Annotated in this window: 59 protein-coding genes and 1 pseudogene (2 of these 60 cut by a window edge); 13 read left to right on the plus strand and 47 right to left on the minus strand. The window is 40.6% G+C overall.

Annotated features, from left to right (window positions below):
- The 3 genes in view from ACJ7Z2_RS09960 to hemC are tightly spaced (at most 11 nt apart) and all read right to left on the minus strand, a layout consistent with a single transcriptional unit that may run on beyond the window.
- A protein-coding gene (locus tag ACJ7Z2_RS09960) for a uroporphyrinogen-III C-methyltransferase (protein ID WP_409500182.1) crosses the window boundary here: on the minus strand, positions 1-321 show its start. Its footprint begins 990 nt before the window's first position; the window shows 321 of its 1,311 coding nt (coding positions 1-321); it begins with the start codon at positions 319-321; the stop codon falls past the left edge of the window.
- 11 nt (positions 322-332) lie between these two features.
- Positions 333-1,097, minus strand: a complete 765-nt coding sequence (locus ACJ7Z2_RS09965) for a uroporphyrinogen-III synthase (RefSeq protein WP_409500183.1) — start codon at positions 1,095-1,097, stop codon at positions 333-335.
- 1 nt (position 1,098) lies between these two features.
- Positions 1,099-2,034, minus strand: coding sequence for a hydroxymethylbilane synthase (gene hemC / locus ACJ7Z2_RS09970; protein ID WP_409500184.1), 936 nt, complete (start codon positions 2,032-2,034; stop codon positions 1,099-1,101).
- Between the two features lie 298 nt (positions 2,035-2,332).
- Here hemC and adhE point away from each other — a divergent pair, with 298 nt between their 5' ends.
- A complete protein-coding gene (adhE, locus tag ACJ7Z2_RS09975; protein WP_409500185.1) occupies positions 2,333-4,948 on the plus strand; it encodes a bifunctional acetaldehyde-CoA/alcohol dehydrogenase in 2,616 nt (871 codons plus the stop codon).
- A 477-nt stretch (positions 4,949-5,425) separates the two neighbouring features.
- On the opposite strand, the gene ACJ7Z2_RS09980 is transcribed toward adhE, so the two are convergent.
- The 25 genes from ACJ7Z2_RS09980 to ACJ7Z2_RS10100 form a co-directional block, all read right to left on the minus strand.
- A complete protein-coding gene (locus tag ACJ7Z2_RS09980) occupies positions 5,426-7,027 on the minus strand; it encodes a hypothetical protein (protein WP_409500186.1) in 1,602 nt (533 codons plus the stop codon).
- Positions 7,028-7,036: 9 nt separating this feature from the next.
- Positions 7,037-7,618 (minus strand): hypothetical protein, encoded by a 582-nt coding sequence (locus tag ACJ7Z2_RS09985; RefSeq protein WP_409500187.1) that lies wholly within the window; start codon positions 7,616-7,618, stop codon positions 7,037-7,039.
- Entirely contained in the window at positions 7,608-8,369 is a 762-nt protein-coding gene (locus tag ACJ7Z2_RS09990) for a hypothetical protein (RefSeq protein ID WP_409500188.1), read from the minus strand. Before ACJ7Z2_RS09990 ends, ACJ7Z2_RS09985 begins: the two co-directional genes overlap by 11 nt.
- Before the next feature lie 24 nt (positions 8,370-8,393).
- Positions 8,394-8,654: a hypothetical protein gene (locus ACJ7Z2_RS09995; RefSeq protein WP_409500189.1), complete on the minus strand. Its 261-nt coding sequence runs from the start codon at positions 8,652-8,654 to the stop codon at positions 8,394-8,396.
- Positions 8,647-8,832: a hypothetical protein gene (locus tag ACJ7Z2_RS10000; protein ID WP_409500190.1), complete on the minus strand. Its 186-nt coding sequence runs from the start codon at positions 8,830-8,832 to the stop codon at positions 8,647-8,649. The genes ACJ7Z2_RS09995 and ACJ7Z2_RS10000 overlap by 8 nt, the downstream gene beginning before the upstream one ends.
- A complete protein-coding gene (locus ACJ7Z2_RS10005) occupies positions 8,819-9,400 on the minus strand; it encodes a hypothetical protein (protein WP_409500191.1) in 582 nt (193 codons plus the stop codon). Before ACJ7Z2_RS10005 ends, ACJ7Z2_RS10000 begins: the two co-directional genes overlap by 14 nt.
- Before the next feature lie 34 nt (positions 9,401-9,434).
- On the minus strand, positions 9,435-11,840 hold the full coding sequence (locus tag ACJ7Z2_RS10010; RefSeq protein ID WP_409500192.1) for a phage tail protein: 2,406 nt from the start codon (positions 11,838-11,840) through the stop codon (positions 9,435-9,437).
- A gap of 37 nt (positions 11,841-11,877) precedes the next feature.
- Positions 11,878-12,405, minus strand: a complete 528-nt coding sequence (locus ACJ7Z2_RS10015; RefSeq protein WP_409501139.1) for a phage tail protein — start codon at positions 12,403-12,405, stop codon at positions 11,878-11,880.
- A gap of 3 nt (positions 12,406-12,408) precedes the next feature.
- On the minus strand, positions 12,409-13,575 hold the full coding sequence (locus ACJ7Z2_RS10020) for a baseplate J/gp47 family protein (RefSeq protein WP_409500193.1): 1,167 nt from the start codon (positions 13,573-13,575) through the stop codon (positions 12,409-12,411).
- Entirely contained in the window at positions 13,572-13,904 is a 333-nt protein-coding gene (locus tag ACJ7Z2_RS10025; protein WP_409500194.1) for a DUF2590 family protein, read from the minus strand. Before ACJ7Z2_RS10025 ends, ACJ7Z2_RS10020 begins: the two co-directional genes overlap by 4 nt.
- Positions 13,904-16,144 carry a hypothetical protein gene (locus ACJ7Z2_RS10030; RefSeq protein WP_409500195.1) on the minus strand — a complete coding sequence of 747 codons (2,241 nt, stop codon included), beginning with the start codon at positions 16,142-16,144 and terminating at the stop codon, positions 13,904-13,906. Before ACJ7Z2_RS10030 ends, ACJ7Z2_RS10025 begins: the two co-directional genes overlap by 1 nt.
- Before the next feature lie 34 nt (positions 16,145-16,178).
- Positions 16,179-16,349: a DUF6890 family protein gene (locus tag ACJ7Z2_RS10035; protein ID WP_188157735.1), complete on the minus strand. Its 171-nt coding sequence runs from the start codon at positions 16,347-16,349 to the stop codon at positions 16,179-16,181.
- 8 nt (positions 16,350-16,357) lie between these two features.
- The gene (locus tag ACJ7Z2_RS10040; protein WP_409500196.1) at positions 16,358-16,675 is read right to left on the minus strand and encodes a putative phage tail assembly chaperone; all 318 of its coding nucleotides are present in this window, start codon (positions 16,673-16,675) and stop codon (positions 16,358-16,360) included.
- Between the two features lie 20 nt (positions 16,676-16,695).
- Positions 16,696-16,908: an Rz1-like lysis system protein LysC gene (gene lysC, locus ACJ7Z2_RS10045; RefSeq protein WP_409501140.1), complete on the minus strand. Its 213-nt coding sequence runs from the start codon at positions 16,906-16,908 to the stop codon at positions 16,696-16,698.
- On the minus strand, positions 16,805-17,200 hold the full coding sequence (locus tag ACJ7Z2_RS10050) for a hypothetical protein (RefSeq protein ID WP_409501151.1): 396 nt from the start codon (positions 17,198-17,200) through the stop codon (positions 16,805-16,807). Before ACJ7Z2_RS10050 ends, lysC begins: the two co-directional genes overlap by 104 nt.
- The gene (locus ACJ7Z2_RS10055) at positions 17,190-17,750 is read right to left on the minus strand and encodes a lysozyme (RefSeq protein ID WP_409500197.1); all 561 of its coding nucleotides are present in this window, start codon (positions 17,748-17,750) and stop codon (positions 17,190-17,192) included. Before ACJ7Z2_RS10055 ends, ACJ7Z2_RS10050 begins: the two co-directional genes overlap by 11 nt.
- Positions 17,734-17,976, minus strand: coding sequence for an HP1 family phage holin (locus tag ACJ7Z2_RS10060; RefSeq protein WP_409500198.1), 243 nt, complete (start codon positions 17,974-17,976; stop codon positions 17,734-17,736). Before ACJ7Z2_RS10060 ends, ACJ7Z2_RS10055 begins: the two co-directional genes overlap by 17 nt.
- A gap of 92 nt (positions 17,977-18,068) precedes the next feature.
- Positions 18,069-18,521: a phage protein gene (locus ACJ7Z2_RS10065; protein ID WP_188155943.1), complete on the minus strand. Its 453-nt coding sequence runs from the start codon at positions 18,519-18,521 to the stop codon at positions 18,069-18,071.
- 3 nt (positions 18,522-18,524) lie between these two features.
- Complete coding sequence (locus ACJ7Z2_RS10070; RefSeq protein WP_409500199.1) at positions 18,525-19,655, minus strand: DUF2586 domain-containing protein; 1,131 nt, start codon at positions 19,653-19,655, stop codon at positions 18,525-18,527.
- Positions 19,656-19,682: 27 nt separating this feature from the next.
- Positions 19,683-20,483, minus strand: coding sequence for a phage virion morphogenesis protein (locus ACJ7Z2_RS10075; protein WP_409500200.1), 801 nt, complete (start codon positions 20,481-20,483; stop codon positions 19,683-19,685).
- Positions 20,476-20,958 carry a phage tail protein gene (locus tag ACJ7Z2_RS10080; RefSeq protein ID WP_409500201.1) on the minus strand — a complete coding sequence of 161 codons (483 nt, stop codon included), beginning with the start codon at positions 20,956-20,958 and terminating at the stop codon, positions 20,476-20,478. Before ACJ7Z2_RS10080 ends, ACJ7Z2_RS10075 begins: the two co-directional genes overlap by 8 nt.
- A complete protein-coding gene (locus ACJ7Z2_RS10085) occupies positions 20,946-21,398 on the minus strand; it encodes a head completion/stabilization protein (RefSeq protein ID WP_409500202.1) in 453 nt (150 codons plus the stop codon). The genes ACJ7Z2_RS10080 and ACJ7Z2_RS10085 overlap by 13 nt, the downstream gene beginning before the upstream one ends.
- Positions 21,398-22,228: a phage terminase small subunit gene (gene gpM, locus ACJ7Z2_RS10090; protein WP_409500203.1), complete on the minus strand. Its 831-nt coding sequence runs from the start codon at positions 22,226-22,228 to the stop codon at positions 21,398-21,400. The genes ACJ7Z2_RS10085 and gpM overlap by 1 nt, the downstream gene beginning before the upstream one ends.
- A gap of 8 nt (positions 22,229-22,236) precedes the next feature.
- Positions 22,237-23,265 (minus strand): phage major capsid protein, P2 family, encoded by a 1,029-nt coding sequence (locus ACJ7Z2_RS10095; RefSeq protein ID WP_409500204.1) that lies wholly within the window; start codon positions 23,263-23,265, stop codon positions 22,237-22,239.
- Between the two features lie 2 nt (positions 23,266-23,267).
- Positions 23,268-24,137: a GPO family capsid scaffolding protein gene (locus tag ACJ7Z2_RS10100; RefSeq protein WP_409500205.1), complete on the minus strand. Its 870-nt coding sequence runs from the start codon at positions 24,135-24,137 to the stop codon at positions 23,268-23,270.
- A 204-nt stretch (positions 24,138-24,341) separates the two neighbouring features.
- On the opposite strand from ACJ7Z2_RS10100, the gene ACJ7Z2_RS10105 reads away from it, so the two are divergent.
- The 4 genes from ACJ7Z2_RS10105 to ACJ7Z2_RS10120 all read left to right on the plus strand — a co-directional run bounded on the left by ACJ7Z2_RS10105 (position 24,342) and on the right by ACJ7Z2_RS10120 (position 28,007).
- A complete protein-coding gene (locus ACJ7Z2_RS10105) occupies positions 24,342-26,153 on the plus strand; it encodes a terminase large subunit domain-containing protein (RefSeq protein WP_409500206.1) in 1,812 nt (603 codons plus the stop codon).
- 44 nt (positions 26,154-26,197) lie between these two features.
- Entirely contained in the window at positions 26,198-27,190 is a 993-nt protein-coding gene (locus tag ACJ7Z2_RS10110) for a phage portal protein (RefSeq protein ID WP_409501141.1), read from the plus strand.
- Between the two features lie 69 nt (positions 27,191-27,259).
- The gene (locus ACJ7Z2_RS10115) at positions 27,260-27,544 is read left to right on the plus strand and encodes an ogr/Delta-like zinc finger family protein (protein ID WP_409500207.1); all 285 of its coding nucleotides are present in this window, start codon (positions 27,260-27,262) and stop codon (positions 27,542-27,544) included.
- A gap of 283 nt (positions 27,545-27,827) precedes the next feature.
- A complete protein-coding gene (locus ACJ7Z2_RS10120) occupies positions 27,828-28,007 on the plus strand; it encodes a ribbon-helix-helix protein, CopG family (RefSeq protein ID WP_409500208.1) in 180 nt (59 codons plus the stop codon).
- A 65-nt stretch (positions 28,008-28,072) separates the two neighbouring features.
- Here the strand turns inward: ACJ7Z2_RS10120 and ACJ7Z2_RS10125 are convergent, their stop codons facing one another.
- From ACJ7Z2_RS10125 to ACJ7Z2_RS10160, 8 genes and pseudogenes are all read right to left on the minus strand, one after another.
- Complete coding sequence (locus ACJ7Z2_RS10125) at positions 28,073-28,609, minus strand: hypothetical protein (protein WP_409500209.1); 537 nt, start codon at positions 28,607-28,609, stop codon at positions 28,073-28,075.
- Between the two features lie 69 nt (positions 28,610-28,678).
- Positions 28,679-29,269 carry a hypothetical protein gene (locus ACJ7Z2_RS10130; RefSeq protein ID WP_409500210.1) on the minus strand — a complete coding sequence of 197 codons (591 nt, stop codon included), beginning with the start codon at positions 29,267-29,269 and terminating at the stop codon, positions 28,679-28,681.
- A gap of 205 nt (positions 29,270-29,474) precedes the next feature.
- Positions 29,475-30,233 (minus strand): annotated as a pseudogene (locus ACJ7Z2_RS10135) (DNA methyltransferase).
- Positions 30,234-30,371: 138 nt separating this feature from the next.
- Positions 30,372-32,741 carry a replication endonuclease gene (locus ACJ7Z2_RS10140; RefSeq protein WP_409500211.1) on the minus strand — a complete coding sequence of 790 codons (2,370 nt, stop codon included), beginning with the start codon at positions 32,739-32,741 and terminating at the stop codon, positions 30,372-30,374.
- Positions 32,742-32,975: 234 nt separating this feature from the next.
- Positions 32,976-33,176 carry a hypothetical protein gene (locus ACJ7Z2_RS10145; RefSeq protein WP_409500212.1) on the minus strand — a complete coding sequence of 67 codons (201 nt, stop codon included), beginning with the start codon at positions 33,174-33,176 and terminating at the stop codon, positions 32,976-32,978.
- 4 nt (positions 33,177-33,180) lie between these two features.
- Positions 33,181-33,423, minus strand: a complete 243-nt coding sequence (locus ACJ7Z2_RS10150; RefSeq protein WP_409500213.1) for a hypothetical protein — start codon at positions 33,421-33,423, stop codon at positions 33,181-33,183.
- Positions 33,424-33,432: 9 nt separating this feature from the next.
- Complete coding sequence (locus ACJ7Z2_RS10155) at positions 33,433-33,639, minus strand: hypothetical protein (RefSeq protein WP_373611100.1); 207 nt, start codon at positions 33,637-33,639, stop codon at positions 33,433-33,435.
- Between the two features lie 93 nt (positions 33,640-33,732).
- Positions 33,733-33,930: a transcriptional regulator gene (locus ACJ7Z2_RS10160; RefSeq protein ID WP_409500214.1), complete on the minus strand. Its 198-nt coding sequence runs from the start codon at positions 33,928-33,930 to the stop codon at positions 33,733-33,735.
- 138 nt (positions 33,931-34,068) lie between these two features.
- Here ACJ7Z2_RS10160 and ACJ7Z2_RS10165 point away from each other — a divergent pair, with 138 nt between their 5' ends.
- From ACJ7Z2_RS10165 to ACJ7Z2_RS10175, 3 genes are read left to right on the plus strand one after another with little or no spacing between them, the layout of a single operon-like run.
- Entirely contained in the window at positions 34,069-34,755 is a 687-nt protein-coding gene (locus ACJ7Z2_RS10165) for an XRE family transcriptional regulator (RefSeq protein WP_409500215.1), read from the plus strand.
- Positions 34,756-34,758: 3 nt separating this feature from the next.
- Positions 34,759-35,685 carry a BRCT domain-containing protein gene (locus ACJ7Z2_RS10170; protein WP_409500216.1) on the plus strand — a complete coding sequence of 309 codons (927 nt, stop codon included), beginning with the start codon at positions 34,759-34,761 and terminating at the stop codon, positions 35,683-35,685.
- Between the two features lie 24 nt (positions 35,686-35,709).
- The gene (locus ACJ7Z2_RS10175) at positions 35,710-36,732 is read left to right on the plus strand and encodes a tyrosine-type recombinase/integrase (protein WP_409500217.1); all 1,023 of its coding nucleotides are present in this window, start codon (positions 35,710-35,712) and stop codon (positions 36,730-36,732) included.
- Between the two features lie 232 nt (positions 36,733-36,964).
- On the opposite strand, the gene ACJ7Z2_RS10180 is transcribed toward ACJ7Z2_RS10175, so the two are convergent.
- The 4 genes from ACJ7Z2_RS10180 to ACJ7Z2_RS10195 are packed head-to-tail and all read right to left on the minus strand — an operon-like array spanning position 36,965 to position 43,289.
- Positions 36,965-38,359, minus strand: coding sequence for an efflux transporter outer membrane subunit (locus ACJ7Z2_RS10180; protein ID WP_409500218.1), 1,395 nt, complete (start codon positions 38,357-38,359; stop codon positions 36,965-36,967).
- A gap of 3 nt (positions 38,360-38,362) precedes the next feature.
- Positions 38,363-39,487, minus strand: a complete 1,125-nt coding sequence (locus ACJ7Z2_RS10185; protein WP_409500219.1) for an ABC transporter permease — start codon at positions 39,485-39,487, stop codon at positions 38,363-38,365.
- A gap of 1 nt (position 39,488) precedes the next feature.
- Positions 39,489-42,224 carry a ribosome-associated ATPase/putative transporter RbbA gene (rbbA, locus tag ACJ7Z2_RS10190; RefSeq protein ID WP_409500220.1) on the minus strand — a complete coding sequence of 912 codons (2,736 nt, stop codon included), beginning with the start codon at positions 42,222-42,224 and terminating at the stop codon, positions 39,489-39,491.
- Between the two features lie 3 nt (positions 42,225-42,227).
- Positions 42,228-43,289, minus strand: a complete 1,062-nt coding sequence (locus ACJ7Z2_RS10195) for an HlyD family secretion protein (RefSeq protein WP_409500221.1) — start codon at positions 43,287-43,289, stop codon at positions 42,228-42,230.
- 108 nt (positions 43,290-43,397) lie between these two features.
- Here ACJ7Z2_RS10195 and ACJ7Z2_RS10200 point away from each other — a divergent pair, with 108 nt between their 5' ends.
- The 4 genes from ACJ7Z2_RS10200 to ACJ7Z2_RS10215 all read left to right on the plus strand — a co-directional run bounded on the left by ACJ7Z2_RS10200 (position 43,398) and on the right by ACJ7Z2_RS10215 (position 47,749).
- On the plus strand, positions 43,398-43,910 hold the full coding sequence (locus ACJ7Z2_RS10200; RefSeq protein ID WP_409500222.1) for a TetR/AcrR family transcriptional regulator: 513 nt from the start codon (positions 43,398-43,400) through the stop codon (positions 43,908-43,910).
- 197 nt (positions 43,911-44,107) lie between these two features.
- Positions 44,108-45,004: a homocysteine S-methyltransferase family protein gene (locus ACJ7Z2_RS10205; RefSeq protein ID WP_409500223.1), complete on the plus strand. Its 897-nt coding sequence runs from the start codon at positions 44,108-44,110 to the stop codon at positions 45,002-45,004.
- Positions 45,005-45,013: 9 nt separating this feature from the next.
- Complete coding sequence (locus ACJ7Z2_RS10210) at positions 45,014-46,426, plus strand: basic amino acid/polyamine antiporter (protein WP_409500224.1); 1,413 nt, start codon at positions 45,014-45,016, stop codon at positions 46,424-46,426.
- Between the two features lie 99 nt (positions 46,427-46,525).
- A complete protein-coding gene (locus tag ACJ7Z2_RS10215; protein WP_409500225.1) occupies positions 46,526-47,749 on the plus strand; it encodes a DUF711 family protein in 1,224 nt (407 codons plus the stop codon).
- A 37-nt stretch (positions 47,750-47,786) separates the two neighbouring features.
- On the opposite strand, the gene ACJ7Z2_RS10220 is transcribed toward ACJ7Z2_RS10215, so the two are convergent.
- From ACJ7Z2_RS10220 to yegQ, 6 genes are all read right to left on the minus strand, one after another.
- A complete protein-coding gene (locus ACJ7Z2_RS10220; RefSeq protein WP_409500226.1) occupies positions 47,787-48,983 on the minus strand; it encodes an N-acetylmuramoyl-L-alanine amidase in 1,197 nt (398 codons plus the stop codon).
- A gap of 19 nt (positions 48,984-49,002) precedes the next feature.
- Positions 49,003-49,494: a tRNA (adenosine(37)-N6)-threonylcarbamoyltransferase complex ATPase subunit type 1 TsaE gene (tsaE, locus tag ACJ7Z2_RS10225; RefSeq protein WP_409500227.1), complete on the minus strand. Its 492-nt coding sequence runs from the start codon at positions 49,492-49,494 to the stop codon at positions 49,003-49,005.
- Positions 49,494-50,048, minus strand: a complete 555-nt coding sequence (orn, locus tag ACJ7Z2_RS10230; RefSeq protein WP_006247846.1) for an oligoribonuclease — start codon at positions 50,046-50,048, stop codon at positions 49,494-49,496. The genes tsaE and orn overlap by 1 nt, the downstream gene beginning before the upstream one ends.
- Before the next feature lie 9 nt (positions 50,049-50,057).
- Positions 50,058-50,537 carry a pantetheine-phosphate adenylyltransferase gene (coaD, locus tag ACJ7Z2_RS10235; RefSeq protein ID WP_126301788.1) on the minus strand — a complete coding sequence of 160 codons (480 nt, stop codon included), beginning with the start codon at positions 50,535-50,537 and terminating at the stop codon, positions 50,058-50,060.
- 1 nt (position 50,538) lies between these two features.
- Positions 50,539-51,819: a lipid IV(A) 3-deoxy-D-manno-octulosonic acid transferase gene (waaA, locus tag ACJ7Z2_RS10240; protein ID WP_409500228.1), complete on the minus strand. Its 1,281-nt coding sequence runs from the start codon at positions 51,817-51,819 to the stop codon at positions 50,539-50,541.
- Positions 51,820-52,137: 318 nt separating this feature from the next.
- Complete coding sequence (yegQ, locus tag ACJ7Z2_RS10245) at positions 52,138-53,517, minus strand: tRNA 5-hydroxyuridine modification protein YegQ (RefSeq protein WP_409500229.1); 1,380 nt, start codon at positions 53,515-53,517, stop codon at positions 52,138-52,140.
- 129 nt (positions 53,518-53,646) lie between these two features.
- Between yegQ and ACJ7Z2_RS10250 the strand changes: the two genes are divergently transcribed.
- Positions 53,647-54,018 (plus strand): cytochrome b562, encoded by a 372-nt coding sequence (locus ACJ7Z2_RS10250; RefSeq protein WP_126301785.1) that lies wholly within the window; start codon positions 53,647-53,649, stop codon positions 54,016-54,018.
- Positions 54,019-54,055: 37 nt separating this feature from the next.
- On the opposite strand, the gene dnaE is transcribed toward ACJ7Z2_RS10250, so the two are convergent.
- Positions 54,056-57,119, minus strand: partial view of a DNA polymerase III subunit alpha gene (gene dnaE, locus ACJ7Z2_RS10255; RefSeq protein ID WP_409500230.1) — the 3' portion only. 413 nt of this gene lie beyond the right edge of the window; the window shows 3,064 of its 3,477 coding nt (coding positions 414-3,477); the start codon falls outside the window, past its right edge; its stop codon occupies positions 54,056-54,058.

The raw sequence follows: 57,119 nt of genomic DNA on the forward strand, positions 1-57,119 counted from the left end.
AGCAGATACTGCCTGAATTTGAGATTCAACCTCTGCAAACTTTTTATTTGCCATATAATGACCAGCTCCGCCAACCGCTAAAGCCACTAATAGTGCAACTAATGCCAAGCCCTTTCCGCCCGATTTTTGAACAACCACTTGTTCTTTTGGCGCTTTTTGCATTTCTGTTTGAATATCTTTCTCTATAGCTTCGTTCACTACATCTTCCTCAATCTCTTTTTTTGCAAAAGATTCCGCAGAATCGACCGCTTGTTGTGCCTCTTCTACCACCTTTTCAGCTGAATGCTCTAAATGTTCAGTTACTTTTTTAGATCTTGACATACTCGCCACCTCTAGTTAGATTTGCCCACTTTAAATAATAATGTATTCATCAAAGTTACATTATCGGCTTTATCCGATACCCTAATCTTATCTTCTTGCCATCCCATTTGTTTAGCTATCTTTGCAATCCTCTGGCTCACTACAACCAGATCACATTCAAATAACCATGCTCTACAATCTGCTTTCGTTTGTTCATAAAGTGATCTTAAAATTTCACTACTGGTGATCACAATAGTATCTACTCCCAAGCGTTTACATAAGCTGATTTTTTCGGGAATATCATCGGTAACCGGCTCTCTACGATAACACTCCAAATATTGAATAGTTGCCCCACGCAAGACTGCAGTTTCAGCAAGTAGCTCACGCCCAGAATCTGCTCTTAGAATTAAAATAGTTTTGTCAGTTAGATTCTGCATTTCAGGTAATGCCAAAACCCCCTCGCTATTTTCAAATTCTATCGGATAAATGACCGCTTGTTCAGCTTTTTCTGTTAAATATTTCGCAGTCCGTTGCCCTACCGCAAAATATTTCAAATCTGAACGAAAATGGAACCCGGTATCTACTAATGTTTTTGCAGCATAGTCCACTGCATTCGGCGAAACAACAAATACATAATCGTCTGATTTTAGCCGAGAAATAGCCGAAGGAAGCAAAGGTAATTCTTTACCGGCTTCAATCGTAAATAGCGGTTGATGAATAGCAAAAATTTGCTGCTCATTTAACATATCTACTAACTCTTGCCCCCTACTATCTGGGCGTGTGACTAACACATTCATTTTATTGTACGTTTTCGTTATAAACCGCAGCTAAAATTTTATCTGCACCTTGAGCAAGCAACTGTTCTGCCACTAAAATGCCTAATTGCTCCGCCTCTTGCTTATCTCCTTTTGCCGAGGCACGAATAATTTGCGAGCCATCTAAAGCTCCAACTAACGCATTAAGCGTTAATTCATCGCCGTTTAATGTCGCATAACCACCAATCGGCACTTGGCAACCGCCTTGCAAACGGGTATTCATTGCACGTTCTGCCATCACGCAACAAGCGGTCGAATTATGGTTTAATTTTGCAATGTAGTTCAAAACGCGCTCATCATTGGCTCGAGTCTCAATCCCTACTGCTCCTTGACCAGCTGCGGGTAATGATTGTTCTACCGAAATATAGCTACGGATTCTCTCTTTCAAACCTAAACGAATTAAGCCGGCAGAGGCTAAAATAATTGCATCATACTCACCATTATCTAATTTGCTTAAACGAGTGCCGACATTACCTCGTAATGATTTAACCTCTAAATGCGGATATTTTGCCATTAATTGGCACTGGCGACGTAAGCTCGATGTGCCAACCACAGCACCTTTCGGCAAATCCTCTAACGAATAGTAGTTGTTCGACACAAAAGCATCACGGGGATCTTCACGTTCACAAATAACCGCAAGCCCCAAACCTTCGGGAAAGCTCATCGGCACATCTTTCATTGAATGCACCGCAATATCAGCTCGATTTTCTAAAAGGGCTAATTCTAGCTCTTTCACAAATAATCCTTTTCCGCCGATTTTAGCTAATGGGGTGTCCAAAATAATATCGCCTTTTGTTACCATCGTAACCAGTTCGACAGATAATTGCGGAAAATGTTTTTCCAACTCGCTTTTCACAAAGTTCGCTTGCCATAACGCCAGCGGGCTTTGACGCGTTGCAATGCGTAAAATATCTTTCATAAATCTCTAAACTAAAAACATAATAGCCAATGATTTATCCTACCACTTTTTGCTGGAACTGCCAAAAATAATCGAGGATATTGCCCTTATTTCTAGTCAGAAATACCTCTTTTTACTCAAAAATAATGTACATAAACACACCTATTTTTTATAGCATATATGCCATTATTTAAAAACTTGACATAGATCAAAACAACACCAAAAGGTGTTTAATTTTTAACGACAAAATAACTCTTTTGAGTAATAATTTCACCAGTTAAAAAAATTATCAAATTTAAACTTTATGAGGAACCAAACTATGGCTAAAAATACTCAACCATTTGATGCCCAAACAGAAGTGAATGAGCTTGTTGAAAAAGGCTTGAAAGCCCTTGATGAGTTTAGAAAACTCGACCAAGAACAAGTGGATTTTATTGTTGCGAAAGCTTCAGTCGCAGCTCTTGATAAACACGGCATTTTAGCAATGCACGCTTATGAAGAAACCGGACGGGGTGTGTTTGAAGACAAAGCCACTAAAAACCTGTTTGCCTGTGAGTATGTTGTCAATAATATGCGACATTTAAAAACCGCAGGGGTCATTAGTGAAGACGATGTCACCGGTATTACCGAAATTGCCGACCCAGTCGGTGTTGTCTGCGGAATTACCCCAACCACCAACCCAACCTCAACTACCATTTTCAAAGCGTTAATCGCCCTTAAAACCCGTAATCCTATCGTTTTTGCTTTCCACCCGTCTGCTCAACAATCCTCTGCTCACGCTGCTCAAATTGTACGTGATGCAGCTGTAGCTGCCGGTGCACCGGAAAACTGTATTCAATGGATTACCCAACCTTCAATGGAAGGCACTTCAGCCTTAATGAAACACCCGGGTATTGCAACCATCTTAGCCACCGGCGGTAATGCAATGGTTGAGGCTGCTTACTCTTGCGGTAAACCGGCATTAGGCGTTGGTGCAGGCAACGTACCGGCTTATGTGGAAAAAACTGCTAAATTAAAACAGGCAGTGTATGACATTGTAATGTCAAAATCTTTCGACAACGGTATGATTTGTGCCTCTGAACAAGCAGCGATTGTAGATAAAGAAATTTACGCTGAATTTATTAAAGAGATGCAATCTTACGGCGTATATTTAGTAAACAAAAAAGAGAAAGCTTTACTGGAAAAATACATTTTCGGTGTTGATAAAGCCAAAGATGAAAACTGCTCAGGTGCAAAACTTAATGCAGCAGTGGTTGGTAAACCGGCAGCGTGGATTGCCGAACAAGCCGGCTTTAAAGTACCGGAAAAAACCAATATTCTGTTAGCTGAATGTGCCTTTGTGGGAGAAGGCGAGCCACTTACCCGTGAAAAACTTTCACCTGTACTGGCTCTATTAAAATCTGACTCCACCGAACACGGCTTGGAACTGTCTGAAGCGATGGTGAATTTCCACGGTTTAGGGCATAGTGCCGCTATTCATACCGAAAACAAAGCATTAGCCAAAACCTTTGGCGAGCGTGTAAAAGCCATTCGGGTGATTTGGAACTCACCATCAACCTTTGGTGGTATCGGTGATGTATATAACTCCTTCCTGCCATCGCTTACACTAGGCTGTGGTTCCTACGGTAAAAACTCTGTAGGTAACAACGTCAGTGCGGTGAACTTAATCAATATCAAACGTGTGGGCAGACGGAGAAATAATATGCAATGGTTTAAAGTGCCATCAAAAATCTACTTTGAGCGTGACTCAATTCAATATTTGAAATCAATGCACGATGTGCATAAAGTGATGATCGTAACCGACCGCTCAATGGTCGATCTCGGCTTTGTAGATAGAATCACCGAACAACTTCGCCAACGTCGCAACCAAGTGATGATTCAGCTCTTTACCGATGTTGAACCAAACCCAAGCCTGCAAACCGTACAACGTGGTACAGAATTAATGCGTAGCTTCCAACCGGATACTATCATCGCACTTGGTGGTGGTTCACCAATGGACGCTGCCAAAATTATGTGGTTATTCTATGAACAACCTGAAGTCGATTTCCGTGATTTAGTACAAAAATTTATGGATATCCGCAAACGTGCATTCAAATTCCCGCAATTAGGCAGAAAAGCGAAATTTGTCGGTATTCCAACCACCTCCGGTACAGGCTCTGAAGTCACACCGTTTGCGGTAATCACCGATGGCGATATTAAATATCCGCTTGCTGACTACTCATTAACCCCAACCATTGCGATTGTCGATCCTGCGTTAGTGATGTCTGTGCCGTCTCACGTTGCAGCTGACACCGGCTTAGACGTATTAACTCACGCTACCGAGGCTTACACGTCGATTTTAGCCAACGATTATACTGACGGTTTAGCCTTGCAAGCCATTAAGTTAGTGTTTGAAAACTTGGAAAAATCGGTCAAAGAGTTCGATGAAACCGCCCGTGAAAAAATGCACAATGCCTCCACAATGGCAGGTATGGCATTTGCTAACGCCTTCTTAGGTATTTGTCACTCAATGGCACACAAAATCGGGGGTAAATTCCACACCATTCACGGTCGTACCAATGCGATTTTACTGCCACACGTTATTCGCTATAACGGCACACGCCCAACCAAAGTGGCAACTTGGCCGAAATATACCAATTACGTCGCCGATGTGCGTTTCCAAGATATTGCCAGAATGCTTGGCTTACCGGCAGAAACACCGGCACAAGCAGTGGAGTCTTATGCCCAAGCAGTACACGATTTAGCGGTTCGTTGCGGTGTGAAAATGTCCTTACGTGAGCAAGGCGTTGATGAACAAGCCTTCTTGAATGCCCGTCGTGAACTTGCCCTACACGCATTTGAAGACCAATGCACACCGGCAAACCCACGTTTGGCAATGATTGAAGATATGGAGGCAATTATGACTAAAGCATTTTATGGAGAAAAAGATATTTAAAATCAATTAGTTACATTAACAAAGATAAAAACAAAATAAAAATGGCGACAAAGTGGCGATTAATATTTTGTGATTTATAAGAAATGCCTCCGCAATGGAGGCATTTTATTCTTTTTTTGTAAAATTTCCGGTGATATATCATTACGTAAAATTACCGAAAGCCTTATTTCTCAATGGTTCTATGGCATTCAATAATTTTTTTAGATCTCTATAACGTGAAAAACACTGAAAAATCTCGCAAAATTTTCAGTTAAGATCACAATCACGCTATATAACTTTATCCTTTATCTGCTAAAGGTTTATCAGATCTATATAACGTGTAATTTAACTGAAAAAACGACAAAATTTTTTATAAATTCCGCGGGGAGGGAAGTGCTTTTTCCGTGCCGTTGTCGTTGCCGTGAAAATTTTACGTGACTTAATAGCGAAGAAGCGTAGTTGCAATATGAAAAAAGCCACAGTAATGTGGCTTTATTATCATTCGATGATTGGTGTCAGTTTGGCTTTAGCTTCGGTTGCTTTTGTACCATAACCACCTATCTGTGTTGAAGTATCAGGCGGAGGTCCTCCTCTATGTGTATGCGTGCTTACCGATTTGGCAAGGTCAGAAACAATTTGACATAAGTCTTCAAGGATTCTGAAAATATTTTGCCCCTCACTACCTATATAACTTATTGGAGCAACAAATTTATTTTTAGCATCCGATATTCTTTCTGCAACCCCCTGTATCTTTTCATCTAATTGACCGCCGACACCTACGGATTTATTACTTGCCGTTACGCTTTCGATGTTGCCTAAAACGTGCGTGGTCTTATTTCCACCTACAGTTTTGGTATCATCTGAATCAATATTACGTGTAGATGTACCAATATTCTTAGTTTCTGAATCCGTTTCGATAACACGTTCAAAAGATTTATCTGTGATGCGTTGGTCAGTTTCACGTGTTTTATTTCCGGCTGAATCCGTACGTTCATACACTTCAGGGCGTTGTTGTTTAAGTTGCTCGCCGATTGCGACTGCTGGCACAGTTTTACCTTGTGCTAACATAGTACGTACAAAAGGTTTATCAGACCGCCCGTAAGCGAAACCAACTTCTACAATAGTGCCAATTTCAGGGAATGCAAAATCGCCACCTTGTGAACCCGTACTTGTCACCGGCAATGGCACAGCGGGATAAACAGGCGTGCTTGTATCATCGTTGCCATCCTCATCAAGTAGTTGTAATTCAACCGCATACTTAGGACGGAATGGGTCAGATATATCTCCACCGCCTGAAGGGTCTGCTACACCAACCACTTTTGCATATTTGGGTAAATGGTATCCACCAGCTAATTCGGGGAATACGTTTTCCATTTGCCGCCGTTCCGGTGTTTTTTGAACCGGTTTGCCGTTACTGTCTAAGGTATCCCAAGACAGAATATAATCATCGCCGTGTAGCTCTACTTTTTTAATGCGATTACCATTAATTACTGCACCGGGGCGAATAGCAGCCATAATAGGAATAGTCATATCATTACTGCCGCTGATAAGTGCCTCTTTACTATCTAGCTCGGCATCTTTACCGTGCCATCTGCTATCCGCGTGCGAGCCGATGTATAGCGTGCCGTCTGGTGATTGTTGCCACATATAATGCGGTATTTCAAATTGTCGCCCAATATTGTGTAATAGCTGGTAGCCGCTGCCACTATGTGTGAATAAGGGAATTGGTTTATCGGCATAGTCAGCAGTTGGAATTTTTACTTCAATTCCGACCGCTTGTGTGAGCCACTCACCTAAACTACGTAGCGTAATATGGCGATGTGAGCAACTAAGCGGACGTTCAAATGCGGCGACTAGTTCCCGGATAAATAATTTTTTATAGCCACTTTCTGCAGACTGTTCACGCTCGACAAAGCCATTAAACCAAGTGTAGTAGTGGTCATATTCGCCCATTTCAAAAATGACCTTTTTACCTACGCAATCGTCTTCAGTTTTTACCGTCACATAGCCACGACCAGTATTATTAAGTTCTAAAATAATATGCTCGCTAGATAGCTCAACTTCCTTTTCATCAAGTAAACAGGTTTTTATAATTTTCATTTTTAACCCTTAACCTAAAATATCACTTAATACGGATGATGTTTCTTTTTTCTCTGCCGGTGAATTAGTTTGATTTGCTCCATTACCCACGGGGTTACCTGAAGATTTAGTCGAGCTTGAATTTGTTTTAGTTGATTTAGCCTTTTCTCCTTGCTTCTTCGCAGTTGGCTTTTTCTTTCTGCTCTCTTTTTTCTCGGCAACTGAATTAACTTCTTTTAACTGAAATTGGATTTTCCACGCCAATTTATCACCGGCATCTACCGCACTAACTTCACCGCTAAACTGTACCTCGCGCATATTCACCGCTTCGGCTATAATCGCTGATACTCGATATTTGGCTTGCTCGCCTTTACCGTCTTCCGCTTCAGCCAAATTAAAAAGTGTAGTTAGCCATTCCTTTTGGTTGTAAGGAATTAACCCGGTTACACTAAGTTCTTTTGCCTTAATCCCTTTATCCGCTTTCTTTGTACTGGACTTCTGACCGCTCATATCTTTTTCTTCACGTTTAACGCTTACAGTCATTAGGATATTATGTAAATAAATTGGCTTGCCATTAAGTGCAAGCTGTACGCTTGGTTTTCTAATTGTCATTTAACATATCCTTAAGTGATGAAAGATTGCCTCCTACAAACATTACGCAAGCAGTAAAAACATTGCCGGCATCAGGCAAATTCAAATGCATTTTGGTTGTAGCTGATTCTAAGAATCCACGTTCTGTAAATGCATAAATTTGAGCCTGTGCAGTAAGTAATTGATTTAATTTTGCTGCATTCTGTTGCTCTCTCTGTGCTTTCATTTGCAATAATCTTTGAATAGCTTGCATTGGATTACCCGATTTTGCCGCATTAGCCATAGATTGAGCATTACGCATAATGCTTTGCATTGTACGTGCGGAACCTGGGGTAATATCGGCAGCATTGGCAAATGCTGGACTTGAAATGGTCGGTGTTTTAACCATTTTTGTATCCTGCAATGTTTTTGCCGATTTTGCATAGTCTAGAGCTTGCTTAAATGTTGGCTCTGGTAGCAAAATGCTTACTCGCTCAAGTTGAGCAATGAATACATCAATATCACTTGCTGTCACCATAATCAGTACAACATCTTGTTCTCCATTGGGTCTATTTGGGTCTGAATAATCCGTAAGTTTTTTAATAAATGCCTTCACTGCGTTTTCCGGTGATAAATACTTACCTGATTTTGCTTCTGTTCCGTGAGACCAGTTATGCACCCCAATCTTCGTGCCTTTAACAGATAAATTAAAAGGGGTTGAAACCCCTTTTAAATTATTATCTAGTGCTATTTTGGCTTGTGGGGATAGTTTTAATAATTGTTTTTTCCACATTTTTATTTAGCACCTCTTAACCTCTTAGATTGCCGTAAACTCCGGCGGATACTGCTTGCGATGTAACTCGCTCAAATAGGCGAGTTTGCAATGGTTTTTGTCAAAAAATAAGCCATTCACAAAAGCATACCAAAAACGCCAACGCTTTTTCGGCTGCTTAGCTTTTACCGCTCCACGATAGCAACGGCTCGAAAAAGTTTCATCCGCTGCTCCGCCGGTAAGAGCATTAAATAATTGGTCGATGGCGATTAAGACGTGGTAGCACCACGATTTGAATTTAGTCATTTTTTACTCCTTTTTGAATTAAATCCCAAACTTGCGTAACTTTCTCTAATACCGAAATTTGCTCACTGGCTGTCCGAATAACTGCGCCATTACTTTCTTTTTGCACAGATACAATACTATCTGTATTAACAAGCACCGTATCACAACTGCCGTATTTGGTGAGTTTAATGATTGTCATCTATCCCTCCTTGCGGCAACTGATACACCGGCTTAATCGCTTGTATTTGCTCTAAGGTTTCCGCTTGCTCTAGGCGGTCTTCGTAGCCTTGCCGTTGCCCTGCCACAATCGCTGCGACTGTTTGATACGCCATCGCTTTTTCGTAAGCTTTTTGGCGTAGTGTATCGAGCGGCACACCTCGCATTTGAGCAATTAACATAAGGGTTGGGGTTTGGGCAGTTTGGTCTGCCACCCACGCTTTTGCCTCTTTGGCTTGCTCTAACCACGTATCACGCTCAAATGAGGGCGTTTCATCGTATTTTGCCAAATCATTGATAAACGCCTGTGCCTGTTGGTTTATTTCAGCTAGTTTTGCAGATTTTTCAGCAGAAATGACCGCTTGTTGTTGGTCTTTCGGCAAGACCCATTTTTTACCGTTCCATTCGTGATAAGGGCTTGGAGCGATTCCTCTATCAATAATTTTGCCGTTAATCAGTATCGGATTTGTAAAAATCTCGGCATTTTCGACCGCTTGTTCACCTCGTTCGGCAAGGTCTTCAAGGTTTGGTTCAAAATCCGAATTGGCCATAAAATTTCCGTTTTTATCAAAAATGTAATACATATTATTTAACTCCAATTACCATATAATTTGCTTTGCCATTAATGACTGTGTGGATTGCACCGTTTCCTGAAATACCGTCATTAACAATTGTCTGACAGGTTACAACTCTACCCTTGAGTTCGCAGATATTTCGGTAATGTTTGCCTTTAACAGACTCATTCCAGTCCCAAGCTTCGCCGCTTGGGTTAGAGTTGTTGGTAGAGATGATAAAGTTACATTGAGACTCATTAAATCCTGACGGTAAAGGTAATGTGCCACCGTGATTAATGACGCCTTGTAAAACCACGATATTTTGTACATTAACCCCCAACCAATTACGCACCGCAGCCGGGCTATTACAATATCGGGTGAAGTTATCACTACCATTATTAACTCTAAAAGCAATTGCTCCCACCATACGATTTTCGTCTTGATAATTCGTACGTAGTAATCGAGCAAAAATATCTCCTGCAGTATCTCTCTTAACATAGGTGTTAGCATCTACTAATACACTGCCATCGTTATCTAGTAATACTGTGCCGCTTTTCTTAGGCATTAATACCCGATTAACTACAGCACCGTTATTGTTAGCTTGCACAATCGCTGCAAAGTGAGCTGCCGATTGTGGTGCAGACTCCCATCGTACTGACCAGTTGGCAGTGTTATAGGTGTTAAGAGCCGAATAATCGCCGTTTTTAACGGATAATGTGCCTGTCATCGTGTCACCGGATTTGCTCACACGACCGTTGACATCATCCATTAATGCAATAGTGCCACTTTTTGCCGGCAAATATTGCTCAAACCCTCGGCTGTCAGAGTTAGTCCAAAATTTCCATCTGCGGTCCGGTAGAGCCTCAAATCGTGATTGCCAATTACCACTTGTACCGCTACGCTCAACCTCAAATCCAGCAAATACGGCATTGGGGGCTTGTACACTAAGATAGCGTGTTGTACTAATGGCTCTAATGCCATCTATCGTAAATGGATTACCACGTATATCAGCAAAATCCGCACCATCAATACGCCTCCATTGCGCTGCCGAGTTATTGCCAGCAAAACTTGCCTGCACCCAAACGCCATTATTACTGCCGGCGTGAGAGTGAGGGATATAGAGCATTGCCCTAGCACCGGCAGCACTCATCGCTAAACCTACACCGTAGCTATAAATACCACTCAAACCAGTTGTACTGGCTGCCCGACCCGATGTACCAAATACCGTGTTTTGCCCAAGCAGATTGTTGAGGTTTTGATTTTGGTTATTGGTATCAACCTTATAGGCGGCATCGGCTAAGTCATAGGCAGCCTTAACTGCATAACTCGTTGCCACCGTATCCGCACTATTGCTGTTTACCGCGTTACTCTTTTTGCTGTTGGGGATGTAGTTGTTTAGGTTGCGTGTAATGGCATCAATTAAGCTCTTAAGAGCTTTAATTGCCTTTGGCGTAGCTGCCATATCTTCAGCATCTGAATCTAGGCCTGAAAAGAGTTTGGTTATGCCTTTTTTGAGCAAAGACGCTAACGGTAATTTGTGCGTATGCCCTGTTTTATCTGCTCTATTTTCCGTTGTATCATCCAGATCTTTAGGGTTAATGCCTAACAATGGCGATAATAACCGACGGTCTGTAATGTTGCCGTTTTGGTCAATATCTGCCAAGATTTGTACATAGTGTTGATTACCTGCAGTATCAATATAATCACTTTTAGCCGTTTTTAAGAATTTCACCTCGGTTTGATATGCACCGGTTACGGTGCAATGATGCACTACATCAACATATACCGAACAAGGCAATGCTAAAGTAATATTCTCGTCTGCAATAATATTGGTCCGTACACCTTCTACATAAGCTGTACCTGCAGTAATTGTAAAATTATTACCGGATTTACGCTTAAGTAAGAAACCTTCATCAAAAAAGATTGCTCGCCCGTATAAATCACGGTTAGTTAGTCTGATTTTTTCATCTAAACCATTTAAACGTAGAGTGAAGTCAATTTGCCACGTTTCAGCGGGAACCGTAATATTTGTATGCTGTGGAGCATTAGAAAATTCAAGCAAAATTGAGCGTGTAAGGCTATTACCTTGAATGCCGTTTTTATTTTTAAGTTTTTTTACGGTATCGGTATAGATAGCAATACCCAACAAGCCTTTTGACTTGTTGATTAAGCCGATAAAGTTAAAATCAAAATCGCCAATATCTGAACCGATAGTGACGGAATACACTACTGAATTTTGGTTTACGACACCTGTCTGTGATACTACTTGTCTATGTACAATATGCGATGCGCTAGGAATAACTAGATGATTCTGTAGGTTATCTGCGGTTAAATTTGGGATATTGGCAAAAATAAATTCATCAAATACAACGGTTTGACCGCTGACAATTTGCTGGGAAATATATTGCTCAAGTTGTGGGGTTGCTAATGTTGTCATTGTTCTTCCTATTATTATTTTTATTGGAATTAACAGGTTAAATAGCCAATATTACTGCGTGTGTTTGGTAATCGTGGTTAAATTCACCGTGGTAAATATGCACTTTATGATTAATCAATACTTCAAAGGTGTATCGGCGACAGGTTCGCCCATATTGCCGGATAATCAAATTGAGTAAATCCGGATTTTTTGCCAACTGGGAATCGTTTAAGCGAATTTTGATTACATCCCAATTTTCATCATCAAATCGTTCTTCTAATTCTATGTAGCCAATACCTAATCGCTCAAATATACGAATAAAACCGGCTTTACTACCAGCCTCTTTCGCATTGATAAAAGCATACTTCACCCGTTTTCTAAATAACTCCAGCGGCTCATTTGCAAATCTCGTGACATCACGTTGATAAGCAATTAAATTTAAAATTTCTTCATTGCACTTTTCTTCATCTTGGGCAACGAATGTAGCCAAAAACAGATTTAGCGTTTTTTGCCACCATTTTTCAAAGAGCGAAGCGATTTTGCTTAGCTCCCCTTTATCCATCCAGAACGGGAGTTTGATTTTTATCATTTATACCTCACTCACAGTTAATTGCTGGATTCGAGGGATATTAAGATCACTTACGATGTCATTTTGCCCCCATACAATCGACTTAATATTCGGTATTGCCTTGTGAATCTCTTCGCCTAGTCTTGACCAAGAAAATCGACTAAATGGGTAAGTTTTATGTACGTCAAAATTATTATTTTCACGCCACGCACAGCGAATCATCTGTTCAACTTGTTTTAAAATCAGTTGTTTTTGCGTATCTTGAATACCTTGATTCGGGGCAAAATACACTTTACAGGTAATGGTATGGTGTGTTTCCGGCATTGCGAAACAGACTAAATCATCACCGTGTCCGTGATTGCCAAGATTGGTAATGTAATTATTTACCGCATCAATAAACGGCTGACTGGTCACACCGGTATCCAGTAATAAATAAGCATTCGCCGACCCCGGGCCACGTGGGGCATTATGTTTAAAATAGATACGATCAACTGATAAACCTGCAACACGAGCAATCATACTTTTATAAACGCTATCAATATGATGCTGGCCAACACTATTAAACTGTACTTTGTAACGTTGTCTTAGTTCTTCATCAGTTTCCCTATCTGCACCCGGAGCGGTTAGCCAGTCGTTTTTATTCACTACGCTTGTAATGCCTTGTACTGTTTCGGGCAAAATACGATAGTATCCACCTGCTAAATTATAGCTACTACCTGCTAATTCAGCTTCAACCGGCACCAATGCGGCAAGTATGCCTTGAGGAATGAAGGTATCTGCCGTTACAACTACTCTAAAAATAGTGTCATTAATCCGCTCTGTCTGAATAACCGTACCTTTTTTAATAGTCACCGGAGTGACTGCAGATTGTTTAGTGAACTCAATAACACCTTGGGCTTTTGTCGCCTCTTTAAAATCCAACCCCACCGACCAAGCGTGAATCTGCAGCCATTTTCCTTTAGCCGTTTTTACAAAGAGATTAGGTAGAATGTCATTAATCAGATTATCGGTTAGCCACTTTACCGGCTTAATGGCAATAGCCGTTACTAATCGCCAAAATGGCGACATTCGATTGGTATTGGTAATTAAATTTTCTTGTTCGACCAATGATTCAAATTCTTGAATGATTTGCCCTTCTTCTATTGGCAACCCTGTGTCTGCTAATAAGGTTTTAAATTCTTCTGTCATAGTAAGATTTCCTGACTATCAATTCTGCCAAAATCATAAGTATCTGCGGTAAGTAGCAGTCGGCGTGGGTTTTCTTCATTAATTACAACAGTTCCAGGAATTAACCGTTCATCTTCTTCAACCAGTAAAATAATCTGTAAAATAATATCTCGGCGAAGAATGCGGCTACGTTCTGCAATCAGTAATGTTGCTAATCCACTTTCTAAGATAGCGTGCTTAACATCTTGGGCGATAGATACTCGGTTATTACACATAATGGGTTGATTGCCGCTATCTAAAGTGATGTCCTCACCTGTAATTAATAAATCAATATAAAGTTTTTCACTCATTACGCCATTAACCCTGCATTATCTTTTACTTGTTGTGCCAGTTGCTGTGCATTTACCGCTTCGTTCACTACAATAGATCCAATATGCACCGTTCTACTGTTATTTTGGTTCATTGTCATATTTTTGCTGACAGAACCTTGAGGCACAGGCACCAGTTGTGCTTTAGTGCTTTCAGGTAAGGCAAAATGCTGTTTATTAACATTCGGTTTCTCTAGTGCCGTTGGGTTTTGGTTTTGTATTTTATTGACTGCCTTTGTTTGCTCCAATTCTTTTGGTATTTGAATTGTCGCTTTTACTTTATTTAAATCATTTAGTATTTTATTGCTCTCCCCTGTCTTATTAACTTGATTCAAGTTATATTCAATTTTAGGAGTTTTAACCGCATTCTGCTCTTCGTTTTGTACTACTTTTCGAGCTGGTGTTAAATTTGAAATATTTTTTACTGTACCAAAAACACCTTGTGCAATATTTGCTGCATTACTTGATAAATTAGCCTGGGGTTGTTGAAATGGCTCATTTCTGACTGTTGGTATTAATGGGATTTCCACCCCGATCACCCCACCTAGTTTGTTGGCTTGTTTGATAATCCAGTTTAAAGTGTCAATAAACATATTTTTCAAGCCGGTAAAAATATTATTGAATACGTTTTTAACCCCATTACCTAAAGAGCTAAAAATTTGTGCAGGGTCTGTATTTTTCCAGCCGTCTGTCACACTTTGCCATAATTGAGTGATGGTATTCATTACACCAGCGAAAATTACAGTAATATTGCCCCAAATACTTTCCCAAATGCCGTAAACATTTTCACCCAATTCAACAAACCACTGTTTAACACTGCCTAACCAAGCAGTAAATTTCCCCCAAACATCTTGAATATCAGTACCTAAATTGCTAAAAAATGCACTACATACGTCCCAGTTTTCGTAAATCAAAACGCCTAAGGTAGTTAATGCAGTCAAAATTAATCCTATTGGGTTACCTAAAATACCGACTTTTAATACAGTAAAAAATAGTTTTGCTGCAGTAGTTACAACACCAAATACAGAAGCAATGCCACTTAATACATAAGCTCCCACTTTAATTCCGGCTACAATACCAATAATCATTGGTAGGTATGGTTTCAATTTTTCGTAAACAGCAGATAAATAAGGCTTAAATTTCGCAAACTGCACCTGACAAGCACGAATAACATCAACTAATGGTTGCCACGCTGTACCAAAATAAGATTTACCGCCTTTCATATAAACGACTAAATCATCAATTAATAAGATTAAAGCAAGAATCCCTGTGGCTAATTTAGTTACCGGGTTAGTAATAAAGGTTAAAATCATTTGTTTTTTAACCAAAGCTAAAGCAGCAACTAAAACTAATGCAGCCCCTTTCCAGCCAATTGTCGCTTGTAAAATACGATCTATTGCTTGCACTGTTTTAAACACAAATTTCAATACACTGCCTAAGGCTGTAGTGATATCGTCTAAACTCTCTTTAACCAAATCATTATTCACGATGTACCAATCTGTGAATAACTCCATAATATTTTGCAAATATGGTGCTAGCCGCACACTAATATATTCACCAGCCCCCTTAATAACCTGCGTAACCAGTGTTAGAGCATCTTTAAATTCAGCGGCAGCCTTTGCATTTTCGTCGAGTCCAACACCTAAACTTAATGCTCTTGCTTTTTGCCTTGCAATATCCAGCTCTTTTGAACCCATTCGTAGGGTTTGAATCATTGTTTTGTCTATGCCTAGCTTGGAAAGTAATGCGATTTCTTCGGCTTCACTCATCTTTTCCATTCTAACCATAATGTTATCTAACACATCATTGAATGGAAGTGCTTTACCTTCTTGGTCTTTAACTTTGATACCAAACTTTTCAAATACTTTCGCACCTTTACCAACACCGGTTACTGCTTCACCAATGGTTTTCGATAAGCCTTCAATAGAGGCTTGAGCAGCTGCACTACTTGAGCCGTTTACTTCAGCTACTTTGCCTAACTCGTAAATTTCATTTGCCGCGACCCCTGTCACTTTAGAAAGTTGATGAATATCATCCAGTGCAGTTAAATTAGTATCGACAAAAGCACCAATACCAATGGCAGCACCGAAAAAAGCAGCACCAATACTTGCAATAGATGTAAGGCTATCGCCTAATACATCAACATCTTTCATTACTTCTCTTAGAGGTCCTGATAGTTGGTCATTTAGACTGATGATGTACTCTAAACCCGGAATCGCCATAAATATTAAATACCTAATAAAAAGGCATTACACCTTAAAAACACTGTGCAATGCCTGTTGATACTGAATTGGCTAAATTTTCAAAATACTGCTTATTTAGCCAAATTGCCCTAGCAAGATTGTACTCACTGTTATCTGCGTGTGGTAGATAGTGCATTCGTAGTGCAATGGCTTGTGATAAACCATTGCCTTCTATTGCATTCACACGCTGTGCTAGTTTTTTACAGTGATTTCAACTTTTGGCACTAGCACCTTATTTACTGCACCAGCAACCTGCGGAGCTAATCCAGGCACATTAATGATTTTGATTAATTCGTCTCGCTGCTCTCGCTGAATAATTGCCAACAAGTAATCTTTAATCGGGGTAGTTTTATTGTTCCCTTCAATTTCGTTTACCATTGCATCATAAGCAGCATCGTCACGGTTAAAAGTGAAATCTACACCTGAAATTGAAATGGTTACGCTATCTTTCACGTTTGCCATTAATTTTTCTAACAAGGTTTGGGCTGTATTTTTAACTGGTTCTGTCATTTTTAGTTCCTTTTTGGTTTTTATTTTTGGTTATTAAAATCCGTAATGCATTGCGTTATAGCTTGATAGGCAATTACGCATACATCTAATTTATCAAGAGCTTCATTAAGGCTTTGTGCCATTAGACCGTTAGTGTTCACTTGCGGGCTGATTGCCCGACATTCCGTGGTTTGCGGGCAAATTAATTTTTGCTTCGCCACGTCTGGAACGCTCTTTGAACACCCGAATAACATCATCAGGCACAGGCTCATTACGCCATTTTTGATTTTTTTCATTTGCCAGTACCTCTTGCAATACTTGTTTACGCTGGTTAGCTTGTGCAGTTACCGAGTTTAATTCTGTGGTTAATTTGCTCATTTGCTGTTGGTATTTCTGTAGCATTTTTTGATTTTCCTCAAATGTTGCCCGCAGTTGTTGATATGCCAACTCACTTTTCTCTGCCCTTGCTTTGTAATACTTAGCGGAGGTAGTAAAAAAGGTTAATGCCACACAAAAAATCACAAGAATAATATTTTTAATTTGCATACTGTTTCACACAAAATTCAGTTTCTTTGGCTCGGCGAATCACTAAACCTTTTAACACTTTGCCACCTGACTTGTTAAAATCATTAATATGGCTACACATCGCTTTAAAATTAAGTGATTGGGCGTGCTTGTAGAGTGATGTAGGCACTCTTTTTCCTAACTGCTTGTTGTAATAGGTTTTTACACCATAACACCCCACATTAAAAACAAGTGATGTCATTGCATCAAACTGTCCTTGGGTCATTTTTCTACCGTTAAAATGCGTATTTACGCATTGTTCGGCAACTTTGATATTTTCAATAAAATCATCAGCAATTTCCTCAAGGCTTAAATAGCGACCTTGTGTAACATTGCGAGTATTGCCGATACCATCGGTCCATACATCACTAGGGCAACGATACGGCGTTCTTGCACAGCCTTCTGCATTTGCAATTAACAATAAAGCCTCTTTACTCGTTCTGATTTCATTTGCTTTGGGTGATTCAAATACTGATGCCAAAACAGCCAAAATGGAGCAGCCGATAAATAAAGCCTTACCTGATATTTTCATCTGTTATCCCCAATTTTTTTGCCTCAATACGGGCAACCAATAATTTGTAATTTAATTCTTGTTTATGTAATGCAATGTCTTCTTTGTATTTTTTGTAAGTAATTAAGACTGTAATTGCACCAAATAAAATACCGAATAATGATGCCCATTCGGATAAACTCCAACCTGACACAAAAGCCAGCAATGAGCCTAAAAACGGTACTGAACCTTCTAATTTTCCGTTCATTCCAAGACCTCAAGTAAGATTAGGGGCAAATTTGCTCTTTCGTTTATTATTATTATTGTTATCTGTAGTGTTCAAATTGCCCCTAAATTCTGTTAGCCGATTAAATCGCGGGTATCTTCGTCAGAAAGATACGGCACACCATTAATTCGGACGAAATCTGGGCTTGTCACGAAAAATTTCACTTTTTTAGTGGTTTTAGAACCGCCTTTCGGGTCAATATTTAATAAATCAGACAACACTAATTTATTGCCGAAGGTTTCCACCTTATCCCGTACACCGCCTCGCATTGCAAAAAAAGTGAAATCGGTTTCCGGTAAATTGCGGTAACTCCCTGCTGCAGCGGCGGCAGTTGAGATTTTTGCAAAATTTTTAGCATCTAACTCAATTTCACCTTCTGCCGATACATCACCGCTTACCCAGCCGTCCGGAATACCTCGGGTTTGTGCAACGGCTGAATTATCGGTAATACTCAAGGTAATATTTTCAGCGTGAATCGGTAAGCCCATAAAAGCAAAGTCAAAAGACATTCCTGAAATGCGTTCCATTGATTAATCCCCCAATGTTTCTAAGTCTAAGAAAATATTCACGGTAATTTCCTTCGGGCAGTCATACGGACGAACCTTAATATAAATCGTAACTTTAGTTTTACTGTGCCAGGTAATAGTGACCGCATCATCTTTCGGCGGGAAGCATTCACCCGGAAATTCTTTACCGTTTACCGTGGTAGATTTGCTCATATCACGCAACGGTTTAGCAAAATATTGCTGATGGTATTCGGTGCTATAAGCGGTTGAATTAAACGAACGGTCGCCGATTTTGGCAATCGCCAATAAACGCACGGCACGTGCAGCTTTATCTACAACCCGTAAATTTTCAATCGCCTGAAAATCGCCCCCTTCAACATCTAAGGTTCTGCCGTCAGACCAGTAATAGCCGTCATAGTCCGGATACCACATCGGCACAGAATAACGCGCTTTTTCTAATGCTTTGAGGTGCGATAAGTTTAACTCTGAACCGTCTTTATCTTTCGGTTTTTCTGCTGACCCCATTTCTAATAATGGACCGGTTAGCACTCGGCAAGGGCTGTCAGCAATGGAGGCCGCACGGTTGGCTAAACGCCCTGAAATCACACCAACTTCATTACCAAACAAGGTCGGCACTAGCATTACGTGTTCACACGCTAAGGTTTCTTGCAAACGTACTAATTTAGCCACATAGTCATCCCAAGATTCACCCGATTCTTCGTCTGTGTTAATCGGTTCAATGGCTTGAATAAAGAATGTGCGGCGACCTAATTTCGCCACCAACTCAGCATACAACGATTGCAAAGCATTAATTTTTTGTTTATCTACGCCTAACGTGTAGGTATTTACCGCATATTCAAACGATGACACTGCATTAGCTTCCGATACCGCTTTTGCAAAATCGTAGCCGTCTTCAGCAGCAACATACACATAAGCAAACCAGTTTTGACCGGCATTTAGCATTGCTGCCTTAATTTGCGATTTCAGCACTGTTTTTTCTTCGCCAAGCAATTTATCTAAATCGCTATCAGGGCTAAGTGACATTAACTTGCCAACATTGTGCGTGCCTACGCCCACAAATAATGCGTGGCGTTCAATTTCTTTGTTTTCACCGCTTAATAAATTAAGGGCATTGATTTGTACACCTGGGAACATTTGTTTGTCCTCTTATTATTTTGAATTTTATTTTTTCTCTTTATATAACCGTTCAATTGCTTTGGTCATTCTTTCTGCATTACGTTTTTCATCGGTATCTAAGAATGTTCGCTTAGGTAGTGGCTTAGCATTACGTGCCTTGAAGCGTTCTTTATAAGTTTTTGCATCATAATTAGGATCTAATAGCCTAATTAAAACACCCGCTTGACCTATAGTGAGTGTTTGCATAATTTCTTTATCACTCACTTTGTGGCGATTTTTCCCACTCTGAATTCTTTGCTTCCATTTTTCCTGAATTATTTTTAATTCAGATTTTGACCGTATTTTTTTAGGTTGCTTATTTGGTTTATCCGCTACGTTATAACCTAGTTGATTAAGTCGTCTTGCTTGTCGTTCTGTTGCCGGACTATTTAAAGATTTCCTTTCTACCCCTGATTGTTTTTCATTATTTGCTTGAGGCAAGGTATCTACCAACCCTAATTGGTGAATAGAAGATATTTCACCTGTACGCTGAATGCGGTAAAACATTTTTGCCATATTAATTCCAATGTCTTGGGTCACTAAATATCTTGCCCGGTTCTTCAGCATTTTCGCTTGTTTTTTGGCATCACGCTTGCTTAAACCTGTTGTATCAATAGGCTTTTGCCTAGCTTTCCAAGGCACACCATCAGGCGATTGTTGTTTATTGATGTTGGATTGTGCATTGCGTTTAATGGCCTGTGCAGTGTATTTTTTGATTTTTGCTTTATCACCTGCCGAAAGCATTAATATTGCTAAATCGTGCCGAAATTGCTTTAGGCTTGCAGGATTTGCACGTAACTCAATCATTTACAACTTTAACCTCAACATCTTCAGCATAATAAATTTCAATATCTTGTAATTGATAATGAACACCATCAATCATTAATGGTCCTTCGTTATTTTCCATAGCTGTAAGAGGTTCTTCAAAGCTAATCGTAAAACTTAAATCTGCCGTTTTATCATCCAAAATATCTAAGTCAAAATCACTTTCATAATGGTCTAGCTGGTCTCTTAATAAATCGTTCTCATTAAGCCATACCTGAATATATGCCATTATTAGCGGAGCTTGGATTTCTCTATAAGGGAATGAATCAAACCACAGTACCGCATCATATTTAATATGAGCAACTTCAATGCCATTCACTGTGACATTCTTTCCTTGATTAACTAATTTTCCGTTTTCAATCCAAGAATAAAAATTACCGTGATAACGCTTCGGCAGCTTTGTCAGTAAAAAATCGGTTAATTGTTGATAAAGAAACTTCCGCTTTAAATCAGACATACACTGCCTCTTTTTTTGTCTTTTAGAACCCTAATTGCGTGAGTGGCTTCAGCTAAAAGGCTTTTTTGTTCTTCTGCATACTGTCGGTTTTGATGGACTTCTCGCCCCGACAATGTATTAAATTCGGGCAAAAGCTCGTGTTTGGCTCTTGCAAATACTGCTTTTTTGTAAAGCGTTTGGGCGTAATTTTCGCCCCCCACGGTTACTACTGATATTTGTTCAGCATTTTCAATACCGTTATCTAGGTGTTTTTTCTCAACTTCAACAAGGTCTAAATTCACTTGCTGCATAGCTGATATAAGCGATGCTTTAACCATCTCAAGCGGAATCTGTAATGGAATCGCACGTTGTTTCTGAAACTCTTGCACATTCACATCGGGCCAAAATCCGTTATTTGTGATGGAAATATCATCGTATTCTGTCGTTCTGCCGTTAAACATTATTTAGCCTCCTGAAGTTGGCTAGATTTAAGTTTTTCAATAAGTAACGGAAAATCAATTTCCACTTTTTCCAAACTTAAACTAGCCACCGGAGGGAATTTTTCAGGCTGATATTCGCCTGCTTGCTGCAGTGCGTTTAACCGCATAATGCAACGTTCAACCATATTTTTAACACCCACTTTGTGATGTAGCTGGAATGCTCTTACACATAATTGAATAGCCATAATCAATTTTAATGGGTCATTCACACTTGCTGCGTGTATTCGTCCTACCTCATTTCGCAATAGGAGTGCGGCAGCTAATTTCAACCATTGAGCGACTTTGATTTCGTGCAGCGTCCACTTAGTCGCCACGTTTTGCAAAGTCTGCGTAAAATATGGCTCAACGGATTGACCGGCTGTGGCTGTTTTGTCTGTCCATTTGTAAATTTGGTCTGCTGTGAATGCGGGAAGCGTAGAACGAAAATCATCGGGCAACGACTGATTTTGAGCGATTGCCTTTTCAGCAAGGGATAATGCCCGGTCAAAATCACCAATATCAAACAGATACACGATGCAATAGCCCAGTATGTCATTTTGATATACCTCACCTTTTTTAAAATAATCGTCCACAAACGGGAGCCAATGCGGAAGAAATACATTACGTTTTTCTTCCGCACGAAGTGCTAATGTCGGTAATGCATGAATTCGGTTTACATCATTAACCAAGGCAATTTGCAACACAGAATAATCGCTTCCGTGCTTGGCAATCACAGCTTGTTTAGTAGCCGCATTCTCATTGCTTTGTTCAATTTCCTGTAATGCTCGCATTTGAGCTTGAAATTCACGCATTCCCATAATTATTTATAACTTCCGTCTGCTTCTAACAGTTTTACATTTTTAAACTCAATCGCTGCGAATTTGCTTGGGTCTTCAACCACATAGCCTTCCATTCGCCAGTATGAATCTTTAACCGCTTTCAACTCATCATCGTCTTTCATACCACGACGCACGCTGTTTTCTTGCGTATAGATTGATAGGTTTTTAAGACTGGTTACTACCGCTAAACGTGGTGGCATATTTGGCACTAACATTGCCTTCATACCGCCGAAGGTTTTCATTAAATCCTGCGTATTTAATGCTGCTTTTTCGGTAGCAATTAAGCCATTACCTTTATAAACAAGGCTTGCCTCTTTGCCGACTAAATCTGAACCGACCAAGAAAACTAAATCACCGGCATCACGATGTACTTCTGCTAAACCTTGCTTTAAGTCATACGCTAACTCATCCAGGTTTTTATAATCGCCTTCGTCACCAAAAATGCGGATTTCACCTTCATTTTTGCCTTTAGTTAAAATTTGGGTCGGTTTATTCTCACGCACAAACTGTAACCAACCTTTATTTACATCAGCTAAATTACTGTCTGTCGTATCATCTGCTACAGATTCGCCGTAGAAGCCGATTTTAATCATATCTAAGGCGATTTGGCGTTGAACGTATTCCGCATAGAGTGATGCGAATTGGTCTGATAAATGCCCCCATTGACTGATTTTAGTCCAAGGGATTAACACGCCTGAATCGGTTTCGGCTAATTTGTACTTATAGCCGTTGGCACTGACTTTTTTGCGGAAACGGCCTTCTGCTTTACGGCCTGTAATACCGCCTTCAGCCGGGCCATAAATGAGATCACCTTCAACATCTTTTACTGTGATAACATTGATTTGCTCTAAGAAATCAGAACGGCTTTGGATGTTACCAAGTAATACAACCGCTTTTGAGGTTTCAATATTGTATTGCTTACCGGCTAACGCTAAATTTGGGTCTGCACCGTAAAAATTAGCTGCGTTAGTTACTAAAGCATAAAAGAGTTTTGCTGCTACACTATTCATTCTTACACCGCCGTATTAAATTCTTTGGTTTCAGGTACACCACCCGGAACAGGTGTTTTAACTTCAGCTAATGCATCGAATTTTTTATTTAATTCGCTTACTGCTGTCGATAATTGGTTAAATTGTTCTGTTGTAATACCTTGTGTTTGAGCTGGTTCTTCCGGCTTTGGTGCTGGCTCTGATGCCGGTGTAGCTAGGGTTTGAGTGAAATATTTTTCCACCTTTTCGCCTAAGCCATTCACCGCATTAAGAAGCTGTGAAAATTGCTTTTCGTCCATTGATGTTTCCTCGTTGTTATTGTTATTTTGGGGAATCGTTTCTGCTTTGGCTTCACCTTCTTTTTCGCTATGTTGCGTAAAAAAGGCTTTTACCAGATTAAAAAAAGACTTTTCTTCATCTTGCGGATTACTTAACGCAAGATTGATTTGGGTATATTCGCTTGCCACCGTATTTTGGGGAGCATCTTTAATATTAAATTGCAGTTGAGTTGTGCCAACTGATGCCGGTGAATCAGTCACACCTAAGCCGGTAAGGTAACTTTTGCCGCTACCACGGAAATTCGGTGTAATTTCAATACTGGTAAATAGATATTGCCCATCTTTATTCCAGCTAATAAGATGATCATTCGGTGCAAGCACGGCAAAGAGCTTTAATTCGCCTGATACTTCCTCTACTTTTACTTCTAGCACTTGCCCAAAGTTAAACCAACGTCTATGTTCAGGCCACATATTCGCAGTATATAAATCCGTGCTATAGGTTTCTGCCATATCCAGCAATTCTTGCTTAGTGATTTCACGGCCATCTACTGTTGTTCCGGATGTTGCGATACAAATAAAATCTGTACGTAACTTACTTTTACTTACTGTTGTCATAACTGCCTTTATTAAAGTGAAATCGGTCAATGCCCACATTCTTACTTAAATTTCTAGGCTTTTCACTTGGTTGATTTCTGTTCTATTCGGATATAAAGCAAATTTGAGGTATATCCGACCATATCCGAAAAACAGCACAATAAATTGTGTTTGTTTCTTGCCAAAATACGGCTGTATATCCAATAAAAATAATAATAAAGAGATATGGCAGAGAAAAAATTAAGAGTACGTAAATCTTTACGCTACGATGATGAAACGATCTATGCTGCAAAGTTTTTGTATTTAAAAAAACATACTCCTAAAGAAATTGCAGCAGAGTTAGGCTTAAACTCACCCCGCCCTATTTATTACTGGGCTGAAAAATACAACTGGCGAAACCTGATTAGTGAAAGCGGTATTGAAGAATTAATCGCTTTGCGTATCGTTGCTTTAACGGAACGTGAGGGCAAAAGCGAAAACGAAATTAAAGAGCTGAATGCCTTAATTGATAAGGATTTGGAGTATAAAAAACTTCGGGCTACCCAACAGGCTAAGCAGGCTAAACAGCAAGCGGTCAATTTGGGTGAAAGTTTTGCAAATTTTGCTGATAGCGGCGATGGGGCAAAATCAAAGTCTGAAAAGGGCGAGAAAAAGAAAAAGGTTAAGAACGATATTTCGCATATTACGCCTGAAATGTTTCAGCCGTTTGTGGATTCACTTTTTGACTATCAGAAACACGCAAGGGCTAATAAACATCAGGATGTTAGAAATATTCTAAAATCCCGACAAATCGGGATGACTTATTACTTTTCGTTTGAAGGGTTTGAAGATGCCGTTTTAACCGGTGATAACCAAATTTTCTTATCTGCCTCCAAGCGACAATCTGAAATTTTTAAGAACTACATTGTAAAAATGGCTCGCCAGTATTTCGATTTAGAGCTAAAAGGCAATCCGATTATTTTAAGCAATGGGGCTGAATTGCATTTTTTAGCCACAAATGCGAATACCGCACAAGGTAATAGCGGCCACGTTTACGGTGATGAATATGCTTGGATTCGTGATTTTAACCGTTTCCACGATGTATCTTCAGCAATGGCTACGCACGAAAGATGGCGTGAAACGTATTTTTCTACTCCATCCTCAAAATTTCACCCATCTTATGCGTTTTGGTCGGGTGATAAATGGAAAAGTGATGACCCTAAACGCAAGAATGTGATTTTCCCAACCTTTGAGGAATATCGCGACGGCGGGCGAGTTTGTCCGGACGGTGTATGGCGTTATGTAGTCACGATTGAAGATGCTGAAAAAGGCGGTTGCGATTTATTTAATATTGAAAAGCTCAAGCAAAAATACAATCGGCACGTTTTTAACCAGTTATTTATGTGCGTATGGATTGATGATGCTAATAGTATTTTCAAAATCGGTGAATTGCTCAAATGTGGCGTAGATATTGAAACGTGGAAAGACTTTGAACCTAGTGCAGAACACCCATTCGGAATGCGTGAAGTTTGGGCGGGTTATGACCCAGCACATAGCCAAGATGCCGCCTGTTTTGTGATTATTGCTCCTCCTGTATTGCCGAAAGAAAAATTCAGGCTTTTAGAGCGGCACCAATGGCACGGCTTATCGTATAAATGGCAGGCACAACAAATAAAAGGGTTGTTTGAAAAATACAATATCACTTATTTAGGGATAGATGCAACCGGGGTTGGTTACGGCGTTTACGAAGAAGTAAAGGAATTTGCCCGGCGTGAGGCTGTGCCACTTAATTATAATCCGGAGGTTAAGACAGGTATGGTGCTAAAAATGCACGACTTGGTGACATCTGAAAATATCGCTTGGTCGAATAAAGAAATTGATATTGCCGCCTCATTTTTGATGGTGAAGCAAACCACAACAAGATCGGGCGAGAAAACGACTTTTATTGCAGAACGTACAGCACAGAATCAGCACGCTGATGTATTTTGGGCTATGTGTAATGCAATTAACAAAAAATCTTTAACCACGAAAAAACGGCGTAGTAGCTGGGGTATTTAATTATGACAAAATCAAAAAAAGCACAACAAACAAAACAGAATGGAATGAAATTATTTTCCATAAATGACCGAAACTGGGAAATGTCCGCAGCCCCAGCACTAGATTATGTTGGGTTAGGTTTCGACAATCATTACAACTGCCATTTACCTCCAATTAATCGCCACGCATTAGCGAAATTGCCATATCAAAATGCACAACACGGCGGCATTTTAAATAGCCGGTCAAATATGGTGAGTAGTGGCTATTTAGGTAGCCCGACACTTTCACGAATGGAAATGCGGGCAGCCTGTTTAAATTTAATTCAGTTTGGTGATGTGGCATTGTTAAAATTACGCAATGGCTTTGGGCAAGTGGTAAAACTACACCCGTTATCATCGCTTTATATGAGAGTAAAAAAAGATGGTGGCTATTCCTATTTAATGAAAAAATCGCTCTATGATACGGCATCGGAAATCTACGAATATAGTGAAAAAGATATTATCTTCATCAAACTGTATGACCCTATTCAACAAGTTTACGGCTCACCTGATTATGTCGGCGGTATTCAATCCGCCTTGCTTAACTCCGATGCCACTACATTTCGCCGCCGTTATTTTAGCAATGGGGCCCATATGGGATTTATTCTTTACACTACTGACCCTGATTTATCGGAGGATATGGAAGATGAAATCCGCAAAAAAATAGAAAAGTCAAAAGGTGTCGGGAATTTTAAATCTATGTTTATTAACATTCCCGATGGCAGCCCCGATGGAGTTAAGCTGATTCCGATTGGCGATACCGGCACAAAAGATGAATTTGCGAATATCAAAAATATTTCTGCACAAGATGTTTTAACTGCTCACCGATTCCCTCCCGGATTAGGCGGCATTATCCCAAGCAATAGCGGTGGATTAGGCGACCCTTTGAAATATCGTGAGGCTTATCAACTTGATGAAGTATTCCCACTACAAGAGATTATCGAAGAAGCAATTAATAGCGATTTTGAAATTAAAAAATCAATGCAAGTCAAGTTTAAAAAGCCACAAATCACAGAATAATTCAAAAGAAAAGCAATTCATTTTTTGCTATAATTATCAATTATTTAAGTGTTATAAAGGTTACTTGTTATGGCTAAAATTTTAGATATTTATTGCGAATGTGGCTCAAAGGCATTTATTACAAAAACTGAAAATATTCACAGCAATTTTAAGAAATTGTATTGCACCTGCAGAAATCCTGATTGTGGGCATAAATTTGTAATGAATTTAGAATTTAGCCATACAACCAGCACCAGCAAATTAACAAAAGAAGGATTGTTTAAATATTTGGTGAGTAAATTATCCGAAGCAGATAAAAACGAATTATTTAAGCTGATCACACCAAGTCCAAAACAAAAAGAGAATTTTGCATAAGGTATAATAAAAATCCGAGAAACTAAAAATTTCTCGGATTTTTTGTATTTATTACTTGCAATATAGGGTATCCTACATTATAATAACCTCACTTTCAAGAGATAGCTTGAAAGTGAGCGTAAGGCTTAAACCTTACGAAATGAAGAAGGATAGCAAAATGTTTAAATACATTATCCTAGTTGTCTTCTTATTAGTCCTTAGCTCCCCAGCTTACTAATCTGAAGCAACTCGCCGGGGGTGAAAGCTCCCGGCTCTTCAAACAAATTTATAATAGGGTTTAATTATGGCAATGTCAAGAAATGAAATTCAGGCTAAAAGCGAAGCCAAAAGAGGAATAAAGCAGAAATCCTTTAAACTTCCCCTTGAGGTGATCGCAGAAATCGAAGAACTTAGCCAAAAACTCAACATTCCACAAAATCAGCTAATTATTCAGGCTGTTCAACAATTTAGGCAAAATCAGTAAAATATAAGGCGTATTCACTACGCCTTATATTTTAATTAAATAACTACTCTTATTTAAGATAAATTTTATTTATTTGTTTTGGTCATCTTGCTTAAAATCGATGATAAGTTGCTTTGCTTAGCTCTAACCAATTCGGCTATGTCAGCCCAAACCCCGAAAGGGATTTTACGGTCACCAGCCACCCATTCTCGTACACGTCGAGCATCAGACAATCCCAAATCTCTAGCAAGATTAGACTGCCACTGGGTTCCGTAGAGTGATTCGCCGATAAATGCTAATTCTTTTTTGGTGTAATTTTTAACATCTTCATTTAGCTTACAGTATTGGTGATAGCCAATCCAAAAAGCCCCTTGGCAATCAAAAGACATTCCGTCTTTTGGGTCTTTGAGATCGGCAGGGATTTTATCCATTAATCTCGCCACTTCGTTTTTTAAGTCTCCCTCATTTAGAGGTAAATCCCTACGTTGTGAGATGAGTCCAAGGCCTTTTATCGGGTATCTCAAAATCATAGTTTGTACGTTTGTTGGTACATCGTCACCATATATAGCTGCGACAATTTGTCCGATAGTACGCATAATTTGTGGTGTTACTTGTGTAGTCATAATAATCTCCGGTTATCTGTTTGTTTTAGCCGTAAGCCTTTGCTCTTACGGCTTATTTGTTATATCAATCTACCATCCATATTTTACGGATAACCAAAATTGCTTTGGTTCGCTATTATCATTTAGACCTTTAAATTTTTCGATCCACTTTCCAGCGTTTGTCATTGCAAAAAAATTATCTACCATTGCTTGAGCTTGCTTAATTTGCTCTTGCGTTGCTGTTACTGGGATAGAGGTATCACCAATCTTCGCAATAAAAAGATTGATGATTTCGTCTGCCCAAGCGATTTGTTTTTCAGAGCCTTTTAATGTTGGTTTTGTGATTACAAGCTTAGTTGTTTCTTGTTTGTTCTCTTGCTCTGTTTCTTTGCTTTCTACCGGCGCTGTATTTTCAGCGTTGTCTTTAGCATTAAAAGCGTTTTCAAAAGCTTTTACGGCAGAGTCGAACTCTCTTGTTGTTAATCCTTTGCCAAGTTTGCTCACTAACTCACCTGTGGCTAAGTCAATGTACAACTGGTAATTCCGATCACCTCTGCTTTCATTATTTTTTGCCGAAAGATTGATGTAAATGCGGCGACCTTGCCATTCATTGGCGTAGCCTTGGATATTGTGAGATTTTAATAAGTCGTTGATTTGTGCGATTGTAATTTGAGTTGTCATTTTAGCCCCCTTTGGCTGATGGTTATTAGCTGGCTCCCTAGCCTTGCTTTATGCGCCTAATTATAGGCGCATTATAATTTTATTGCAAGAGTTTTTTTAAATTTTTTTGCAAATTTTTAATTTAAAATAGCGATTGAGAAAGTAGAGAAAAAACAGTTAAGTTTTTCAATGTAAATAAAAATAGCACGGTTAAACGTGCTATTTTTTAGAATAAGGCTAATAATTCATTTTTTTTAATTTCCTCATTAATCAAATTTTTAACTCTTTTATAAATATCTAATATTAAATTGATTGGAATATTTGAACGCTCATTATAATTTTTTGAAAAATTGTCCCATTTTCTATCCGCCTTTCTTTTCTCACCTTTTAAATTTAAATCGATATTGCTTTTAAATTTCGTTGCTTTTTGAATGTCGTATCCATAATTATTATAGTAGGTTAAATTATCATACGGGATAATAAATCCTAAAATATCATTAATATAGTGCCATATTTTGCTCCTTGCTGGATTTTCAATAATGTATATTTTGGGCTGATACCTTTTTATGATTTCTATTGTGTTATAAATGCATAATTCACCATTAATTCTATTAAAAAATGAACGCTCATATTTAAACTGAACGTGTGGCAAGTCATAGTCCACCTTATTTCTGATAGTAAATTTAGATAGTGCCTTTTCCTCCTGCTTCCAGCAAGCATTCCCCCCCTACATAACACTCGCAACCGACCAGCTTTCACAAGGAGGGGAAGCAATAATTAGATCAGGTTGTGGCAATTTATCAAGCTCCTCAAAAAGCTGATTATCTCCAAATAATCGCCCATAATCGGCTAAATTTAAGTTAATAAAATGGCTGTTCTTATTCTCTTTGTCTATCCCAATGGGGTATATTTCAACCCCATTAATTTGTTTAGCCGCTTGAGTGTAACAACCGTTTCCGCTGTCAAATAATGCCCAAACTACCATTTCCCCCCCTAAAACGGAATATCACCATCTGCTCGGTTGTTTTTCATTGCATTAAGCCATTTACTACCATCTCTTAATCTTACCGGTTTACCCGCTAATGCTTCGTCTAAATTAAATTTTTTCATCTTGTTTTCCTTTTTATTGTGTAAAAACTATCTCGCACCCGTTAAATTTAATGCGTGCGTTGCCGTAAAGTTGGATTTCTCCGCCTTTAATTAAGCTCATTTTTCGGTAATCTGTGATAAATCTTTGCGGTATCCCCTGCAAAATTAGTGCATTATTTAACCGCTCCAATTCTTCCCGGTGATTTCTCAGAAAAATAACTACTTGCTGGCTTGTTTCACCGCCTGAACCCTTGCTATTTCTAGGGTTACAGTTATTGACACAAGTCCAAGCGGGGCTATGCCCCGTGTTTGTTTGTGCCTGCTCCTGTTCTGAGGTGGCACGATTTACCGCCTTAGATTTACGCTCTATGCGGTACGATTTCATGCGGGTAGCGACAAACTGCACCCCGTCAGAAACAACTTGTTTGAATTGGTTAAAAATTCCTTTAATTTTCTTGTTTATTACGCCATACTTATTCTCCTCTGTGTCTTCGTAGTACAATTTAACCGGTGCTTGTCTTATGTTGCCTTTTGCTTGTTTATCCATAAAACAGGCGTATTCTGCGTTGTCGGCATAAATAAAGAGGTCTTCCATAAATTTGTCGCTCTCAAAATTGCCGATAGTGCAACGTCTTAACTCTCGCCATACGCTGATAGAGCCAACCCCATAAAATTGGAATTGGCGAATACCCCAAAGGCTAGCCCAAGCTTTCACTTTTCGGCTGTTCGCTTTAAAGTCCATTTCCGGTGCTTCATCGGAAGTTAAGCCATCTTCATCGAATCCATCAATATTCTTGGCTATGTACTTCGCTATGTAGGCGGTCGCACTGCCTTTGGTTTTGTCGCATAACTCAACCTTACAGCGGTGTTCTGCTGCTCCCTTTTCGTCTCCATCTAACTCAAGGGCTTTTTGCTTAAACAGTTCAATAAATTCTTCAACTTGTTCTTGTGGCACATAGCTTAACAAGTGCCAGTGAGGTGTTGCGTCTTGGTGTGGCTCTGCCACTCGCATTCCTTTTTGGTCTATTTTGCGTTTTGCCAATAAGGCACGGAACTCTTGCCACACCTTATTCAAGTAGTTGTGGGTCTGTTTCGGGCTTGCCCCTTTCCAGTTCTTGTTGCGTCCGTGTTTACTGTGTTGAGCATGAAATGATGATGGTGCGGTAAGGGTTAAAAATAAGGCTTGGTAGTTGTTTTCTTCTGCCCACTCTTCAATTCCACGCAGTTGGGTCATCATTTCATATCTGCGTTTGATAGGGTTAGAGTTAGAGCGGAACCACATATCGAACAGCTCTATTTGCTCTTCTTGGTTGTCCACGTTCACCAAAATGCTGTTTTTAAGAAATCTTAAAGCTTCCGCCTGCTTGCCACTGTAAAAGCTAAAATGCTCTTTTGATACATAAGGAGACTTGGCATTCACCTCACCACAGGCAATGCGTAGATGCTCTAATAGCTGGGCTTGAATTTTGTTAAAGGTTCTAGCCCAGTGCTTTCTGCAAACGACTTTATTTAAGGCGGTTTCCATTGCTTTTTGGCTTGGTTTTTTGCCTTTTTCAATTTGGTTTAGGTAGCTTTCCCAGTAGTAATAAGGAAATCCTATGCTTTCGCACAGGTGTCCGCACTTTTGGTAGATTTCATCTAGCACTTTTACCAAATCGCTGTCGCTAAACTCCCTGCCACTTTCTGCCAATGCAGTAAAATGGCTCACTTGAATTTGCTGAAAGATATTTGCCACATCTTCGGCAAGAGACTCTAGCTTGCTGTTTGGGATAAGATAAAACGGCAGATATCTTTCTTTGTCTGCTAATAGCTCCGCTTTGTCGTGTTCCTTGCTGATTTCAATGGAGTAATTAAAGTATTCCCCTTGGCTAGTGTAGTATTCTTTTGCCCACGCCCATTTATCACTGAGTGATTTAGATAGGTAGGTGAGGTCTATGCGGTATTGCTTAAACACTAGCCCCAAGCGGTCTTGCACCAATTCCCTGATAAAATTATTGGCGTGAGTGATTTGCTTTAACCCTGAACGGAAAGCGACAGAGCCGTCATCTTTTACTGATTTCAGCTCTTTTAAATAGAGACCTCGAAAATGTTCTTTTTGGCGTTTAGTTGGTAGCTTTTGGATTAGCGATTCGACAAAGTAGTAATGGTCTTTCGGAATCGCCGAGAATAGCTCTTGTTGTAATGGTGTGCTTTGCGGGTCTATGTCTGCCAGTGCAAGCGGTTGAATTTTGCGAGGTTTTCGCAATTCGATAAGCTCCGCTACGTTTTTAGCACGTTGCTCATCAACTTCTTTTTCTCTTGCTTCGTAGTCCCAACCTTTAACGGATAAACCGTGAGCGGTGGAATTTACGCTTTTATAGCTTTGTTCGCTATCTATTGCTAAATTCAACTGCTCACGGTTCATTTTTAAGTTCTCTTTGAGAGGTTTATCATTTTGCTGACACCGTGATTTTGATTTCGGTTTCAGCTTCCATTTTTGCGATTTGAAGTCGCTGTTCACGCCGCCATTTATAAAACAAGTGTCTTAATGTTTCATCTAGGCTTTTGTTGGTGAATATAAGCCTATCTCCTTGGTATAGGTGATAGACTGGGTCTTGTGCCGGCGGTAGTTTCTTAATTCTGTAACTGCTTACTGTAATTAGTGGCATTCTTCAATCTCCTTTAGTTCGGCTTGATAACGTAGCATTTGATTAAACCAGTAATAGCCATTTTGCCAGTCAGCATAGTTCCGTTCGGCTTTGGCTTTGTTGTATCTGGCAAAGTAGGTTTTGCAGTTTCTCTCGGCTACTACCACGCCTATTTTGAGGCGTTCTATTTGTTGCTTTGTTGCTCTTTCCATTTCTTCACCCGTTAATGTGCTTAATTAATTCGCTGTTCTTTTTTATCCTTTCTTGCAAGTGTGACTTTGCTATTTTTTCTTGCCAATCCACAAAGTCTTTCGCTTGCTGCTCTGCCAGCTTAAAAATGCTTACCGCTCCGTTTTCTAAGGTAATTAAACCTTTCTCTTTGTAGTATTTCACCCGTTGTCGGGCTTTGGCTAACCCCTCACGGATTATGGGGTGAAGTAGCTCGTCATCTTTTGCCATAACTTACTCCTAGTAAGGCTGGGAAAATGCTATTTGCCAATATTTCGCTAAGTTAATCAGCGGTTTTTCTTTGCCCTTTTTCGGCATAATCGGGATTTTGCCTTGTTGTACTTGGTCTTTTACCCACTCTTCCGACATTCCCACCATTTCGGCAAACTTGGCATAGGTCACAACCGGCACGGTTGCCCCGATTTGGATTACTAGCGGTTGTTCCATTTCAGCCTCCGGAAAACATAAACCCAAAGGATATGCAGAAAACGAACATTCCGAAGAAAACCATTATTTCAAGAATGACTTGTAGAAAATGTTTCACTTTTCCAACTCCTCACAAATCTCACGAATCGTTACCTGCCCGTTTGTGGCAGCTTCGATTTTTAGTAAATATTCGGCAGATATTCCACTGCCGTTCAACCACTTTTTAACGGCTTGATGGGTAACACCACATGCCTTAGCTAAAGCAACTTGCGAACCACAAATTTCTATAGCTTTCTTAATTTTGTTATTCATACACCCCCCATAAAGGTAACTTAAATTACTTTATGGATATATAATATAACTTTAATTACCTTTAATCAACAACTTTTTTTACCTTTATTTTTGGTAACTTTAGTTGTATCTTTTGTGAATTACATTAAGGAACTTAAAATGAGCAACTTGGCAGAACGTTTACAATTTGCTATTAAAGAGCAAGGCAAATCACAGCAATGGTTAGCAAATCACATTGGTGTATCTCAACAATCAATCGGTAAGATTTTGAAAGGGGAAACCTTAAACCCTAAGTACATTCTAGAAATTTCAAATGCTTTAGGTGTATCAGTCGAATGGCTAAAAACAGGCAAGGGTGAAGCTCCCGATTTTACAAAAATTGAAGAAAATCAGACCGCTTGTGAAAAAGAAGGAAATGTTCGATTAGAAATATTGGATGTTTATGCTTCCGCTGGTGAAGGGAAATTTATTACCGGAGATTTAGACGGTTTCACCCGGGCAATAGAATTTGAACAAGGCTATTTTATGCAGATGTTTCAGCAAACATCAGCAAATGGCTTAAGTATCATCAATATAGATGGCGATTCAATGAAGCCAACTCTAAATAGTGGTGATTTATTAGTTGTAAATACAAATATCAAATTCTTTTCAGGTGACGGTGTGTATGTTTTTAGCTATGGTGATATGCTTTACGTTAAGCGTTTGCAGCTTGCTGGCGACTCTCTCTTAGTTATCTCTGATAATCCTTTATATAAAACTTGGGAGATAACTAGGGATAATGAAAGTAAATTGATAATCCACGCTAAAGCTAAATTCTCTCAAGAGAAGATGAAGGAGCTTGGATAGTATATGAATCATAATTTTAATGATAAAAGAAATGCGGCTTTTATTTTTACCTTATGTGGACTTATTGAAGCTATATCTAGTGATTTAGAATTTAATAAGCAAGAGGCTATTTTTATTGATACATTCTTATTAAATGCTCAAGATAATTTAAAATTCAATGAAATATCTATGGTTGTTTATAGTGAAGTAAAAAACTTTATTCAGCCCATTATCAACAATGAGAAAACATTGAATGATGATGAAGTATTTGATGAAATTGAAAATTTAAATGATTTTATTATATCTTTATCATCTCCTTTTATTGCGAGTGTATATTCACAAATGGAAGGCGATATTCTTTATCTTCAAGGTTTTTGTAAAGGTCTTGTTTCCGATGGCAATTTATCAATAGATAAGATCAACAATTTAATATTACTTCTTAATGAATTTCCTTATCTATCTGAACACCCCGTATGTCGCAATCTTTACGATGCACTGGATTTATTTGCCGAAATAGAATTATCTGACGATGATTTAGAAAAAATAAAGCAATTAATTATCGCATTTGGTGGTTCAAGTGAAGAAATAGTATCAGGATTGTCTTTAAGTGAATCCGATTTTTTCTTTGATGAAGTTGAAACCGCTTCTATCAAAAATTCTAAAATTGTATTTACTGGAAAGTTTTCAATCTGTTCAAGGGGGCTTTGCGAAACCTTAGCAAAAGAATTAAATGCTAAAACAACTAAGAATCCTACCTATAAAACTACTTTTCTGATTGTTGGCTCACTTGGTTCTGAAAATTGGAAAACTGCGTCTTTTGGAAGAAAAATCGAAGAGGCAAAAGAGCTGCAACAAAAAGGCGGTGAAATTAAAATTATCACCGAAAAACAGTGGCTTGAATATATGCCCAAAGATGAGCGTGAAATATTGGATAGATTACTTGCAAGCTAACTTACAAGCTCAAGGGATATTATTATGGCAGTTCGTAAAGATGAAATCCGTGGCAAGTGGCTGGCAGAGGCTTATGTCAAGGGTAAACGGATTCGTAAATGGTTTGATGCTAAGGCGGAAGCAAGCCGCTTTTACAATCAGCTCAAACTAGAGAATAGCCCACTAGCTCAAGCCGTAGTAGTTAGACGTGAACAACCTCAAAGGCTGTCTGAACTTTGCAAACTGTGGTATGAGTTGCACGGCAAATCATTGGTAAGCGGCGCTGCAAGCTATGATAAATTAAAATGGATGTGTAAAGTGTTTGGCGACCCTTACGCCCGGGATTTTACCGCCTCCGATTTTGCAGAATATCGGGCAAAACGGTTAAGCGGCGAAATCGTGAATGATTTAAGCGGTATTGTGCCGAAAGAGACTTATATAAACCGTGAGCAAGCTATTTTAAGGTCTGTTTTTGCTGAACTTGAGCGTTTGGGGAAATGGAGTGGGGGTAATCCTTTAGCCAAAATTCGTGCCTTTAAAGTTAAAGAACAAAATTTGGCTTTTTTGCGGTCTGATGAAATCGACCGTTTGTTAGATGTTTGTGATAAATCAAGAAATAAGTATTTGGGAATTATTGTCCGAATTTGCTTGGCAACCGGTGCAAGATGGGGCGAGGCTCAAGATTTAACATCATCTCAATTAATACCGTATAAAATTACCTATGCCGGCACGAAAAATGGTAAGAATAGAACTATTCCTATATCTCAAGAGTTGTATGATTTAATCCCCAAAACCAGCGGTAAAGTTTTTGCCGGTACTTATTATAAGGCTTGCCATCGTGCTTTTAAGTTAGCCCTTAAAAAAGCGGATATTACCCTGCCTATGGGACAAGCTACCCACGTTTTACGCCATACTTTCGCCAGCCATTTTATGATGAACGGCGGTAATATTTTAGTATTGCGTGATATTTTAGGGCATTCCGACATCAAAATGACTATGCGTTATGCACATTTTGCCCCTGCTCACCTTGAGCAAGCTATCACTTTAAACCCTCTCGTAAACCGATAATTTGTGGCGATAAAGTGGCGATTTATTTACTTCATTTCCCCTTATTTTACCCTATTTCCCAATTTAAAAGCATTGGCATTACTGTAACCTTATGATTTTAAAGGGATTGTTAAGGTTTGGAGGCGATTATGACCAAAGCCTACTATGGCAAGGAATAAAGCACAATTTAATCGTTGAACTAAAAAAATGACCGCTTGCAAGCGGTCATTTTTTATGGATTTTTTGCAAACACTTATCGCCAGCCGCCACCTAATGCTTTGTATAGGTTAATTAAATTTAACGCTTGCGAGAGCTGTGACTGAACCAGTTGCTGCTGGTAATTTAGCACTGAGGTTCTGGCTCTGATTGCCACATCTAAGGTTTTTTCACCAAATTGGAATAATTTTTGGGCGTCATTTGCCTGTTTTTGGGCTTGTTTTAATGCAGTCTGTAGCAATCCGCTCTGTTTAACAAGACCGGATTGGTGCTGATACGCTGAATCCACTTCTCCCAATGCGGTGAGTAAGCTGTTATCGTACTCAATCATTGCTGCTTGCAAGCGGGCATCTGCTGCATCAATGTTAGCTTGGATTCTACCATTGGTAAAAATCGGTAACTTAACCCCAACACTGACTAAATTAGATAACGCTGAAATCGGCGACAGATCGTTATTAATTTTGACATAACCGCCTTGCCCTAAAAATTGAATATCAAAACGTGGATAAAGATCAGCTTTCGCACTAGCTAATTTTGCCGCCATAGCTTCCACTCTGCGTGCATTCGCCCGTATATCAGGCCGGCGTTCAATTACCGTACTCGGCATTTGCCCGCTCGGGCTGTCCGGAATTTTAGCTAACGGATTGCCCTGTCTGGCAATTTTAAAGCCTTGAGGCACAACACCAATCAGTACCGCAATGTTTCGCTGCAACGCATCAACCTGAGACTGAAGCGTAGATTGCTGAGCTTTTAATGCGGTGATTTGTGCGGCAATTTCACTCAGTTCATAAGCTGTTGCCTGCCCTGCGTTAAAACGCCCTTGAATGTAGCGTTGTAATTCATTCAAAATCGCAACGTTTTTACCAATAATTGCTTGCTGTTGGTCTATCGCATAAATTTTAAAATAGTTTTCGGCAATACTGCTTGAAACCAAAAGTTGAGCCCCATACACTTGTTCTTGTTGCCCTAATGCCCCTGCTTTTGCAGCATCGGCATCACTACGTTTTTTACCAAAGAAATCAGGTTCCCACGAAGCGGAAATACCCGCTTGAGCATTCGCTACATCAAGACGTTTGGGGTTATAGACATCGGTGTTCATATCTAACATTCCGCCACCAACTGTTCCATTTGCCCCCACGTTAATCCCTTTATCCGCTTCAGTATATTGGCTGTTTGCCTGAGCTTCAGCTAAACGGGCTTTGGCGAGCTGAATATCTAAACTGTTTGCCAATCCTCGTTCAATTAAGGCAGTTAATTGTGGATCGTGCCAATTTTTCCACCACTGTTGAATTTCACTTGAGCCTTTAGCTGCTTGGGTTTGATCAAACTCAAGCGGCACTTCAACCGAAGATTGGGTATCAACGTTAATAGTGCTACAAGCGGTCAAAAAAGCAGTAAAAATTGCAACTGCTGATAATTTATAAAACGTCATTTTTTATCCTTGTTTCGATAGCATTGATTTAAACTGCATTAAGGCAATCGTTAAAAACACCGCTCCGAGCAGAGCCATTTTAAGCAAATGTGACCAAACCAATTCTAAGCCGGCATTGCGGAATAGCACATCTTGGGCATAAGCCCCAAGAATAGTGGTCGGTGAAAATTGGGTTAATTGCTGTGCCAGTTGCGGCATATTTTCAAGCGGCGAATTAGCCCCCGAAAGCATATACATCACTAAATAAATCGGAATGCAAAGTAGCCCAAATTGTGGCATAGAAGGTGCAAATACCGCCAACAATATCCCTAGTGATGCAACCGAAAACAGAAAAATCGCCACGCCTAATACAAAAATTCCGATTTGCACGTTACTAAATGGGGCGCCCAGAAAGCCGGAAATAATAAACTTAAGCGAAAATAAGGTAACTACCACTAATACCAAGCCGTTAGCAAGAATTTTAGACACCGCAATTTCGCTGGAACGAACCGGCATTACCAGTAAATGCTCAATCGTACCACGCTCTTTTTCCCGAATCACCGCAGATCCTGAAAGCAGTAACGTCAGCAAGGTTAAATTTCCGACAATCTGCCCCGCTCCCATAAACCAAGAGGTGTCATAATTGGGGTTATACAGCACATTGATTGCCGTATTCAAAGGCATTAATGGCTGTGGCGTGCCGAGAAAACGTTCAATTTCTTGGTTAAAAATCTGCCCGATATAATAAGCCCCGATATTAGCTTGGGTCATCGCAGTGGCATCAACTAACAATTGCACTTTCGGCTCTCTGCCGGCAACCATATCACGTTGATAATTCGGCGGAATTTCCACAATAAAGGTGTATTGCCCAATATCCATTGCTCTATCCACCGCTTGTGGCTCAATATCTTCTACCGCCTTAAAATAAGGCGGAATCAAAGCATCTTTTAAACGATAAGAGAGTGCGGAGTGATCATAGTTAATAATACCAACCGAGCCGTTTTTCACATCGGTCATACCTTGCTTTGCAATGGTAATGATCGCAAAGGAAAACATATAAATAATCAGTAAAACCAATACTTTATCGCTAAACAGACTTTTTAGCTCTTTAAATGCGAGAAAACCGACATTTTTAAACCAACGGTTCATATTATTTCTCCTGTTTTTTCAACGCAAAGGTCGCTAAGGTTAGATAAACCGCATAAATCGCGATTAAGGCAACATAAGGCTGAATAAAATCGGCAAATCCAAGCCCTTTGGTAAAGCCACCTAAGCTGATTTGTTGAAACCACGAGCCGGGGAAAATTTTAGTCACTAACTGCACATTTTGATCAAGCCGTGATACCGGATACATCATTCCCGAAAAATTAATGGTCGGTACCATTGAAATAATAGCCGCGGCAAATATGGCTGCCACTTGCGATTTTACAAAACTCGACACCAGCAAGCCAAAACCGGTAGAAGCACAAATTGCCAGCAACACGCCTAAAAACATCGCCGCTACCGAGCCTTTAATCGGCACACCGAAAATAAAAATTGCCGCCAGCACCATAATTAAATAGCTGATAAAAGAAAGAGCGATATAAGGTAACTGTTTTCCCAGCAAAAACTGAAATTGAGACGCCGGCGAGCCATAAAGATTCATTATCGTTCCCATCTCTTTCTCTCTCACTACACTGAGAGCGGTCATCATAGGTGGCACTAACATCATCGCCAACATAATGATACCGGGCGTCATAGCAAATACGCTTTTGAAATCTTGGTTATAAATCATTCTTGGCTCGGTGGCAGAGCGAATATTGGCACTAATGCCGTTTTCTCTTAGCATTTCTTGAATATACTGCCCAATCGCTCCCTTCGCTGAGCCTTGTAAATTTTCGGCTGTAATCGGGAAAGCCCCATCAATAAAAATGCCGATTTCCGGTGTGCGTTGTGCCAATAAATCCCGCCCGAAATCGTTCGGAATTTCTAAAATCAATTTCGCCTTACCGGTTTGTAAGCGGTGGTTTATCTCATCAATCGAGTAGAGATTTTCCTGACGAATAAAATAAGGCGAACCGGAAAATGCTTCAATCAGTTTGCGGCTTTCCGAGCTGTTGTCGTGGTCAAGTACAGCAAAATTAAGCGGTTTAATATCAAATGAAATACTAGCCCCCATTGCCAGCAACATAATTAACGGGCCGAGCAACGCAAATAATAAGCGAATATTATCCCTTAACAGCTCTTTGCCCTCACGCACGGCAAATGTCCAGATCACACTTAAGCCATTTGCAAAATTTTGTGAATTTTTGACCGCTTGTAACGGTTGATTTTCAACTTGTTCAGCCTGATTTTCTGACGAAGGAGCTGTTACCTCATCAGCTTGCTCTTCTAAATAGGTAATAAAGGCTTGTTCAAGCGTTTTTGCATTTTTACTCCGTCTTAATTCTTCAGGCGTACCAACGCCAAGTACTTTGCCTCGGTGCATAAAAGAAATGCGGTCGCAACGGGCGGCTTCATTCATAAAGTGAGTCGTTACAAAAATCGTGATGCGATCTTCTCGGGATAATTTAATTAAATATTCCCAAAACATATCCCGTGCCGCCGGGTCAACTCCTGAAGTCGGCTCATCTAAAATCAACACTTCCGGCTGATGTAAACAGGCTGCCGCTAATTGTAACCGCTGACGAATTCCGAGTGGCAACGCAAGCGGTTTTCTGTCGGCTAAATGTGTTAAATCAAACTGGTTCATCGCATCACTCACATAGAGAGACCACTCACTGCGGGGAATTTGGTAAAGTTTGGCGTGCAGTTCAAGGTTTTCTCGAACCGTCAGCTCCTCATACAAGGAAAAGGCTTGCGACATATAGCCCACCCGTTTGCGGGTGTCGATATTTCCGGCATCAATCGGCTGACCAAGCAACAATGCCGTGCCTTCGGTAGGTTCAAGTAAACCGGTCAGCATTTTCATCGTGGTGGATTTACCGCAGCCGTTTGAACCTAAAAAACCAAAAATTTCCCCTTTGGGGATCACAAAACTGACGTTATCAACCGAGACAAAATCACCGAATTTCTTGGTCAAGCCTTCTGCCACAATCACAGGTTCTTCATTTTCCGGCGGCGTAAACGGCGGAATAACCAGCCCATCTACCGCTCCCCGTTTTTCTTCCGGCAATAATTTGATGTAGGCTTGCTCTAAATTTTGGCTATGGGTTTGAACAATCACCTCTCGGGTAGGCTTATCAACAATCAGCTTGCCATCCTCCATCGCCAGTACATACTCAAACCCCTCCGCTTCATCAATATAGGCGGTGGCGATAATCACAGTCATATCAGGCGTTTCTGCCCGCAATGCTTCCACCAACGCCCAAAATTGGCGGCGGGAAAGTGGATCAACGCCGGTGGTAGGTTCATCTAAAATCAGTAATTCCGGACTATGCACTAAAGCACAGCATAGGCTGAGTTTTTGCTTCATTCCCCCTGAAAGTTTACCGGCAGGGCGATCGGCAAAAGGCAACAGCCCTGTGGCTTTAAGTAAACGCTGAATGCGGGCTTTTCGTTGGCTTGCCGATAAACCGAACATTCGGGCGTGAAAATCAATATTTTCATAAATCGACAGCGTGAGATAGAGGTTTTTGCCTAACCCTTGCGGCATAAACGCAACTTTATGGGTAAGCTGCTCTCGATCTTGCTTTTTGGACACATCTAAGCCAAACACCGAAATCTGCCCCTGTTGCAATATTTTTACTCCTGCAATTAAGGAAAGCAGGGTTGATTTTCCGACACCGTCCGGTCCGATAAGCCCAACCGTTCTGCCTTTGGGAATTTCAAGAGAAACGTTATCTACCGCAACCGTATTGCCATAAGTATGCCGAAGATCGCCAATTTTAACCGCAAGTTCAGTCATTTTTTACTCTTTCTCCGGCAGTTTTACAGCCAAGGATTCAGGCCAATCAATACTATGGTCATATTTTACATAACCCATTGCCGTCATACCGCCTTTGAAAAAACCGGCATACTGTTTTGCTATTTCTGCCGAAACTTGTAATTTCACTTTAAACATTAATTTAGTACGTTCTTCCATTGTCTCAACCGACTTTGGCGTAAATTGAGCATCGCTTGCAACATAGCCGATTTGAGCCGGAAACACATAATCGCTGCCGTCTATTTTAATCCGAGCTTCGTCGCCTATTTTGAGACTGTTAGATTGATACGCCGGCAAAAAGATATTCAAATACACATCGGTAGTATCCAATAAGCTCACGACTTTTGCCCCCATCCCCACCACATTACCGACATCTACAATCCGATATTCCACTCTGCCGGCAATCGGTGATCTAATCAGCATATCATCATTTTGCGAAGTGGCTTGGCTCGCCATTGCTTCTGCCTGACTCACCCCTGCTTGAGCTTGAGAAACCCCTGCTTGAGCTTGATTTACCGCCGCTTGAGCCTCTGCTTTCGCCGCTTTTGCCGTTTCAACCGCCGCTAAAGCCGCTTTATAACTCGCTTGGCGACGCTCTAGCTCACTGGCTGAAACCAAATTCTCACGGCGTAATTTTTTCGCATTCTCCAGTTCTAACTTAGTTACGGAGACTTGCTGCTGTTGAGCTGCCATTTCGGCATTTGCCCGAGCAACCGCTTCCGATGCCCGTAATTTTTGAGCCTTCGCACTTTCAACTTGAGCTTTAGCCGCAGAGATCTGAGCTTCGGCAGAATTCACTTGGTTTTGGGATTGAGTAGAAGAAAGCCGTGCAAGCGGTTGATTTTTCTCAATATTTTGCCCCTCTTTGACATACATCTCCTCTACTCTTCCGGCATACAAAGTGGCAATATCCAGACGCTCTAACTCAATCCGCCCGTTCACCGAAGCAATGCCGGACAATTCTGTCTGTTCCCCTTTAATTTGATGCCACAAATAAGCTCCGCCGGCAGCAATAACCAACAATGTGGCAAGTAATAATTTCTTCATTTGTATCCCTCTGTGCTAATGTTGTGATTGCAGTGTAAAAAAATAATAGGAGATGAGCAACAATCAAAAAGCGATAAAATGTTGTCTAATCATACAAAGCTGCATAAAATGTTGCTTATTTATCGCTATATGACGCCAAAAATGAAAAAAGAAGACCCAAGAATCACCCGCACCAAAGAACTTATCCAACTTGCCTTTATGCAAATCCTTGAAACCCGTGACTATAGCGAGATTACGGTTCAAGATATTTTAGACCGGGCAAACATTAACCGCTCTACCTTTTATAAGCACTACTTAAATAAAGATCATCTGGCAACGGAGATTATCGAGAAGCTCAAAACCGAATCGCTTTTACCGCTTCTTGAGCAACGTTTTAACACCCCTAAACTGGAATTTGCCCTCAAAGCCGCTCCAATTATCAATGCATTGAAAACCACCCTGCAAACACTGTGGAAAATTGATACCCATCGGGTGAGCTTAAAACGGCAAATTCAAGAGGAAGTGAAAAAGAAATATATTGAGGTAATTTCAAGCCGTCCGCAAAATGAGACGACCGATACCGAGTTTCAAGGTAAACTCTACCCTTTCGCTTACTATGATGGAGCACGTTATTATGTCTGATACGCTACTCGACCCAAGAACTACCCAAACTAATCTCCAACAGGTGCTTTCTTATTTTATGTTGGAATAACAAGCGGCCATTTTTTCGCATTTTTTTGCAAAAAATCTAATTTATACCATTTAGTTATAAATAATTCTGAAAAAAGCAGGTAAACTGCTCGCTCCATCTTTTCATCACTTACCTTACAGGAAAAAGTATGCCCATCACAATACTAGACGGCGGAATTAGCCGTGAATTAATGCGTCGCAATGCTCCATTTCATCAGCCTGAATGGTCTGCTGCCGCTTTGTATGAAGGCCCACATTTTGTGCAAGCGGTACACGAAGATTTTATCGCTCACGGGGCAGAAGTGATTACTACCGACAGCTATGCGGTTGTGCCCTTCCATATTGGCGAAAAACGCTTTGCGGCAGACGGCAAAATGCTTGCCGATTTAGCCGGTCGCCTTGCCAAACAAGCGGTCAAAAATTCGGAAAATTTCGCAACTCAAATTGCAGGCTCACTTCCACCAATGTTTGGCTCTTACCGTGCCGATTTAATTCAAATGGAACGCTTTGCTGAAATTGCCAAGCCTTTAATTGACGGGCTTTCGCCTTATGTGGATATTTGGCTTTGTGAAACTCAAAGTGCGATTATTGAGCCGATTTCCGTTAAAGCATTATTGCCGAAAGACAACCGCCCGCTTTGGGTCTCTTTTACCCTCACCGATGATGAACCAACCACCGAGCCACAGCTTCGCTCGGGCGAAAGCGTTAAACAAGCAGTCGAAGAAATGGTGAAGTTAGGCGTGCAAGCGATTTTATTTAACTGCTGTCAGCCTGAAGTGATCGGCGAGGCGTTAAGCGTGACTCAAAAAACTTTAGCCGAATTAAAAGCTACCCATATTCGCACTGGAGCTTATGCCAACGCCTTTGCTCCACAACCAAAAGATGCCACCGCCAATGACGGCTTGGACGAAGTTCGCCAAGATTTAACCCCGGAGGCTTATTTAGGCTGGGCAAAAAAATGGACGGAACAAGGGGCAACCATTATCGGTGGCTGCTGCGGCATTGGGGTTGAGTATATTGAAACGCTGGCAAAACATTTAAAATAAGGAAATCGAATGTCAAATAAAAAAATAGGATTAATTTCACTCACCGCCTTAGTGCTAAGCTCAATGATTGGCTCGGGGATTTTTAGCTTACCGCAAAATATGGCAGCCGTTGCCGGAGCAGAAGCGATCACGATAGGCTGGCTGATTACCGGTGTCGGCATTATCTTCTTAGGTCTATCGTTTTTCTTTATTTCCCGCTTACGTCCGGATTTAGACGGCGGCATTTACACCTACGCACGGGAAGGTTTTGGCGAGCTGATGGGCTTTATGTCGGCGTGGGGCTATTGGCTCTGTGCCACCATTGGCATTGTAGGCTACCTCACCGTTGCTTTTGAAGGTTTAGGTGTGTTTACCGACAACCCGAACACCGTGATTTTCGGGCAAGGTAACACCCTCGCCTCTTTTATTGGTTCTTCGATTATTGTGTGGCTGGTTCACGCCCTCATCGCAGGCGGTATCAAAGAAGCAGCCTTTGTAAACTTAATTGCCACTTTTGTGAAAGTCGCCCCGCTCATTCTGTTCATCGGGCTAGGCATTTGGTATTTTGATGTGGAGCTGTTTAATAGTGACGTTAAAGCCACCGCCCTCAATAATAGCGTAGGCGACCAAGTGAAAAGCACAATGTTAATCACCTTATGGGTATTTACCGGTGTGGAAGGGGCTTCTGTGCTGTCGGCTCACGCGAAAAAGCGTTCCGACGTGGGGCTGGCAACCGTATTAGGTATTATTATTGCACTTGCTCTTTATGTGGCAATTACCATTCTTTCACTCGGAATTCTGCCACGGGAAACTATTGCCAATATGGCAAATCCGTCAATGGGGCCGTTGCTTGATGCGATGATGGGACCAACCGGTAAGGTAATTATTACTGCCTGTCTAATTGTATCAGTACTTGCCTCTTACATTAGCTGGACGATGTATTCGGCAGAAGTGCCTTATCGTGGCTCAAAAAACGGGGCTTTCCCGAAAATTTTAGACAAAGTGAATGAAAACGGCACGCCGATTAACTCACTCTGGTTTACCGGCTTTATCGTGCAATTTTGCTTGGTGTTGGTGTTTGTTTTTGAGCAAAGCTATAACACCTTATTGCTGATTTCCACCTCGATGATTTTAATTCCCTATTTCTTAATCGGGGCTTATTTATTCAAATTAGCGATTCAAACCAACGCCACTTGGTACATTAAACTCACCGGCTTTATGGCAGCCCTTTACGGATTATGGATTGTCTATGCCGCAGGGCTGGAATACTTGCTGCTTTCGGTGGTGCTTTATGTACCCGGAATTTTACTCTTCCTCTACTCCAACTATAAATTCAACGGCAGATTAACTCTTTCAACGACTGAAAAAATCATCTTAATGGTACTACTGGTGATTTTTGGCTATGCCGTAATTGAATTGCCGATGCTATTAGCCAATAGCTAAACGTGAAAAGACCGCTTTTACAAGCGGTCATTTTTTTAGGATTTTTTGCAAAAACTTCGTTAGAATTGCTATTTCTCACAACAATTACAAGGAGAATATATGCAAACCTACCAAAACAAAGCACTTTGCCGTGTACGCACCATCACATTATTCCTTAGTTTAACCAAAGATAAATCCCAATGGCAGCAAGCGTTAAATTCAGCCAAAGCAGAATTTGACTTACTCGTTCCTGCTATTCAACAACAAGGTTATACCATTCAATCTATTCGTATTGTAACCAACAGTTTCGGAGAGTATTTGGATTTAACCGATATTCAAACCGCTAAGCAAGATTTAGCCTACCTTAAACAGCTATTAACCCAACTTAACGATAGCGGTTTACGCATTCGCTTTGCCATTGGTGAGGCAAAAACACCCCGCGAATTAGCATTACTGCCTGAGCTGATTTTAAATTATGGTGATTTATCTAACGCTTGTGTCAATATTGAACCCGATGAATTTGGGATTTTAGACAATGAAACCATTTTACAATCTGCTCAAATTATCAAACAAATCGCTGAAATTACCCCAAGAGGTGAAGGAAATTTTAATTTTACGGTGAATTTTAACTGTAAACCTTTTATTCCTTATTTTCCGGCAAGCTACCATTCAAGCAAGATCCCTAACAGTTTTGTGATAGGCCTAGAAACACCAGATCTATTAGTAGCGGTGTTAAAAGAGCTGAAAGCCAGCCCACATAACGACTTTTATCGCCAATGCTATGAAACGATGTCTCAAGCCTTGCAATATCACGTTGATGAAGTTCTCGAAGCAGTAAAATCGGTACAACACAAATTACAATTTGCCTTTGCTGGCATTGATAGTTCTGCTGCTCCGTCAAAAAACTGTGCCTCAATGACAGAAGTTTATGAATTAATGGGCGTACCATTTTTTGGGGCCGCCGGAACAGTAGAAGCCTCTTCACTTCTGACAAAAGTCTTTAAATCTATCAAAAATGTACCGCTTGTCGGTTTTTCAGGTTTAATGTTGGCAGTAACCGAAGATTTAGGCTTAGCTGCAGGCACACACAAAGCCCAATTCGACATTCGTGCTTTACTCACTTATAGTGCTGTTTGTGGCATTGGGTTAGATACCGTACCGATTTCCAATGAAGCTACTGTTGAACAAATTGCCGCATTAATGCGAGACACCGGCACAATGGCATTTAGACTAAATAAACCGCTTACAGTACGTTTATTTCCAATTCCGAATAAGAGTGCTGGGGAAGTGACAGAATTTGAAAGTGATGATTTATGTAACTGCCGAATTTTAACTGTACCTTAAAATAAAGGCTGATGGATATTTCCATCAGCCTTTCAATTTACTTCACCTTCAATTTTTTACCTACCGTAATCTGATAATTTTTCAAATTATTCAGCTCACTGATTTTTTGCGGCGTAGTACCGTAAGCTCTAGCAATCGAGTAAACCGTTTCATCTTGTTGGACAATATGGTAGCCACTGTTAGACACCTTAATTTCTCTTTGAGAGTCTGATTTTTTAGACTGATTTTTTTGATCTTTCTCAAGAGCTGTTTTTTCTTTTAGTTGCTGCTCTTCTTTCTTATTGGTTTTAGCCGAATCTTCTTTTTTATCCTCTTTTTTGCTCTTTTCTTTCAATTTTGTCTTATCTGATTGCGTATTCTTCTCTTGTTTCTCAGAAGCAGGCTTTTTAGTTAAATCAGCTTTAGCAGTTTTTTCCTCTTTCTTATTTTGCTTATCTTCTTTGTCCGATTTTTTACTGACTGAAGAGCCAGCAACTGCATTTTTTGCCCGATAAGCGACTAATCCATTATAAATGGCCCGAGCAACTTGTTTACGATAATTTGCACTGGCTAGCTTTGCTTCCTCGGTTGAATTAGATAAAAATCCCGTTTCCACCAATACAGATGGAATATCAGGTGAACGCAGAACACTTAAGCTTGCGTGCTGAGGAGACGATTTTGCTAATGCAGCCACATTTGACATTTTAGCTAAAATGCTCTTGCCTAATTCATAGCCGGCACGTTGAGAGTGAGAGAACTGTAAATCAAGCACTGTTTGATTTAAATAACGTTCATTGTTGCTTGAAAGCACCGAACCAGCCCCGCCAAGTAATTCCGACTGCTTCTCGTGGTCTTCCAACCATTTACCCATTTCATCGCTAGCACGGCTATTAGAAAGTACCCAAACCGAAGCCCCTTTCAAGGAATCGCCACGAGGCGAAGAGTCTGCGTGAATAGAAACCAGCAGATCGGCACGATGCTTACGGGCAATCTCGGTACGTTGCGGTAATTGGATAAAATAATCTCCCGAGCGTGTCATCACTGCTTTAAAATTAGGATCGGCATCTAACAAGGCTTTTAGCTCTTTAGAAATTGCGAGGGTAACGCTTTTTTCCAAAATCCCCAGATTTTTACCAATAGCCCCCGGATCTTTTCCCCCGTGTCCGGCATCAATCGCCACAATGGTTTTGGCAAATGTGGAAAAACTGAATAAACTCAATGTGCTAAAAACAATAAATCTGATAACTTGCTTCATTACCTTCCCTACAAGCGGTCTATTTTTGATGAAAATTTACTAATATATCTACTGCAGTTTGATTTTGCGGCAACAGGCTAATCTGCCGTCCGTCATTCTTATAATCAATTTGGATCACAAAATCAGCCTCTGGAATCATTCCTTTACCTTTAACTGCCCATTCCAGCAAACAAAGTGTTTGGGGTTTGAAATAATCACGAATCCCCATAAATTCCAGTTCTTCAGGATCGGCTAAGCGATACAAATCAAAATGATACAGGTTAAATGGCGTAAGGTGATATTCTTCCACCAGCGTATAAGTCGGGCTTTTCACATTGCCTTGATGCCCGAAAGCCCGTACGATCGAGCGGGTTAAGGTGGTTTTACCTGCCCCAAGTTCGCCGTTTAGGTAAACAACCAGCGAATGAGCTTGGTCTTGCAATAAATATTTCTTAAGTTCTAACGCGAATGATTGACCAAATTCCAGCAATTTAGTTTCATCTTCGCAGTAAAAAGAGAGAAAATCTGTCATTATTTTTGGTCTAGCTGAATAAAATGTTCCCGATAAAATTTCAATTCGTTAATGGATTCACGAATATCGTCCAACGCTAAATGCGTATTGCCTTTACTGAATTTATCTAAAATCTCCGGTTTCCAACGGCGTGCCAGCTCTTTTAAAGTACTCACATCTAAGTGGCGATAATGGAAATAATCGGCTAAATCAGGCATATATTTATACAAAAAACGTTTATCTTGAGCAATGCTGTTGCCGCAAATCGGAGAAGCGCCTTTTGGCACCCAGCGTTTTAAGAAGTCTAAAGTTTGCAACTCTGCTGCCCGTTCCGTCAATTTGCTCGCTTTCACTCGTTCAATCAGCCCGTTAGCGGTATGGGTTTTGACGCACCAATCACTCATTTTCTCTAATAAATCATCGGTTTGGTGTACCGCAAGTACCGGTCCTTCCGCTAAAATATTTAAATCCTTATCGGTCACAATGGTGGCGATTTCAATAATGCGTTCTTTTTCCGGATCTAACCCTGTCATTTCAAGATCGATCCAAATTAAATTTTGTTCGTTTTGAGCCATTTTATTTCCTTACACTTTTGCAATTTTTAGGGCATTTTTGACCGCTTGCGGCACAAATTGGCTGATGTCACCATTGTGGCGATAGATTTCCCTTACCATCGTTGAAGAAAGGTAACGCCATTCTATTGAAGGGGGGAAAAAAATAGTTTCTAAATCGCCCGATAATTTGTAATTTAACTGAGCGAGTTGGATTTCATAGTCAATATCATCTGCCCCACGAATACCACGGATTAACGCTTTGGCATTCTGCTGTTTGGCAAAGTCTGCCAGTAATCCGCTAAAGCCGATCACCTCAATATTTTGCCATTCAGAACAACTTTGTTTGACTAATTCCACCCGCTCTTCAAGGCTAAAAAGCGGCTGCTTACTTGGGTTTTGAGCCACCGCCACAATTACTTTGCCAAATAAGTGAGAGGCTTTGCGAATTACGTCTAAATGCCCGTTGGTAATAGGATCAAAGGTGCCTGCATAAATTACGTTATAACTCATTTTATTTCTCTAAATAGGGGGCTAATAAATCCAAATGGCGTTTTAATGCCCCTTGATTTTCCTGTAACACGCTTAAGCCGGATTTTGCAATTTCTTGTCCGATTTGGGGCTGCTCAAGCAATAATTCAATGCTCTCGGTCAAAGCCTCGACTGAACTTTCAATTTCAATCACGCCTTTCACCTCACGCAACTTCTCAAAGATTTCAGGGAAATTATAGGTATAAAGCCCGGAAACCACCGGAATATTAAAAGCGATTGGTTCAAGCGGATTATGCCCACCATGTTTGACCAAACTACCTCCCACAAAAGCAATGTCAGACAGCCCATACAGTAACATCATCTCGCCCATTGTATCACCTAACATTACTTGAGTATTTTGGCTTAACATTTTATTCTCAGTACGTTTTACATAATTTAAATCTGATTTTTGAATCAGTAGCTCAACTAAACCAAAACGCTCCGGATGGCGAGGCACTAAAATCAACACTAAATTCGGGTAATGCTCTAATAAGAGTTTATGAGCATCTAAAATCAGCTTCTCTTCCCCTTCGTGAGTACTGCCGGCAATCCAAATCGGTCTATCGGTTAAATTCAGACTAGCTTTAGTTTTAATCACCGATTGATGAAGCTGTGGCGTAATTTCTAAATCAAATTTCAGGTTGCCGGTATTAACCATTTTTGCTAGCTCATAACCGAGTGCTAAATAGCGATCTCGGCTTACCTCATCTTGAGCCATAATGAGGCTTATTTGGTTGAGCATATCCTTAATGCTACCTTTTACCCAACCATAACGCTTCGCAGAACGTGGCGACAAACGAGCATTAGCAATCACAAATGGAATTTTACGAAAATTCACCTTACGAATTAAATTCGGCCAAAGTTCGGTTTCAATCACAATTATCAATTTCGGATCGATAAAATTCAAAAACCGCTCGATAGCATCAGGTAAGTCATAAGGCAAATAAAAATGTGAAACACTATTACCAAAAGCGGCTTGCACACGCTCAGAGCCTGTTGGCGTTACCGTTGTGACTATCAACGGAAGTTCAGGATATTGCTTGCTGACTGCCTTAATCAAAGGCGTTGCAGCAATCACCTCACCAACCGATGCCGCATGGATTACCACCCCTTTTGCTTTCGGTTTTTCCGATTCGTCATAAATCCCATAACGCTCCCATAAACGTTTCCGATAAGCTGGTTGTTTACGCCCTTTGTACCACATTAATAGCAGAACCACAGGCTGTAATAGATAACTTAAACAAATATAGAGTAAACGTAGCATTTATTTTCCTTATACCATAACCCTCGCCCCTTGAGAGAGAGGGACAGATTTTTCTTCGTTCAGAAGAAAAATCAGGGAGAGGGGGAATATTGCAAACTGTTACAAAAAACGACCGCTTGCCCTCTCTCTGATAAAATTGCTGAACGCAATTTTATCGGTCTCTCTCCCACAAGGGGAGAGAGACAAATACGCCAATAAATCGTTCCTCTCTTGTTCGAGAAGGGGGAACAAGCGGTTATTTTTACCAAAAATTGTGCAATCTATATCCTCAAAGACAAAACCACGGAATAACCTTAATCCGTGGTTTATCTCGCATCATTACGCTTGATGTGGATTGCGGGTATTCGCATTCACTAAGTTACGCATTAAGAGAGCAAATTCTAACTCAATATCTGCCGGCACATCTAAAAAGACAAAATGCCCGTCACCGAGAGCGGCTTCCACATTTTCATTTTTGCGGTTAAGCATACGATCGATTTTAAATACAATGTTGCCCTTAGGGGTCATCATTTCCACTGAATCACCCACTAAGAATTTGTTTTTTACCGCCACTTCCGCCAAGCCTTCTGCATTGCGTTTGCCGGTAAATTCGCCCACAAATTGTTGGCGTTCTGAAATCGAATAGCCATATTCATAGTTTTGGTATTCATCGTGGGTATGACGACGTAAGAAACCCTCTGTGTAACCACGATGTGCAAGGCTTTCAAGGGTATCCATCAAACTCTCGTCAAATGGTTTACCGGCTGCGGCATCATCAATTGCCTTACGATACACCTGAGCCGTTCTGGCACAATAATAAAACGATTTCGTACGCCCCTCAATTTTCAGTGAATGCACCCCCATTTGAGTTAAACGCTCAACGTGTTGTACTGCACGCAGATCTTTAGAGTTCATAAAATAGGTGCCGTGCTCATCTTCAAAAGCAGTCATTTGCTCGTCCGGGCGTTGTGATTCGGTATAAAGGAACACTTTATCTGTTGCTTCGCCATTACCTAGAGTCGGAGCCACATTTTTGACTTCAATTTCCGGCTCATATTTCGGTACAATTTGCCCTACCTCATCAATCTTACCTTCTTCCATTTTATATTCCCAACGGCAAGCATTAGTACAAGTGCCTTGGTTTGGGTCACGCTTATTGATATAGCCTGAAAGCAAACAGCGACCTGAATATGCCATACACAAAGCACCGTGAACGAAGATCTCAAGCTCCATATCCGGCACTTGTTCACGAATTTCTTCGATCTCTTCAAGTGATAATTCACGGGATAAAATCACACGGGTTAGCCCCATTTGACGCCAGAATTTCACCGTTGCCCAGTTTACCGCATTGGCTTGCACCGAAAGGTGAATATCCATTTCAGGGAAATTTTCACGCACCAACATAATCAAGCCCGGATCAGACATAATCAAAGCGTCCGGCTTCATATCCACCACAACTTTGAGATCTTTAATAAAGGTTTTTAATTTTGAGTTGTGTGGAGCAATATTCACCACCACATAGAATTTTTTTCCTAAAGCGTGGGCTTCATCAATCGCAATTTTTAAATTGGCGTGGTTAAATTCATTATTACGCACACGCAAGCTGTAGCGAGGCTGTCCTGCATAAATTGCATCGGCACCATAAGCAAAAGCGTAACGCATATTTTTTAACGAACCTGCGGGCGAAAGTAGTTCAGGTTTGGCATATTTTAAAGTCATAGGTAATTCTCTATTCTGATAACAAGTCAGGACTTCCCAGCGTGGGAAGCGTAAGCGGTATATTTTCTAAGAAATATTGCGTAATGGCAAGCTAATCCATTACAATCCGATTTTTATGTGGGGAACAATATGAAAATTAAATACCTTTTAGCAACAACATTACTGGCATTTTCAGCATTTACCACTGCTCAAAGCATTAAAATGGAGATGATGCAAATGAATATGCAGGCGAATAAATTAATGCGTGCCGAATCGGCTGAAGAGTTTAGCCAAATCGCTAATGATTTCATTACGATTACCGAGAAAACCAAAGGGATTTTTCCTAATAGCGTAGAAGGCGATAAAGCCGCTCAGGAAGATTACCAAGCCGGTATGCAAAAATTGATTGATGTGGTTAATCAAGCCAATGAAAAAGCCCAAGCAGGTGAATTACAAGAAGCCAAAATGCTGATTTCCGAGCTTGAAATGATTAAGCGTGAATATCACAAAAAATATAAATAGGTCTAACAACTACAAGGGTGAGCCAAAGCTCACCCTTCTATTCAAATTCCAGCTCAACCGAATGTTCACCAAGAAGTGCCTTTAATTCGCTGAACATTGTCTCATTTGGGCTGATTCGCCACTCTACTCCACCTTTAAGCAATACCCTACCTTCCGGGCTTTGGTAATAAAAATGTAGCGGTAAAGTGCCTTCTTTATGCGGGCTGATGATAGCGGTCATTTTTTTAATAAAATCTGCAGAAAGTTGCTCTTTGCTAATCGCTAACGCTAAACTTTTGGCAAATCGACCTCGAGCCTCATCAAGCGATAACACTTCGCGAGCTGACATTTTCAGCCCACCGCTGAAATCATCAAACTGTACCGAACCTGTTGCCACAATAATTTGGTCTTGTTGCATCAAATGCCCGAAATTTTCTAAGGCTTCCGAGAAAAGGGTAATGTCCAATTTACCCGAACGATCTTCAATAGTCGCAATCCCAATACGACTTCCTCGCTTGGTAACTGCCACTCGAGATGCCATAACAATCCCTGAAACCGTAGTCATTTGCCCTCGGAAAGTCGGCTGTAATTCGTTCAGTCGATTAGGAGCATAGTGGGATAATTCTTTGAGGAATCTACCAATCGGGTGTCCGCTCAAATACAGCCCGAGCGTGGCTCGCTCGCCATCTAAAATCACTTGCTCCGACCATTTTGGCGTATTGGCGTAAGCATTTTGCACTTCTTCCGGTGTCTCGGTAAGCACGCCAAACATATCGCTCTGCCCAAGTTCCTCCATTTTAGCGTGCTGATCTGAGGCTTTAAGAGCATCTTCCAAATTCTTCATCAAAGCAGCTCGGTGAGGGCCTAATTTGTCAAAAGCACCGGACATAATCAGGCTTTCAAAGGTGCGGCGGTTAATTTTTTTCAGATCAACCCGAGCGGTTAAATCAAATAGATCTTTAAATTTCCCCTCTTTTTGGCGAGCTGCCAGAATTGCCTCAATCGGTCCTTCCCCAACGCCTTTAATCGCTCCTAACCCGTAAACAATTTCACCTTTTTCATTTACGCTAAAACGATGTTTACCGCTGTTTACATCGGGCGGCACAACGGTTAAGCCCATATTCATACACTCATCGTAGAACCCGACAATTTTATCGGTATTATCCATCTCTGAGGTCATTACCGCAGCCATAAATTCTGCGGGATAATGGGCTTTTAGCCAAAGTGTTTGGTAAGAAACCAACGCATAAGCTGCAGAGTGCGATTTATTAAAGCCGTAGCCGGCAAATTTTTCCACCAAGTCAAAAATTTGACCGGCAAGTTTGCCGTCGATCCCTTTAGCTTCCGCCCCTTTTTCAAACACTTCACGCTGTGCAGCCATTTCCTCCGGTTTCTTCTTACCCATTGCACGGCGGAGTAAGTCCGCTCCACCAAGTGTATAACCGGCAAGTTCTTGGGCAATTTGCATAACCTGTTCTTGGTAAACAATTACCCCATAAGTCGGCTCAAGAATCGGTTTTAAGCATTCGTGTTGGTATTGCGGATCAGGGTAAGAAACCTCTTCTTTGCCGTGTTTACGGTCAATAAAGTTCTGCACCATACCTGATTCCAGCGGCCCCGGGCGGAATAGTGCCACCAATGCGATAATATCTTCAAAACAGTCCGGCTTCAGACGAGAAATTAAGTCTTTCATTCCCCGTGATTCGAGCTGGAATACAGCCGTAGTTTTAGCTGCCAGCAACAGATCAAAGGATTTTTTATCATCAAGCGGAATGGTTTCAATCCGAATCGGCTCTTTGCCTTCACGAGCCAAGCGTTCGTTAATCATCTCCAACGCCCATTTGATGATGGTGAGCGTACGCAAGCCTAAGAAGTCAAACTTCACTAATCCTGCATATTCCACGTCATTTTTATCAAAATGGGTAACCGGATGTAAGCCTTCGCTATCGCAATAAAGCGGTGAAAAATCGGTAATCGCAGTTGGGGCAATTACCACCCCACCTGCGTGTTTACCGGCATTGCGAGTTACGCCTTCGAGCTTACGAGCCATATCAATAAGGTCTTTCACCTCTTCATCGGCTTCATATAGCTCAGGCAATTTTGGCTCAGCGGCAAAGGCTTTTTCAAGCGTCATTCCCGGATCGGGCGGAATGAGTTTGGAGATGCGGTCCACAAAGCTATAGGGGTGTCCAAGCACTCGCCCTACATCTCGAATGACCGCTTTTGCCGCCATCGTACCGAATGTGATAATTTGCGATACTGCTTGTCGCCCGTAGGTTTCCGCAACGTGTTCAATCACACGGTCTCGCCCGTCCATACAGAAATCAACGTCAAAATCGGGCATTGAAACACGCTCAGGGTTAAGAAAACGCTCAAAAAGCAAATCAAATTCCAATGGGTCAAGATCGGTAATCTTCAACGCATAAGCCACCAATGAGCCTGCCCCTGAGCCACGCCCCGGTCCTACCGGAATATCATTATCTTTCGACCATTGGATAAACTCCATCACGATCAAAAAGTAACCCGGGAACCCCATTTGGTTGATCACATCTAATTCAACTTGCAATCTTTCATCATAAACCGACCGCTTGTTTGCCCTCTCTTCGGGATCAGGAAAGAGAAATGCCAATCGCTCTTCTAAGCCTTCTTTCGATTTTTTCACCAAAAAATCTTCGGTAGAAAGCTCACCGGTCGGGAAATTTGGCAGGAAATATTCCCCCAAACGAACAGTCACCGAGCAGCGTTTGGCAATTTCAACCGTGTTTGCCAATGCACTCGGTAAATCGGCAAACAGCTTGCACATTTCCTCTTCAGTGCGGAAATATTGTTTCGGTGAGTACTTTTTCGGGCGTTTCGGGTCGTCTAGGGTGTAGCTGTCGTGAATGGCAACCCGAATTTCGTGTGCGTCAAAGTCATCTTCTTTCAAGAAGGCAACATCATTTACCGCCACCAGCGGAATTGCATTTTTTTGTGAAAATTCGACCGCTTGTTTGATATAGCGTTCTTCGTCTGCCCGTCCGGTACGGCAAACGGAAAGGTAAAAATGATTCGGGTAATATTGCTGATAAAAAGCCAGTTTTTCTTCGGCTTCTTGTCGGTTTTCTTTGAGTAAGGCTTTACCC

The sequence above is a fragment of the Mannheimia glucosida genome, assembly GCF_046267875.1.
In the GTDB taxonomy this organism is placed as follows: domain Bacteria; phylum Pseudomonadota; class Gammaproteobacteria; order Enterobacterales; family Pasteurellaceae; genus Mannheimia; species Mannheimia glucosida.

Excerpts from the sequence above, each read along its gene's own strand:
- ACJ7Z2_RS10040 (WP_409500196.1), bottom strand. The coding sequence starts at position 16,675 with ATGACAGAACCAGTTAAAAATACAGCCCAAACCTTGTTAGAAAAATTA.
- ACJ7Z2_RS10150 (WP_409500213.1), bottom strand. The coding sequence starts at position 33,423 with ATGGCAAAAGATGACGAGCTACTTCACCCCATAATCCGTGAGGGGTTA.
- ACJ7Z2_RS10010 (WP_409500192.1), bottom strand. The coding sequence starts at position 11,840 with ATGACAACATTAGCAACCCCACAACTTGAGCAATATATTTCCCAGCAA.
- waaA (WP_409500228.1), bottom strand. The coding sequence starts at position 51,819 with ATGCTACGTTTACTCTATATTTGTTTAAGTTATCTATTACAGCCTGTG.
- ACJ7Z2_RS10100 (WP_409500205.1), bottom strand. The coding sequence starts at position 24,137 with ATGACAACAGTAAGTAAAAGTAAGTTACGTACAGATTTTATTTGTATC.
- ACJ7Z2_RS10025 (WP_409500194.1), bottom strand. The coding sequence starts at position 13,904 with ATGAGTGAAAAACTTTATATTGATTTATTAATTACAGGTGAGGACATC.
- ACJ7Z2_RS10200 (WP_409500222.1), top strand. The coding sequence starts at position 43,398 with ATGTTGCTTATTTATCGCTATATGACGCCAAAAATGAAAAAAGAAGAC.
- ACJ7Z2_RS09980 (WP_409500186.1), bottom strand. The coding sequence starts at position 7,027 with ATGAAAATTATAAAAACCTGTTTACTTGATGAAAAGGAAGTTGAGCTA.
- ACJ7Z2_RS10115 (WP_409500207.1), top strand. The coding sequence starts at position 27,260 with ATGGCTAAAATTTTAGATATTTATTGCGAATGTGGCTCAAAGGCATTT.
- hemC (WP_409500184.1), bottom strand. The coding sequence starts at position 2,034 with ATGAAAGATATTTTACGCATTGCAACGCGTCAAAGCCCGCTGGCGTTA.
- ACJ7Z2_RS10005 (WP_409500191.1), bottom strand. The coding sequence starts at position 9,400 with ATGGCCAATTCGGATTTTGAACCAAACCTTGAAGACCTTGCCGAACGA.
- ACJ7Z2_RS10170 (WP_409500216.1), top strand. The coding sequence starts at position 34,759 with ATGAATCATAATTTTAATGATAAAAGAAATGCGGCTTTTATTTTTACC.
- ACJ7Z2_RS10125 (WP_409500209.1), bottom strand. The coding sequence starts at position 28,609 with ATGACTACACAAGTAACACCACAAATTATGCGTACTATCGGACAAATT.
- ACJ7Z2_RS10110 (WP_409501141.1), top strand. The coding sequence starts at position 26,198 with ATGAAATTATTTTCCATAAATGACCGAAACTGGGAAATGTCCGCAGCC.
- ACJ7Z2_RS10145 (WP_409500212.1), bottom strand. The coding sequence starts at position 33,176 with ATGGAAAGAGCAACAAAGCAACAAATAGAACGCCTCAAAATAGGCGTG.
- orn (WP_006247846.1), bottom strand. The coding sequence starts at position 50,048 with ATGGCTCAAAACGAACAAAATTTAATTTGGATCGATCTTGAAATGACA.
- ACJ7Z2_RS10130 (WP_409500210.1), bottom strand. The coding sequence starts at position 29,269 with ATGACAACTCAAATTACAATCGCACAAATCAACGACTTATTAAAATCT.
- ACJ7Z2_RS10180 (WP_409500218.1), bottom strand. The coding sequence starts at position 38,359 with ATGACGTTTTATAAATTATCAGCAGTTGCAATTTTTACTGCTTTTTTG.
- adhE (WP_409500185.1), top strand. The coding sequence starts at position 2,333 with ATGGCTAAAAATACTCAACCATTTGATGCCCAAACAGAAGTGAATGAG.
- ACJ7Z2_RS10165 (WP_409500215.1), top strand. The coding sequence starts at position 34,069 with ATGAGCAACTTGGCAGAACGTTTACAATTTGCTATTAAAGAGCAAGGC.
- ACJ7Z2_RS10140 (WP_409500211.1), bottom strand. The coding sequence starts at position 32,741 with ATGAACCGTGAGCAGTTGAATTTAGCAATAGATAGCGAACAAAGCTAT.
- ACJ7Z2_RS10155 (WP_373611100.1), bottom strand. The coding sequence starts at position 33,639 with ATGGAACAACCGCTAGTAATCCAAATCGGGGCAACCGTGCCGGTTGTG.
- ACJ7Z2_RS10210 (WP_409500224.1), top strand. The coding sequence starts at position 45,014 with ATGTCAAATAAAAAAATAGGATTAATTTCACTCACCGCCTTAGTGCTA.
- ACJ7Z2_RS10095 (WP_409500204.1), bottom strand. The coding sequence starts at position 23,265 with ATGAATAGTGTAGCAGCAAAACTCTTTTATGCTTTAGTAACTAACGCA.
- ACJ7Z2_RS09995 (WP_409500189.1), bottom strand. The coding sequence starts at position 8,654 with ATGACTAAATTCAAATCGTGGTGCTACCACGTCTTAATCGCCATCGAC.
- ACJ7Z2_RS10120 (WP_409500208.1), top strand. The coding sequence starts at position 27,828 with ATGGCAATGTCAAGAAATGAAATTCAGGCTAAAAGCGAAGCCAAAAGA.
- gpM (WP_409500203.1), bottom strand. The coding sequence starts at position 22,228 with ATGCGTGAATTTCAAGCTCAAATGCGAGCATTACAGGAAATTGAACAA.
- ACJ7Z2_RS10220 (WP_409500226.1), bottom strand. The coding sequence starts at position 48,983 with ATGAAGCAAGTTATCAGATTTATTGTTTTTAGCACATTGAGTTTATTC.
- ACJ7Z2_RS09985 (WP_409500187.1), bottom strand. The coding sequence starts at position 7,618 with ATGACAATTAGAAAACCAAGCGTACAGCTTGCACTTAATGGCAAGCCA.
- ACJ7Z2_RS10185 (WP_409500219.1), bottom strand. The coding sequence starts at position 39,487 with ATGAACCGTTGGTTTAAAAATGTCGGTTTTCTCGCATTTAAAGAGCTA.
- ACJ7Z2_RS10050 (WP_409501151.1), bottom strand. The coding sequence starts at position 17,200 with ATGCAAATTAAAAATATTATTCTTGTGATTTTTTGTGTGGCATTAACC.
- rbbA (WP_409500220.1), bottom strand. The coding sequence starts at position 42,224 with ATGACTGAACTTGCGGTTAAAATTGGCGATCTTCGGCATACTTATGGC.
- ACJ7Z2_RS10070 (WP_409500199.1), bottom strand. The coding sequence starts at position 19,655 with ATGTTCCCAGGTGTACAAATCAATGCCCTTAATTTATTAAGCGGTGAA.
- ACJ7Z2_RS10075 (WP_409500200.1), bottom strand. The coding sequence starts at position 20,483 with ATGATTGAGTTACGTGCAAATCCTGCAAGCCTAAAGCAATTTCGGCAC.
- tsaE (WP_409500227.1), bottom strand. The coding sequence starts at position 49,494 with ATGACAGATTTTCTCTCTTTTTACTGCGAAGATGAAACTAAATTGCTG.
- ACJ7Z2_RS10250 (WP_126301785.1), top strand. The coding sequence starts at position 53,647 with ATGAAAATTAAATACCTTTTAGCAACAACATTACTGGCATTTTCAGCA.
- ACJ7Z2_RS10175 (WP_409500217.1), top strand. The coding sequence starts at position 35,710 with ATGGCAGTTCGTAAAGATGAAATCCGTGGCAAGTGGCTGGCAGAGGCT.
- ACJ7Z2_RS10085 (WP_409500202.1), bottom strand. The coding sequence starts at position 21,398 with ATGTTTAACGGCAGAACGACAGAATACGATGATATTTCCATCACAAAT.
- ACJ7Z2_RS10160 (WP_409500214.1), bottom strand. The coding sequence starts at position 33,930 with ATGAATAACAAAATTAAGAAAGCTATAGAAATTTGTGGTTCGCAAGTT.
- ACJ7Z2_RS10205 (WP_409500223.1), top strand. The coding sequence starts at position 44,108 with ATGCCCATCACAATACTAGACGGCGGAATTAGCCGTGAATTAATGCGT.
- coaD (WP_126301788.1), bottom strand. The coding sequence starts at position 50,537 with ATGAGTTATAACGTAATTTATGCAGGCACCTTTGATCCTATTACCAAC.
- ACJ7Z2_RS10105 (WP_409500206.1), top strand. The coding sequence starts at position 24,342 with ATGGCAGAGAAAAAATTAAGAGTACGTAAATCTTTACGCTACGATGAT.
- ACJ7Z2_RS10215 (WP_409500225.1), top strand. The coding sequence starts at position 46,526 with ATGCAAACCTACCAAAACAAAGCACTTTGCCGTGTACGCACCATCACA.
- ACJ7Z2_RS09990 (WP_409500188.1), bottom strand. The coding sequence starts at position 8,369 with ATGTGGAAAAAACAATTATTAAAACTATCCCCACAAGCCAAAATAGCA.
- yegQ (WP_409500229.1), bottom strand. The coding sequence starts at position 53,517 with ATGACTTTAAAATATGCCAAACCTGAACTACTTTCGCCCGCAGGTTCG.
- ACJ7Z2_RS10000 (WP_409500190.1), bottom strand. The coding sequence starts at position 8,832 with ATGACAATCATTAAACTCACCAAATACGGCAGTTGTGATACGGTGCTT.
- lysC (WP_409501140.1), bottom strand. The coding sequence starts at position 16,908 with ATGTTATTCGGGTGTTCAAAGAGCGTTCCAGACGTGGCGAAGCAAAAA.
- ACJ7Z2_RS10020 (WP_409500193.1), bottom strand. The coding sequence starts at position 13,575 with ATGACAGAAGAATTTAAAACCTTATTAGCAGACACAGGGTTGCCAATA.
- ACJ7Z2_RS10065 (WP_188155943.1), bottom strand. The coding sequence starts at position 18,521 with ATGGAACGCATTTCAGGAATGTCTTTTGACTTTGCTTTTATGGGCTTA.
- ACJ7Z2_RS10080 (WP_409500201.1), bottom strand. The coding sequence starts at position 20,958 with ATGTCTGATTTAAAGCGGAAGTTTCTTTATCAACAATTAACCGATTTT.
- ACJ7Z2_RS09965 (WP_409500183.1), bottom strand. The coding sequence starts at position 1,097 with ATGAATGTGTTAGTCACACGCCCAGATAGTAGGGGGCAAGAGTTAGTA.
- ACJ7Z2_RS10060 (WP_409500198.1), bottom strand. The coding sequence starts at position 17,976 with ATGAACGGAAAATTAGAAGGTTCAGTACCGTTTTTAGGCTCATTGCTG.
- ACJ7Z2_RS10030 (WP_409500195.1), bottom strand. The coding sequence starts at position 16,144 with ATGGCGATTCCGGGTTTAGAGTACATCATCAGTCTAAATGACCAACTA.
- ACJ7Z2_RS10195 (WP_409500221.1), bottom strand. The coding sequence starts at position 43,289 with ATGAAGAAATTATTACTTGCCACATTGTTGGTTATTGCTGCCGGCGGA.
- ACJ7Z2_RS10055 (WP_409500197.1), bottom strand. The coding sequence starts at position 17,750 with ATGAAAATATCAGGTAAGGCTTTATTTATCGGCTGCTCCATTTTGGCT.